We start from the raw sequence: 57073 nt of genomic DNA on the forward strand, positions 1-57073 counted from the left end.
CACAGGATGTCCAGGTCCAGGCAGGGATGGCCATGCGCCAGCCGGGCGCTGCACGCGACGGCCAGCCGCAGGGCCAGCGCCGGCACGCCGTGCGCCTGGCAGGCGAGCAGCCGGCCGAACGCCACGTCCAGGTCGCGCACATCTTCTTCGAGCCGATCGAACGCCAGCCAGTCGGGAAATTCAGTCATTGCCGCACTCCCCGCCCGCGCCGTCGAACAGGGCATCCAGGGCGTCGATCAGTCCGGGCTCGGGCCGCAGCGCCACCAGCCCCTGGCCGGGCGCTTCCTGGCCGCGCAGGAACAGGTACACGGCACCTCCCATGTGGCGATCGTAGTCGTAGTCCGCCAGCCGTGACCGCAGCAGCCGGTGCAGCGCCAGCACATACATCAGCATCTGCGCGTCGTAGCGGGATGCGCGCATGGCCTCCGCCAGTGCCTCGGGCGCATAGCCGGCCTCGGACGGGCCCAGGTCATTGGATTTGTAGTCGACCAGGTAGTAGCGGCCGTCGGCCTGCAGGACCAGGTCGATGAAGCCCTTGAACATGCCGTTCAGACGGCCGCCCGCTAGGGCCGGGCGGGGTGCGCCGCCAAAGGTCTGCCTGCACAGCAGCCCATCCAGGCGCTCGATGTCCACTTGCTGTGCCGGCAGCCAGAATTCCATTTCCGGCAGGCAGGCCTGCAGGCGGTCCAGGCGCAGCACGGGTGTGCCAGGCAGATCCGGTCGCCATTCCGTGCGCGCCAGGCGCAGCAGCCAGTCATGCAGCGCGTCGATGTGCGCCTCCCAGCCACGCACCGCGCAGCGGCGCGCGATCAGGTCGCGCGCCTCGTCCAGGTCGCGGAAACCGCGCCGCGCGGCCCATTCCAGCAGGCCATGCAGGAACGTCCCGGCTTCGCTGCCACGGGGGAAGTCCCTCAGCCCCGACTCGACCGGTACCGGCGCGGCGCCTGCCGGACGCGGCGCCGGGACGGGATCGGCCTGCCGGTCCTCGCGCAGCACATCCTCGGCGGCGGTTTCTGGCGCGGCGGCATCGGCCAAGCACAAGGCCGAATAGCTGGAGATCCACCAGGGCTGTCCGACGGCGGGTGCTGCCAGGCGGCGGGCCTCGCCCAGCGCCTCCGGGGTCTCGTCAAGGATCGGCTCGGGGCCGGACTCATCCACCGGTTCCACGCCTTCATCCCAGGCCATCAGGCCGGGATGGGACTGCGCCAGCCCGTCCCAGGCAGCCTTCAGATCGGCGCCCAGCAAATGCCCGATGCCGCTGCCGGTCTTGAGCGGCCCCAGTGCCATCCAGACGGCATGGCGCGCCCGCGTCAGCGCCACGTACAGCTTGCGCACGTCCTCGCCCAGGCGCTCGCCATCCAGTTGCTGCAACTGGGCCGCGTCCGCCTCCATGATCCAGGTCCGGCCCGACGGCCCGGGCAGCAGGTACGGTCCCCTGCCCGCCTCGACGGGCCGCGCCTTGCAGACGAAGGGCAGGAAGACCAGGGGATATTCCAGTCCCTTGGATTTGTGCACGGTGACGACCCGCACCAGGCCCTCGTCGCTTTCCAGCCGCAGCCGGCGGCCGTCCTCGCCCTGGGGCGACTGGCGCTGCCGGTGCAGGTACCGCAGCACGGCCTGTTCGCCATCCAGGTGGGCTGCGGCCTGCTGCAGCAGTTCGGCCAGATGCAGGAAGTCAGTCAGGCGCCGCTCGCCTTCGTAGCCATCGGCCAGCAGGCGGGCCGGCACGTCGAAATCGTGCAGCAGCCGGCGCAGCATGGGCAGCACCCCTCGCTGCCGCCAGATCTGCCGGTAACCCTGGAAACGCTCGACCTGGGCATCCCAGGCGCGCTCGTCCTCGACCAGCCGGTCCAGCGCCACCCAGTCCAGGCCCAGTGCAGGCGTGGCCAGGGCCGCACGCACGGCACGCTCGTCCTCGGGGTGCGCGCAGGCATCCAGCCACAAGGCGAGCTCCGCCGTCTGCGGCGACTCGTAGACGGAATCGCGCTCGGACAGGTACACGCTGCGCACGCCGATCCGGGCCAGTGCCTGACGCACGCTGCGCGCCTCGGCATGGGTATTGACCAGGATGGCCACGTCCGCAGGCCGCACCGGCGCCCATTGATCCGATCCGCGCATGCCCGCCGCACCGCGCCGGCCCAGGGCCAGGGTTTCGGCCACCCGCCGGGCGCAGAGCCACGCGGCTTCCTGCTCGTACTGGGTCGAGGACAGGGGCTTGCCCGGCGTCGTCGGCTCGATCCAGCAGGCGCTCATGGCCGGGGCCGGGCGGCCGAGCACTTCCCATCGTTCCGGCCGGCCCTGGGCCTGGACGGGATGGAAAGGAATGCCCTCGCCCGGCACCCCGGTGGGAAAGGCGTGCGCGCCCCTCAGGGCAAAGCACCGGTTGACCGCCTCGACCATGGCTTCGGACGAACGGTAATTGCGGCCCAGCGTCAGCACTCTTCCCGCGCAGGCCCGGTTCGCCCGCAGATAGGTGTGCACATCGGCGCCCCGGAAGCCGTAGATGGACTGCTTGGGGTCGCCGATGAAGACCAGCGCGGTCTCGGGGTCGTGCTCGGCCACCCGGTAGATGCGGTCGAATATGCTGTACTGCACCGGGTCGGTATCCTGGAATTCGTCGATCAGCACCACCGGGAACTGCCGCCGCAGGGTCTGCGCCAGGCGGGCGCCCGAAGGGCCGTCCAGCGCCGCATCCAGGTTGCCGAGCAGGCCATCGAAGCCCAGCAGCGCGGCGCCTGACAAGGTCTGGTGCAGGCGCCCCGCCATCCAGGCCAGGGCATGGCGCAGCAGGGGCACGCGCACGCCGGGCAATGCATCCAGGTCGGCGCGCAAGCGGGCAAGCGCGGCGCTGGCGGGATGTTCCGGCGCCGGAACCGCGCCCTGCCATTTTTCCCGGATGCCCTCGGGCGTCAGGCGGTCCCAGCCGGTCTTCAGGTCCGGCGCATCCTGGCCGGGATCCCCGGCCCAGGCTCGCAGCGCCTGCATCCAGCGGCGCAGATCCGCCGGCCGTATCTTCGTATCCTTGCCCAGCGAGACGAGCCAGTCTTCCAGCACATCCGTCTCATGGACCCAGGGGGCCTTCAGGGCTGCCAGGCGCTCACGCCGTTGTGCAAGGTGGCGCTCCAGCACGGCCGCCAGGCTTTCGTCGGCGTCCCGGGGCAGGGATTCCCGGGTCAGCATGCCGGACAGGCCCAGCAGGGCGTCCGGGCCCGGCCAGACGGAAAGCACCTCGTCCAGCGGCCCGGACGCCAGCGGCGCCACGTGCGCACGCCAGTAATCCCAGGCCACCTGGCGGATCTCGGCGCTCAGGTCCGGTTCCAGCCGCTGCTCGAACAGGCTGCCGCTATCGAAGGCATGCTCCTGCAGCACCCGCGCGCACCAGGCATGGATGGTGGAAATGGCCGCCTCGTCCATGGACTGAGCCGCGAGGTCCAGCGCACGGGCGCAACCCGCCCACCGATCCTGCGGCCAATCCCGCCGCAGGGAGTCCAGGAATGGATCGGCCCGGCATTCCTGTGCCGCATCCTGGGCGAACCAGAGTGCCGCCTCGGCCAGCCGGCTGCGGATCCGATCGCGCAGTTCCTGGGCGGCAGCCTCGGTGAACGTGAGGACGAGAATTTCGGTGGGCAGGCGCGGATCCTGTCCGCCATGCCCCAGCACCAGGCGGACATACAGCGCGGCGATCGTCCAGGTCTTGCCCGTTCCCGCGCTGGCCTCGATCAGGTGGCTGCCCCGCAGCGGGAAACGCAGCGGATCGACCTGGGGAATCGCCGTCTCCGGAGTCGCCGTTTCGGGAGATTCGGACGCGAAGCGGTTCGGCGCGATCATGCCTCGGCCTCCGCAGCGGCCGGATACGGCCGGATGGCGCCCGCCGCCGCGCCGTACAGCGTCGCGGCCCAATGGAAAAAGCCGCCGCCCGCACACAGGCGATCGAAATCAGGATAGCAGCGCCGCAGGTACAGATCGTCTTCCACCCGCCTGAGATAGATGTCCTCGGCCGCCCGCCAGGCCTTGCCGCCGGGTTCGGGATCGGCGCCTGCGCGCAGCCAGGCGCCCGCCGCGTCGATTTCCACCGGCAGCGCGGCGCGCATGCCTGCCTGCCAGGCTGCCCACAGGGCCTGCCACTGCTCCGCGGCCCAGGCCGGGTCCAGCGGATCGAAGGACACGCTGCCCTGGGGGCTGACGAGCACGGTCGTCAACGGCCGGCCGTGGGCATGCGCGGCCAGGTGATCCAGCCAGGCCGGCATCATCGGTGCGATGCGGTAGTGCCTGTCGCGCACCAGATGGCTGGCGAGCAGCGCAATCCGGCACCACTCGCCTCGTTCATTGCGGCGCCAGCCGCCCAGCGTGTCCTCGAACATCCATCCGCTTTCGGGCACGGTGCTTTCCATGCGCAGGGCCTCGTCGGACACCTGGGACCAGTCTTCGCAGGCACGCCGGTAGGGATCGATGGCCGCCTGCACACTGTCGAGCAGCGCCTGGGCCGATGCCTCGCCCAGGCTGCCCGCAACCAGCGCGCCGCGCCGCCGCATCCGATCCAGGCAGTCCAGGAACGCCGGCCCGGCATTGGCTGGATCGGGAGACTGCCGCAGGACGTCGAGCAGCTCGGCGCGCAACTGCCATTGCGCCAGGCCGTCCCGGACATAGGGCTCTCCCTCGTCCAGTTTGGGATCAGGCGCCTCGAAGAACACCTGCAGGCGCTGCTGAAAGAAGGCGCGCACGGGATGCCGCAGGAACTGGCGCAGGACGTCCAGCCGCAATGCCGCATCCCGGCGCGGCGGCGGCAGGACGCCGGGCGCCTGTCCCGCGCCCGCCGGCAGCCGGGCGCTGCGCCACTCGGCGGCATAGGTGAACAGCGCACCGGGCCCGGCCTGCACTTGCTTGGGAAAATAACGGCGGCTGAACGGCTGCAGCGGATGATGCAGGCTCAGGGCGCGGGCCAGGGGGGAGGCCCCGTCTGCGGATTGCCAGCCCCGGTCCAGATGGTCCATGAGCTGGGACACCAGAACGGAAGGCGGTTGCGGCGTATTGTCGTGGATGCTGTGCCCCACCCAGGAAATGTACAGCTGGTCGCGCGCCGACAGCAGCGCCTCGAGGAACAGGTAGCGGTCGTCCTCGCGCCGGGAGCGGTCGCCAGGACGCGGATGCAGCGCCATCAGGTCGAAGTCGGCCGGCACCCGCTGGCGGGGAAAGGCGCCATCCTGCATGCCCAGCAGACAGACGCGCCGGAACGGGATCGCCCGCATGGGCATGAGCGTCGCAAAGGTGACTGCGCCCGCGAAGAAGCGCTGCGACAGGCCGGCCTGGTCCAGCTGGCCCAGGCAATGTTCGGCCACGATGGACACCGGCAGGGCTTCGTCCATGCCTGCGGCCTCGCACAACTGCGCCCAGTCCTGCAGGATTTCCCGGAAACGCGCCAGCGTGTGCTCGTCGGCATCCGACCGGGGCAGGAAGAAATCGTCCAGCAGCGTACGCAGGCACGCCACCCATTGCGCGGGGGTGGCGTCCTGGCGCAACTGGCGCCAATGATGATCCAGCGCGTCCAGCAGGCGAGCCAGCGCTCCCAGGGCCTGGGCCTGCAGGCCGCCCGTTTCGCCGTAGGGTTCGATCCCGCTCCAGGCCGGTGCGTCGGGGCCTGCCGCATAGCCCAGCAGCATGCGATCCAGGCCGAAGCGCCAGGTATGCCCGTGCGCTGCCTCGGGCGCCTGCGCCAGGCCGAAGGTGCCGCGATGCCCGGCATGCAGTCCCCAGCGCACCTCGGCCTCTCTCGCCCAGGCCTGCAGCAGCGGCAGGTCCCCGTCTTCGATCCCGAATCGAGCCCGCAACGCCGGCACGTCAAGCCATTCCAGGACCTCCTGGATGCCCAGCCGCAGGCGCGGCAGGGACAGCAGCTGTTCCAGCACGATGACCAGCGGGTCGGCCTGGCGCTGCCCGCGGTCCGCCAGGGCGTAAGGCACGTGCCGCCGGTCCCGGGCATCGTACTGGCCGAAGACCGCCTGCACGTGGGGGGCGTAGGCCTCGATGTCGGGCACCATCACGATCACGTCGCGCGGCTGCAGGCCAGGATCGGCGGCAAAGGCCGCCAGCAGCTGATCGTGCAGGATCTCGACCTCGCGCTGGGCACTGTGGGCAACGTGGAAGCGCAGCGAATCGTCGCGCGCGGCATCCACCGCCGGCCAGCGCTCGCGCGTCTCGGCCAGTGGCCGCAAGTCGCGGATATCGTCCTGCAGCTGCTCCAGCAGCGTGACCCCCGGCAATTCCTCGAATGCGTCGATGCGCCGGTGCAGCGCCTCGAAGGCCAGGCCGCAGCGCGCCCGATGCGCCGGATCGTCGATGTCGTCCAGCAGGCCGATGAAATCCCGCCCCTGGCGCCCCCAGGACGCCAGCAGCGGATGCGTCTGCTGGTGCAGCGCGTCTTCGTCCAGGACCTCTGGCATTCCCGGACGGCGCGCCTGGCGCCGGAAACGCGCCCGCAGCAGTTCGCGGTCGCCCTGGATGTCGGCCCAGTAATGGGCGCAGGGATTGTTCACGCAGACCAGGATCTGGATCCAGCGCGACAGGCCGGACAGCGCTTCCAGCGTCTGGCGCGGCATGGCGGAAATGCCGAAGACCAGCAGGCGGCGGGGCAGTCCGGATGGGCGCGGGACATCGCCCGGCGCCCGGACCCGCGCCATGAAGGCCGCATGTACGGCGGCGCGGCCGATCGGCTCGCTGCCGGATGCGCCCAGGTCTTCCAGCAGGGCGCGCCACAGGCGAGCCTGCCAGGCCTGCGATTCCGGCAGGGGCCGGTCGCCGCCGTACGCATCGGGCAGGATGAATTCGCCCCGGCCCCAGGCGTCCAGCCAGTCGGCCCGGTAGACCTGGTACTGGTCGAACAGGTCCGCCAGCCGGCGGGCCAGCTGGTGGCGCTTGCGCACATCGGCGTCGTCGGCCAGGAAGCGCGCCACCGGCTCGAAGCCCTGCTGCCGGGCCAGCGCCGGCAGCAGGCGCATCAGGCGCCAGGCCAGCGGATCCTTGTCCAGTGGGGATTGCTCGGGCACGGCGCCAGCGCCCAGCACGGCGCGGTACGCCTGCCACATGAAGCGCGAGGGCAGCAGAAAATCCAGCGCGGCCGCAATGCCGCAGCCCTGATCGCGCTCGGCCAGGGCCAGGCGCAGCCACTGGGCAATGCCGTTGCTGTGCACCAGCAGACATTCGTTTTCCAGGGGATCGAGCGGCGAATGGCGCAGCCACGCGACCAGCACCTCGCGCAGTTGTTCCGCCCGATTGCCGTGGACCAGCATCAGCCCCGGAGTGAGTTTCGCCACGCTTTTCCCTTCTCGCCTGTCGTTCCAGGCTAGATGATAAAGGCTTTCGGCCCGGCTTCGGACCATCCCGGACCGGCGGACGAATCCGGCGCGTTGGGGTTATCCTAGGGACACTCCGAACGCCCTTTGCCCGAGACTGTTGCAATGAATGCTGTGCCATCCCCCGTCCGGCCCGCCTACCGGACGGCCGCCACCCAGGAGGAAATCCAGGCCAACCTGGCCGACATCCGCGCCCGCATCGACGCAGCCTGCGAGCGCGCCGGCCGCGATCCGGCCGAAGTCCGCCTGCTGCCCGTCAGCAAGACCGTGGACGAATCCCGCATCCGCATGGCCTACGCGGCGGGCTGCCGCCAGCTGGGCGAAAACAAGGTCCAGGAAGCCTACGGCAAATGGGAAGCCATGGCCGACCTTGCCGACCTGGACTGGGCGATCATCGGCCACCTGCAGACCAACAAGGCCAAATTCGTCGCCCGCTTCGCGCGGGAATTCCAGGCCCTGGACAACCTGCGCGTGGCCGAGGCGCTCGACAGGCGCCTGCAGGCCGAAGGCCGGAGCCTGGATGTGTTCGTCCAGGTGAACACATCGGGCGAGGCCAGCAAATTCGGCCTGGCGCCCGAAGACGCGCTGGACTTCGCCCGCGCCCTGCCCGCCTACACATCCCTGAAAGTGCGCGGGCTGATGACACTGGCCCTGTTTTCTCCGGACGAGACCCGCGTGCGGCCCTGCTTCCAGCTGCTGCGTGACCTGCGCGACCGCCTGCGCCAGGATGCCCCCCAGGGTGCCGACTTCGCCGAGCTGTCGATGGGCATGTCGGGGGATTTCGAATGGGCCATCGAGGAAGGCGCCACCACGGTGCGCGTCGGCCAGGCGATCTTCGGCGCCCGCGCCCTGCCCGACAGCCATTACTGGCCCGAAGGCAAGGCCGGCTAGACCCGCCCCATCCGCCCATGGCAGCCCGCCCGTCCTTCGCCGAGTCCCGGACCGGACCATGCCCGGGATGGCGGGCCGTTCGCACCCTGGCTGCAGGCCTGCTGTGCCTGTGGCTGGCGGCCTGCGCAGGCCCGGGCAGCCGAGGGCCGTCCATGCCCAATCCCGCCATCGATCCGGCGCAACGCACCGAAGTGATCATGACGGCCCTGAGCCTGCTGGACACCCGCTACCGCTATGGCGGATCGCAAGCGCGGCAGGGTTTCGACTGCAGCGGCCTGGTGAAATACGTATTCGGCGCGGCAACCGGCACCACCCTGCCCCACAACACCGAACTGATCGCCCGCATGAGCCGCCCCGTGCCACGCCGCGACCTGCAAGCCGGCGACCTGGTGTTCTTCGATACGCTGGGCCGACCGAACTCGCACATGGGCATCTACCTGGGCGACGGCCGCTTCATCAATGCGCCGTCCACCGGAGGCCAGGTCCGCATCGACACACTGGACAACCCCTATTACCGGCGCCATTTCCAGTCGGTGGGAACCTTGTTCGCCCGATGAAAAAACCGGCGCCGGCCAATGGCCGGAGCCGGTTTCCCCGCGCCCCGTCCCGGACGGCCCGGGAATCAGGACACGGGCCAGCCGCATGCAGCGGCAATCAGGACTTGCCGGAGCGTGCCGGTTGCTTCGGTGCACGCATCTGCGCCAGTTTCTCGCGCTGTTCGGGCGTGAGCACGGCGCGGATCTGCGCACCGGTCTGCGCACGCAGCAAGGCCATCTGTGCCTGCGCCTGGCCCAGCGCGTCGGCAGCCTGCCTGGCCTTGGCCTCGTCGAAGGCGTCGGCACGGCTCAGTTCGCGCAACGATTCGTGCGCGGCACGCAACGCCTTTCTCTGGTCATAGAAGGCCTGCGCCTGGTCGTGACGGATCTTGAAGATCTGGTCCTGCTGTTCCTGGCTGAGATCCAGGGCGCGCAGGCCATGGCCGCCGAAATGACCGTGATGGCCGGCGTGGCGGCCGGCGTCGTGCCAGCCCATGTGATGCTGGCGGGAACCGCCATCGGCCGGCATGCCGGACGCGGCCGTGGCGGCCAGGGGTGCGGCGACCAGGGCGGCAGCCATGGCCAGGGCCGAGAGCGAGCGGGCGCGGGTGACGTGGGTGTTGTTCATGTCGGTCTTCCTTTCCGTGTTTCCGGCGGCCCCCCGATGGAGCCGCGATGGAGACAGATTAAGGGCCGACTGCGGTGCAAAAATGGGCAAATCGTGAAGACTTCGTGGAGAAGCGTCAGCGGATTCTGCCGGCTCAGGCGCCCCCGAGATCCAGCCGGTAGCCCACGCCGTAGACGGAGCGGATCAGATCCTCGCCCGGGCGCACGGCAGCCAGCTTGCGGCGCAGGTTCTTCACGTGACTGTCCACGGTCCGATCGGTGACGACGCGGCGGTCGTCGTACAGGCCATCCAGTACCTGGTCGCGGGAAAAGATGCGCCCGGGCTGGCTGGCCAGCAACGCCAGCAACCGGAATTCCACCGGTGTCAGATCCAGCGCCGTGCCGTCCAGGCGGGCGCTCCAGGCGCCTTCGTCGATGTCCAGCCCACCGGTGCCGCGCGCCGGTGCCGGCACGGCCGCGCTGCGGCGCAAAACCGCCTTGACGCGGGCCACGACCTCGCGCGGGCTGTAGGGCTTGCAGATGTAATCGTCGGCACCCAGTTCCAGGCCCAGCAGGCGGTCGATCTCTTCGGTCCGGGCAGTGACCATGATGACCGGGATGGCAGTCCTGGCGCGGATGTCTCGGCACAGGTCCAGGCCGTCGCGCCCGGGCAGCATCAGGTCCAGCAGCACCAGGTCGGGCATCCAGTCCGAGACCAGGGGCATGACCTCCAGGCCATCCTCCGCGCAACGCGCCTCGTAGCCGGCTGCTTCGAGATAGGTGCGCAACACCTCGGCCAGCTTGGGTTCGTCTTCGACCACCAGAATCCGCATGCCTTACTCCTTGTTGCTCGCGTGACGCCCGCTCCCGCCTTCCATGCCAGCCGCGGCACCATCCCCCAGGGGCCATTCGATGCGGACGGCCAGCCCGCCCAGGTCGGACTGCATCGCGGCAATCTCGCCGCCATGCGCCTGGACGATGGACCGGCAGATCGCCAGGCCCAGCCCCGATCCGCCATGCTGGCGGCTGCGCGAGGACTCCACCCGGTACAGGCGGTCGAACAGGCGGGGCAACTGATCGGTCGCCACCGAAGGCGCGGTGTCGGCGATTTCGAGCACGATGCGGCCCGCCTGCCGGCCCGCCCGCAGGCGCACGCGCCCCGGGCTGTCGGTATAGCGCAGGCTGTTTTCCAGCAGGTTGGCCAGCAGCTGTTCCAGGCGGCGCTCGTCGCCGGACAAGCGCAGGCCGGGCTCGATGTCCTGGTCCAGCGCCAGCCCCGCCCGGGCATACCGGTCACGCACGGCATCCAGCGCCCGCGCGGCCAGCGCCGACAGGTCCAGCGGCCGCATCCGGTAATCCAGGGCGCCGGCGTCGGCCAGCGACAGCTCGCGCAGATCATCCACCAGCCGGTTCAGCCGGCCGATTTCATGGGCCAGCGAGGCCAGGGCGGCCTCGTCCGGCGCGCGCAACCCATCCTGCAGGGCCTCGATCTCTCCGCGCAGCACGGCCAGGGGCGTGCGCAGTTCATGGGACATGTCGGCCATCAGCTCGCGGCGCAGGCGGGCGTTGCGCCCCAGGCTGTGCGCCAGGCGGTTGAAATCGCGGGCCAGGCGTCCGAGTTCGTCGGGCGCTCCGACCCGTACCCGGGTGTCGAAATCGCCGTCGGCAAGCCGGCGGGTGGCCTGCGCAATGCGGCGCACGGGCACCAGCAGCAATCGCGCCAGCAGCAGGCTGACCAGGGCGGCCAGCAGCACGGACAGGCCCACGATCACCCAGGTCGCCCGCAACTGCCGGGACTGGAACTGGCGGTCGATCTCGTCGTCGAGCACCATGGGCATGGGCGGGGGGCTGAGCAGCCAGCCCACGGAACGGCCCTCGACGACCACGGGGTGGCGCCGCACGTCGGTTCCGGGGCGCACGCGCGGCCCGGCCAGCCAGCCGCCATCGGCGTCCACCAGCGTGACCCGGGGCGGCGGGCCCGGCGGCAGGCCGCGATCGCGGTCGCCCGGCCGGGCGTAACGCGACAGACGCAGGCTGCGCCACCATCGCTCGCCCCCCTCGGACAGGAAGCGCCAGCCGCCGGCCTCGGCATAATCCGCGGCCAGGGCCTGCGCCAGGCTGTCCAGCCGCTGGCTCTCGCGTTCCCGGATATAGTCGTCGAAGCCGCTCTCGAAGCTGTAGCGCACGGCCATCCCCATGGCAAGCGCCACGACGATGCAGGTCGCCAGGATGGCCAGGAACAGCTTGAAAGTGATGCTGGATCGCATGGTAAATCTCTTCCGCGGTCGGGATCGCGGTTTCACGTCCGCGATATCGTACCGTAGGCGCTCTCCGGATGGACGACGCCGACGCCGCTACGGGCTACACTCGGGGCCGCCCCCTTCGCAATGGAGACATGCATGACGCCTTCATCCGATTCGACGCCCTTCGCCTCCCTGCTGGTCTGCTGCGCCCCCGAATGGAACGCCTATTGCCAGCACGAATTCGTGCGTCGGCTGGCCGACGGCACGCTGCCGCCCGAGGCCTTCCGCCACTACCTGCGCCAGGACTATCTGTTTCTGGTGCACTTCGCCCGCGCCTGGGGACTGGCGGTCTACAAGAGCCGCACCATGGCCGAACTGCGCCAGGGCCTGGACAGCCTGAAAGCCATCGTGGACCTGGAGATGGATCTGCACGTCGGCTACTGCGCCCGCTGGGGCATCCCCGAGGCAGAACTGGAAACCCTGCCCGAAGCCAGCGAGACCATGGCCTACACCCGCTATGTGCTTGACGCAGGCCTGCGTGGCGACCTGCTGGACCTGCACGTGGCGCTCGCCCCGTGTCTGGTCGGCTACGCGGACATCGCACGCTGGATCGAGGCCCAGGCGTTCACCGTGCGGGGACCGGCCAACCCCTACGAAGATTGGATCGCCATGTACGCCAGCGACGAGTTCCAGGCGGCCGCGCAGGCCGAGCGCGACTGGCTGGATGCGCGCCTGGCCGGGCAGAACGCCGAACGGCTGGATGGGCTGACCGCCACGTTCCGCGATGCCATCCGCCTGGAAATCGATTTCTGGCAGATGGGGCTCGACGGCGCCTGAGCCGCCCCCCGGCGCTAGTCCCGGATCCGGTCCAGCGCCCGCGCCAGCGCCTCGACGGTGCGCTCGACGTCGTGCAGCTTGTCCAGGCCGAACAGGCCGATGCGGAAGGTCTTGAAGCCTTCGGGTTCATCGCAGGCCAGGGGCACGCCGGCAGCAGCCTGCACGCCGACCTGAGCGAACTTGCGCGTCGTGTGGATGCCGTCATCGGTGGTGTAGCTGACCACCACGCCGGGCGCCTCGAAACCGGGCGCCGCAACGCTCTTGAAACCGCGTTCGCGCAACAGGGCACGCACGGCCTGCCCCAGCTGGAGCTGCTCGGCCTTGACCCGATCGTAGCCGTAGGCCTCGGTTTCGGCCATCACGCGGCGCAGGACGGCCAGGGAATCCGTGGGCAAGGTAGTGTAGTAGGCGTGGCCGCCTTTTTCATAGGCTTCCATGATGCCCAGCCACTTGCGCAGGTCGCAGGCGAAACTGGTGCTCTGCGTGGTCTCGATGTGCTTGCGGGCGGCCTCGCCCAGCATCACCAGGCCGCAGCAGGCCGACGAGGTCCAGCCTTTCTGGGGAGCCGAGATCAGCACATCCGCGTGCACTTCGCGCATGTCCACCCAGACCGTGCCCGAAGCGATGCAGTCCAGCACGAACAGGCCACCCGCTTCGTGCGCGGCATCGGCCACCTGGCGAATGTAGTCGTCGGGCAGCATGATGCCGGAGGCCGTTTCCACATGCGCAGCAAAGACGACTTCGGGCCGGAACTCGCGGATCGCCGCGACGACTTCGGCCACCGGCGGCGGCTCGAAGAACGGTTGGGCGCCGGCCTCGATCGGGCGCGCCTTGAGGACGCGCTCTTCGGACGGAATGCGCCCGGTCTCGAAGATCTGGCTCCAGCGGTAGCTGAACCAGCCGTTGCGGATCACCAGGCAGCGCCGGCCGGTCGCGAACTGGCGCGCCACGGCCTCCATGCCGAAGGTGCCGCTACCCGGCACCACGATGGCAGAATGCGCCCCGTACACCGACTTCAGGGTGCGCGAGATGTCGCGCATCACCTGCTGGAACGACTCGGACATGTGGTTCAGGGCGCGGTCGGTGTAGACCACCGAATATTCCAGCAGACCCTCCGGGTCGACATTGGGCAGCAATCCAGGCATGGCTTTCTCCGACGGAACGATGCACCGATTGTAGACCAGCCCCGGGCCCGGGCCGCGGTGAAGCACCGTGCCGGAAAAGACACGGACCGGTGCTGACCGGGTGCGGCGGCCACAGTACAATGCGGGCAACGTCTGCGCCATCGGGGGCGCTGGCGGTTTGACGCAGTGCATAGGCTCCCGTTTTCAAAATAAAAGACAAAGGCTGTCCCTCCATGCGCTCCACTCTCGCGGGAAGCGCCACAGGCGCCAGCAAGGAGATTCGATGGAAACCAACCTGACGACCGATTCGTCCCCGGACACTGCAGCCGGCGCATCCGCACCGCCGCCGCCCCACCTGATCCGCCGCGAACCCGTCCTGGATCAGAACCGGGGGCTGGCCGGCTACCGGCTGCGCGTCCTGTGGACCGAGCCGCAAGAACCGGGCCTGGACGCCGGGGCCGCCCTGATCGAAACAGCGCGCGCGCATGGCGCCAACGCCTTTTTCGCCTATGCCCCGCACTGGATAGACGGCACGCCGGACCTGCTGCAGAACGCCTTTGCGCACATGCTGCCACGCCACCGCACCTACCTCGAATTTCCCGAAGCGATCGAGATCACCCCCGAACTGATCCAGACGCTGCAGAGCCTGGCCCACGGCGGCACGAAATTCTCCATCCGCGGCGATCTCGCGGCCCAGCCCGGGCGCGAAGCGCTGCTGCCGTTCTGCAAGGTCGTGCGTTTCGACCCCACACTGAGCTCCAAGGCCGACATCTTCCGCCAGAGCTTCCAGCACAAGCAGGCGGGCCGGCAGCTGATGGCCGTGAACACGCCCGACAAGCCCACGCACGACAATTTCATGCTGCTGGGCTTCACCCTGTTCCAGGGCCGCTGGCCCGCCGACCTGCTGCCCGCGACATCCCTGACGCCGCGCCAGAAGACCCTGCTGCGCCTGGTCACGCTGATCATGGGAGAAGGCGAGGCACCGGAAATCGAGGACTGCCTGCGGCAGGATCCCGAGCTGGTCAAGACGCTGCTGGACATGGTCAACACTCCGGCCTTCGGCCTGAGCCAGGAAGTCGAATCCCTGAACCAGGCCATCATGCTGCTGGGCCGCCGGCAGCTGCAGCGCTGGATCCAGGTCCTGATGTACACCGAGGCCGGCCGCCCGGCGGGCTATCTTTCGCCCATCCTGATCCAGGCCAGCGCGCGGGCGCACCTGATGGAAGCCCTGTCCGCCCTGATCCATCCCGAGCAGACCGTACGCGCGGAAACCGCGTTCACCACCGGGATCCTGTCCATCATGGACCAGCTGTTCCACGGCACCATGCAGGACCTGCTGTCCCAGGTCCGTGTCGACGTCCCGGTGCGCGATGCCCTGCTGGGGCGCGAAGGCACCCTGGGCCCCGACCTGCGCCTGGCCGCCCTGCTCTTCCCTTCGGATCGCGACGAAGAAGAAGATCCCGCGCCCCTGCTGCGCGAGTTGGGCGTCACCGCCGCCCAGCTCGATCCCCTCGTCCAGCAAGCGTTCGTCTGGGCGCACAGCATCACCCAGGCGGCACCATGAGCACGCCGGGCCACGGGGGCCCCATGACCGCGCCGGTCCGTTTCGTATCGTGACGGCGCGCGCGGCAGCCATGGGGCTCGCGGGCTGGCTGCGGGTCTCGCACATTTCGGCCGGCTTCATCGCCGTCCTGGTGGGCTACACCAGTTCCGTCGCCATCGTCTTCCAGGCGGCCAGCGCCGCCGGCGCGCAGGATGCCCAGCTGGCCTCCTGGATGTGGGCCCTGGGGATCGGCATGGGGATCACCTGCATCGGCCTGGCCCTGGCCTGGCGGGCGCCGGTGCTGACGGCCTGGTCCACGCCCGGGGCCGCCCTGCTGGCCACCAGCCTGGGCGATGTGGGCCTGGCGCAGTCGATCGGGGCCTTCCTGGCCTGCTCGGTCCTGATCACGCTGTGCGGCGTCACGGGCTGGTTCCAGAAGATCATGGACTGGGTTCCCCGGCACCTGGCCTCGGCGATGCTTGCGGGGATCCTGCTGCGCTTCGGCATGGACCTGTTCGTCTCGATGCAGGGCCGCCCGCTGCTGGCCGGCGTGATGCTGGCCGCTTTCCTGCTGGCCAGGCGCACCCTGCCACGCTATGCCGTTCCCCTGGCCCTGGCGGCCGGAATCGCCTGCGCCGCGCTGCAGGGCAGCCTGCCCCTGTCCGGACTCGACTGGACGCCCGCGCGGCCTGTCTGGATGCCGCCCGAATTCTCGATCTCGACCTTCATCGGCGTGGCCCTGCCGCTGTTCATCGTGACCATGACCTCGCAGAACGTGCCGGGCCTGGCCGTGCTGCGTGCCAACGGCTACGCGCACGTGCCGGCCTCGCCGCTGATTTCCTGGACGGGCGCGACGGGGATCGTGCTGGCTCCCTTCGGCGGCTTCGCCTTCAATCTGGCCGCCATCACGGCCGCCATCTGCATGAGTCCCGATGCCGATCCGGATGCCTCGCAGCGCTACAAGGCCTCGGTCTGGGCGGGCATCTTCTATCTGTTCACGGGGATCTTCGGCGCCACGGTCGTGGCCCTGTTCGCCGCGTTTCCCCACGAACTGGTCGCCGCCATTGCCGGGCTGGCCCTGCTGGGCACCCTGGGCAGCAGCATCCATGACGCACTGCAGGCGCCCGGGCACCGCGACGCCGCGCTGGTGACTTTCCTGGCCACGGCCTCGGGGATGAGCCTGCTGGGGATTGGCAGCGCCTTCTGGGGGCTGGTGCTGGGCGGCGCCTGCCACCTGGCCCTGGGCCGGCGGAGCTGAAGCCCCCCTCTGCCCGCTCAGCCCTGCGGTTCCCCGCCCACGCCGATGGGAGCCGGCGCCAGGCTGGTGATGCGCCGGAACAGATCGGCATAGCGATTGCCCGGCCCCGACCACGGATCGCCATTGCGGACGAAGTCGGCATTGATCGCCTGCCATTCTTCCGCGCTGAACAGGCGCCGGGCGGCCGGCAGGATATGGCGCTCTTCGGTGTTCAGGTGCACCCACTCGTCGGCGATGTAGGCGCGCACGGCATCCCGGAACCCGGGGAAACTTTCTGCGCCGCCCTGCATGTAGCTGACCAGGGCCCGGTCGAGCCGCCCCGTGGCATTGACCGCATCCCGATGCTCGGCCTCCAGGCGGTCCAGGTGCTCATCCTCGTCGCGCGTCTTGGTGCGCAGCAGGGCGAAGATCTGGTCTTCCTTGGGATGGTGCAGCTTGTCGGGCATCTCGGCAATGTACTCGATCATGCTCGCCAGCAAGGTGTAGTCCGGCTCCAGTTTGCCGGCCTCGATGTCCTGCACGATGTGCGACAGACCGCTGAGGATGGCCGCAAGCGCCCGGTGCTCGTCCTGGATGGCCTCGATGGCGGGGATGCGTTCGGCCGGCGCCTGGCGCGGCGCGGCCTCTCCCGCGCCGTCCGTCGAACCCGCGCCCAGCCAGCGCTCCAGGGCGGCGCCGTCGTCCAGCAGTTCGGCGCTGCTGCCCGAATAGACCACCCGGCCGCGTTCCAGCACCAGCGCCTGGCGCGTGATCGGCAGGATCTGGCGCGCGTGCTGCTCCACCAGGATGACGGCCATGCGGCCTTCGGCCACCATGCGGTCGATGATGTGCAGCAGTTCCTGGGCGATCAGGGGCGCCAGGCCTTCGAGCGGCTCGTCCAGAAGCAGGATCTTGGGATTGAGCATCAGCGCCCGTCCCATGGCCAGCATCTGCTGCTCGCCGCCCGACAGCTGGCTGCCCAGGTTGGACCGGCGCTCGCGCAGGCGGGGAAACATGTCGTAGACCCGCTTCACGTTCCATTCACCCGGCCGTGCGACGACGGTCAGGTTTTCCTCGACGGTCAGGGAGCGGAAGATATCGCGTTCCTGGGGCACCCAGCCCAGGCCGGCCTGGGCGCGGCGGTGGCTGGGCACCTGGGCGATGTCCTCGTCCTGAAAGACGATGCGGCCGCGCCGCAGCCGGGTCACCCCCATCAGGGTGGCCAGCAGCGTCGTCTTGCCCATGCCGTTGCGTCCCAGCAGCGCCAGGCTCTCGCCGGCCGCCAAAGACAGGGACACGTCCTCCAGGACGACGGCATCGCCGTAGCCGGCCCAGACGTTCTCCAGGCGCAAGAGCTCAGACATGGGTCTCTCCCAGATAGACTTCCTTGACGCGCGGATGATGCGCGATCACCTCGGGGGTGTCCTCGATCAGCAGCGCACCCGACACCAGGACGGAAATGCGCTCGGCAAAACGGAAAACCAGGTTCATGTCGTGTTCGATCAGCAGAATGGTGACGTCGCGCGGCAGCTGGGCGATGGTCTCGAACAGCTCCTGGCTCTCGCCGGTCGGCACGCCGGCAGCAGGCTCGTCGAGCAGCAGGACCTTGGGCTTGAGCGCCAGGGCCAGGGCGATCTCGATCAGGCGCTGGCGGCCGTAGGCCAGGTTGCGCGTGGTTTCGTGCGCATCCGACAGCAGCTTCAGGCGTTCCAGGATGGCGACGGCCTCGTCGATGATCTCGCCCCGGACGGACAGCGGCCTCCACCAGCGCGTGCCCAGTCCATTGCGTTCGCTGACGGCGAGCGCAACGGATTCGAGCACCGTCATGTCCATGAACAGCTGGTTGATCTGGAAGGTGCGCACCAGTCCCTGGCCGACGCGCTCATGCTGCGACATGCGCGTCACGTCGCGCCCCATCAGCTCGACGCGGCCGGCCGTGGGCTCCAGATAGCCGGTCAGCAGGTTGATCAGTGTCGTCTTGCCGGCCCCGTTGGGGCCGATCAGGGCATGGCGCGCGCCGGGCGCGATCGACAGATCGACGTTGTCGGTGGCCACGAAGCCGCCGAATCGGCGCACCAGGCCGTGGGTCTGCAGGACTGGGCTCATGAAGGGGTCTCCGTGCGGGCGCGCGACAGGGCGCGTTGGCGGGAAGATTCGATCCACTGGCGGGCCGTTCCCAGGATCCCGCCCCGGGCGAACAGCACAACCAGCACCAGGATCAGGCCCAGCCAGAACTGCCAGTATTGGGGATTCATGTCGGACAGCAGGTAATTGGCGATCACGAAGACGATGGCGCCCAGCAGCCCGCCGTACAGGTGCCCCGCCCCACCCAGGATCAGGATCAGCAGCAGGTCGGCCGAGCGCTGGAAACTGAGCACGTCCAGCGAAACGAAGGAATTGGTCTGTGCCAGCAGGGCGCCGGCCACCCCGGCATAGCCCGCGCCGATGGTGTAGACCGTGACCAGGCGGCGGTTCACGGGCACGCCCAGGGCCGGCATGCGCAGGGCATTCATGCGGATGCCGCGCAGGCTCTGGCCGAAGGGCGAATACACCAGGCGGCGGGCGAACCAGAACAGCACGAACAGCACGATGACCGAATAGATGTAGCCGATGCGGCCGAACATGTCGAAGTCGAACAGGCCCAGGATCGGCTTGACCTCGACACCCGGCATGCCGTCCACCCCGCCGGTGATGCTGGTGAACTTGTTGGCCAGTTCGTAGAGCATCAGGGCGACGCCCAGCGTGACCATCAGGCGCGACAGGTCGCTGCCACGCAGCAGCAGGAAGCTGCTGAGGAAACCCAGCGCGGCGGCGATCACGGCGGCCAGGAACAGGCCCAGCAGGGGATCCCCGTAGCCGTGCGAGCCCAGGAGCCCCACGGTGTAGGCGCCCACGCCGAAGAAGGCGGCATGGCCCAGGGAAATGATCCCCGCATAGCCGAAGATCAGGTCCAGCGACAGGGCGAACAGGCTGGTGATGGCGATCTGGCTGAGCAGCAGGTAGTTGCCCGGAAAGGCAAAATAGGCCAGGACCGGCAGGCACCAGAAAAGATATTCCAGCGGCTTCCAGCGCGCCGAGCGGCGATAGCGGTCGAGCGCCGCCGCGCCGGACTGCGGATGGGACGGCGTCCCGGTCGAAGTATGGGTCGTCATGTCGGGGCCTATTTGTGAGGACGGCCGAACAGGCCATGGGGACGGAAGATCAGCGTCGCGACCATGACGGCGTAGATGATGAAGGCGCCGATCTGCGGCACGTAGTATTTGCCCGCCACATCGGCCACGCCGAGCAGGATGGCGGCATACAGCGAGCCCAGGATGTTGCCGCTGCCCCCCACGGAAACGACGATGAGGAAGTACACCATGTATTTCACGGGGAATTCGGGATCCAGCCCCAGCATTTCAACACCCAGAGCACCGCCCAGGCCGGCCAGCGCAGAGCCCAGGGCAAAGGTCAGGCTGAAGACGCGGTTGACGTCGATCCCCATGCCGCGCGCCACGCGCTGGTTGTCGACGGCGGCTCGCAGCCGCGCGCCGAAGGAAGTGCGGATCACGGACCATTGCAGCAGGACGGCCACGGCCAGCCCGGCGATGATCAGGAAAAGACGATAGACGCCGATGTCCACGCCGGGCAGGTGGATCTGTCCGGACAGGAATTCCGGCAGATGCAGCGGCTGCTGCTGCGCGCCGAAGAAATAATGGGCAGCGGCCACGGACATGAACACCAGGCCGATGGAGAACAGCACCTGGTCCAGGTCGGATGCCGCATACAGGCGGCGGTACAGGGTGCGTTCGAGCACGATGCCGGCCAGGGCCGGGACGATGATTGCCGCAGGCAGCGTGGCCAGGAACGGCACACCATAGCCGTTGAGCAGCACGACGCAGGCATAGCCGCCCAGCATGGCAAACGCGCCATGGGCCAGGTTGACGAAGTTCATCAGGCCCAGCGTCACCGACAGGCCGACGCTGATCAGGAACAGCAGCATGCCTGCTGCGATGCCGTCAAAGAGAATGGTCATGATTGATTCCAGGACTGGGATGGGGCCGGTTCCGGGCCGCCCCGGCGCCCGGCGCCGCCGTCAGGGGCGGCAGCCGGACGCCGGAGTCGGCGATCACTTCTGCTTGCCGGGGTCCTTGACGGCCTCGATCTTGTCGAACTCGACATTCTGCAGCACGCCGTCGACCTTCTCCACCTTGCGGATGTAGACGTTCTGGACGATGTCGCGCGTTTCGGGATCGATTTCCACCGGACCCCGCGGGCTGGTCCACTTCATGCCCTTGACGGCCGCCATGAAGGCGTCGGCGCTGGCATCGCCCTTGGTCTTTTCCAGGGCCTGGTAGATCAGGCTCATGCCGTCATAGCCGGCCACCGCCACGAAGTTGGGGCGATCGTTGGGGAAAGCCTTGTGGTAGGCGGCCACGAAGGCCTTGTTTTCCGGGGAGTCATGCGCCGCCGAATAATGGAAGGACGTGATCATGCCGATCGCCGCGTCGCCCATGGCGTCGAGCACGTCTTCGTCGGTCACGTCGCCCGTGGCCAGTTCCTTGATGCCGGCCTGGTCCAGGCCGCGTTCCTTGTAGCCCTTGGCCAGGGCCACGCCCTGCTCGCCGTTGGGCACGAAGAAGAACACGGCATCGGGCTTGGCGTCCTTCACGCGCTGCAGGAACGGCGCGTAGTCCGGCGTATTGACGGGCGTGCGGACCTCGCCCACGATCTTGCCGCCCAGGCTGGTGAAGGTCTTCTGGAACTGCTGTTCGGCGTCATGCCCCGGACCGTAGTCGGACACCAGGGTGTAGACCGAACGGATGCCGTTCTGGTAGGCCCACTGCGCCAGCGGCGCCGTGTCCTGCGGCAGGGTCATGGACACCCGCACGATGTTGGGCGACTTCTCGGTGATCGAGGACGTGGCCGCATTCAGCACCACCATCGGCACCTTGCCTTCGGTGGCCAGGGGGGCGACCGAGAAGGCATTGGGCGTCAGGGTGAAGCCGGCAAGGATGTCGACCTTGTCCTTGATCAGCAGTTCCTGCGCCTGGCGTTTGGCCACCGCCGGAGCAATGCCGGTGTCGTCCTTGATGATGATCTGGACCTTGCGGCCGGCAACCGTGTCGCCGTGTTCCGCCAGGAACAGATCGATGCCGTGCTTGATCTGCTTGCCGTGGGCGGCGAAGGGTCCGGACATCGGCATCACGACGCCGATCTTCAGGTCCGCGGCTCGGGCTGCGCCGAATGCCGTGGTCAGGCCGAAGGCCAAGGCCACCGCCCCTAGGGTTTTGCTGAATTTCATGGTCTCGCTCCTGTTGTGTAGGGATGAAAGAGTGGATCAAGCCCGGGCCGCATGGCCGGACAGCTGCTGCTCGAGATCATGCAGCACCCGGTAGCACGGCAGGACCTGGGCCACGCTGGCATTCGGTTCCCGCCCCTCGCGGATGGCTGCGAAGAATTCACGGTCCTGCAATTCGATGCCGTTCATCGACACGGCCACGCGGCTGACGTCGATAAGCTCGTCGCGGCCCGTGACCAGGTCATCGTAGCGGGCGATGTAGGTCGCCGTATCGCCGATGTAGCGGAAGAAAGTACCAAGCGGACCGTCGTTGTTGAAGCTCAGCGACAGCGTGCAGATGGCGCCGTTGGCCGCCTGCAGCTGGATGGACATGTCCATGGCGATGCCCAGTTCCGGATGGATCGGACCCTGCAGCGCATTGGCACGCACGATGGGGCTGCCGCACTGATAGGCAAACAGGTCCACCGTGTGCGCCGCGTGGTGCCACAGCAGGTGATCGGTCCAACTGCGCGGCTCGCCCAGGGCATTCATGTTGGTGCGGCGGAAGAAATACGTCTGCACGTCCATCTGCTGGATGTGGAATTCGCCGCGCTGGATGCGCTGGTGCACATACTGGTGGCTGGGGTTGAAGCGGCGCGTGTGGCCGCACATGGCGGTCTTGCCGGTCTCGCGCGCCAGGGCCACCAGGGCCTCGGCATCGGCCAGGGAATCCGCCATCGGGATCTCGACCTGGACGTGCTTGCCCGCCCGCAGGCAGGCCATGGCCTGGGATGCATGCATCTGCGTGGGCGTGCACAGGATCACGGCATCGATCTCGGGACGCGCCAGGACCTCGTCCAGCTCGGTGGTGGCCTGTCCGATCCCGTATTTGCGCGCCACCTCGCGGGTCTTGTCCAGGTCGCGGCTCACCAGGGCGACGACTTCCACGCCGTCGATGCGGGCGATGCCGTCCAGGTGCTTGATGCCGAAGGCGCCGGCACCGGCCAGCGCGACTTTCAGGGTGCGTTCCGTCACGATTGTTCCTCCAGGATCAGGTGGCCCACGGCCGTGTTCGAGGCCGGCACGTGGTAGAAGCGGTGCGCGACGCGCGGTGCCGGGCCGCCCGCCACGTCCGCCATCGCGCCGCGGGCGATCAGCCACATCACCAGTTCGATGCCTTCCGAACCCGCCTCGCGCACGTAGTCGATGTGCGGCATGCGGGACAGGCCATCGGGGTCGGCGATCAGCCTGTCCAGGAAGTTCTGGTCGAATTCGCGGTTGATGAGGCCGGCGCGCGGCCCCTGCAGCTGGTGGCTCATGCCCCCCGTGCCCCAGATGTGCACGTTCAGGGGCTCGTCGTAGCTCTCGATGGCGCGGCGAATGGCGCGGCCCAGTTCGAAGCAGCGGCGGCCGGACGGCACGGGGTACTGCACCACATTCACGGCGAAGGGAATCACCGGGCACGGCCAGGCCTCGGGCTGGCCGCACAGCAGCGACAGGGGAACCGTCAGCCCATGGTCCACGTCCATCTTGTTGACGATGGTCAGGTCGAAGTCCTGCTGGATCACCGACTGGGCGATGTGCGCCGCCAGCTCCGGATGCCCGATCACGGGCGGCACCGGTCGCGCGCCCCAGCCCTCGTCGGCCGGATTGAACTGCGCGGCGCAGCCGATCGCGAAGGTCGGGATCATCTCGAGGCTGAAAGCCGTGGCGTGATCGTTGTAGACCAGGAAGATGACGTCCGGGCGATTGTCCTTCATCCACTGCTTGGACGGTTCATAGCCCTTGAACAGCGGCGCCCAGTAGTCGTTGCCGGTCTTGCCCAGGTCGATGGCGGCGCCGATCGCGGGCACGTGCGAGGTGTAGACACTCGCGCTGATGCGGGCATGCGTCTGGTTCATGATTGTTTTTCTCCGGTGCAGCGGTTGCCTTCGATGCTCCTGCCGCCGGCCAGCATCATCGCGGCGTATTCTTCCTGGGTCATGCCGGTCATGCTGGCGGCCATGTACTGGAAGGAACGCCCGTCGGTGGCGCCGAGCTTGGCCAGGAAATAGATGTTGCCGCCCAGTTCCAGGCAGCGGTTCAGGTCGCGCGCCAGCACGGCCTGCTTCTGTTCCTCGGTCATGGGCCACTCGTCCAGGTAGGCGCGCTCATCGGCGCGAAACCGCTCCCGATTCTCGGCCTTCATCAGGGACATGCAGAACTGGTTCAGGTGGTAGCCCTTGCGGGACTGGTCCGCGTCGAAGATGGTCGTGCCGGGCACGTCGGTATAAGGCTTGTTCAGGGACATGGTTCAACTCCAGTACAAGCGGTTCGGGTTGTCCACCAGCAGCTTGCGCTGCAGCTCGGCCGTCGGCGCGATCTGGGGGATGTAATCGACCAGCAGTCCGTCGTCGGGCATGTGGGACTTCAGGTTCGGGTGCGGCCAGTCGGTGCCCCACAGCACGCGGTCGGGAAAGGTTTCCACCAGGCGCCGCGCAAAGGGCACGACGTCGCGGTAGGCGTGCTGCTCTCCGTTGAGAGCCGGCGGGCCGGACAGGCTCAGGCGTTCCGGGCAGCTGACTTTGCTCCAGATGTTCGGGTGATCCTGCATCATCTTCACGAACAGGCCGAATTCCGGGCCATCCACGGGCTTGGAGACATCGGGCCGCCCCATGTGGTCCACCACCACCGTGGTCGGCAGCGTGGTGAAGAAATCATACAGTTCAGGCAGATCCTGTGCCTCGAAATACACCACCACGTGCCAGCCCAGGGGGGCGATGCGCGCAGCGATCTCGGCCAGCACCTCGCGCGGCGTGAAGTCGGCCAGCCGCTTGACGAAATTGAAGCGCGTGCCGCGCACGCCTGCCTCGTGCATGACCCGGAGGTCGGCGTCGCTGACATCACGCGAGACGGTCGCCACCCCGCGTGCCCGGCCGCCCGAGGCGCGCAGCGCATCGACCAGGGCACGGTTGTCGGTGCCGTGGCACGTCGCCTGCACGATCACGTTCTTCTCGAATCCCAGGTGGTCGCGCAGGGCGAACAGGGCTTCCTTGGGCGCATCGCAGGGCGTGTACTTGCGTTCCGGCGCATAGGGAAATTCAGCGCCCGGGCCGAACACGTGGCAATGGGCGTCCACCGCCCCGGCAGGCAGCCGGAATCGCGGGCGGCTGGGGCCATCGTAGTAATCCAGCCAGCCCGGGGTCTTGGTGAAGGTATCGGCGGTCGTCATTGTCGATCCTCAGTCGATGTACTTCAGGCCGGCCTTTTCCAGGCCTTCGCGCATCTTGTAGTAGTCCAGGCCGAGCACGCCCGAGGCGAAGATCTCGCGCTTGGCGCCTTCGTTGTCCTCGCGGGCCTGGGCCTTGGCGGCGACCTGGGCAGCCACTGCGGCGGGCACCACCACCACACCGTCGGTATCGGCCACCACCACGTCGCCCGGATTCACCAGTGCACCGGCGCACACCACGGGAATGTTGACCGAACCCAGGGTGCCCTTGACGGTACCCTTGGCGCTGATGGCGCGGCTGAACACCGGGAAGTCCATGGACTCCAGGGTATCGACATCGCGCACCCCGCCGTCGATCACCAGGCCGCGCGCGCCGCGCGCCTTGAACGAAGTGGCCAGCAGGTCGCCGAAGAAGCCGTCGGTGCTGTCCGTGGTGCAGCCGGCCACCACCACGTCGCCTGGCCGGATCTGCTCGGCGGCCACGTGCAACATCCAGTTGTCGCCCGGTTGCAGCAGCACCGTGACGGCGGTGCCGCACATGCGCGCGCCCCGCCAGATCGGGCGCATGTAGGGCTTCATCAGGCCCACGCGGCCCATGGCCTCGTGGATGGTCGCCACGCCGAAGCGCGAAAGCTGCTCGACGGCGGCCGGGTCGGCGCGCTGGATCGTGCGATGGACGATGCCGAGCTGGTTCAGGGGGGTGCTCATGTCCGTTTTCTCCTGAGGCGTTACAGGCCCTTGGCCTTCAGGGCAGCGTCCAGGCGCGGATACACGCGGCGCGCATTGCCCTCGTAGATCTGGAAGCGGTCGGCGTCGGTGAGCGTCGAGGCCGCTTCGATATAGCGTTTGGTGTCATCGAAATAGTGCCCCGTCTCGGGATCGATGCCACGCACCGCGCCGATCATCTCGGAAGCGAACAGCACGTTCTTCACCGGGATCACACGGGTCAGCAGATCGATGCCCGGCTGGTGGTAGACGCAGGTGTCGAAGAACACGTTGTTCAGCAGATGCTCGTCCAGCAGGGGCTTCTTCAGCGCCTGGGCCAGGCCGCGGAAACGGCCCCAGTGATAGGGGGCGGCGCCACCACCGTGGGGAATCACGAAGCGCAGGGTCGGGAAATCCTTGAACAGGTCCGAGGTCAGGCACTGCATGAAGGCCGTGGTGTCGGCATTCAGGTAGTGGGAACCCGTGGTATGGAAGCACGGGTTGCAGCTGGTGGACACGTGGATCATCGCCGGGATGTCGTATTCCACCATTTTCTCGTAGATGGGATACCAGGAACGGTCCGACAACGGCGGCGAATTCCAGTGCCCGCCGGACGGGTCCGGATTCAGGTTGATCCCGACCGCACCGTATTCCCTGACGCACTTTTCCAGTTCGGGAACGCAGGTGGCCGGATCCACGCCCGGCGACTGCGGCAGCATGGCGGCCATGACGAAATTGTCGGGAAACAGCGTCGCGACGCGGTGGCACAGCTCGTTGCAGATCGCCGACCAGGTGCTGGACACCTGGAAATCCCCGATGTGGTGGGCCATGAAGCTGGCGCGCGGCGAAAAGATCGTCAGGTCGGAGCCTCGCTCGCGCATCAGGCGCAGCTGGTTGGTCTCGATGCTCTCGCGCAACTCGTCGTCGCTGATGCGCAGGTCGGAGGGGCTGGGGCGCTTGGAGGGATCCTGGATGCCCGCAATCTGCCGGTCGCGCCAGTCGGCCAGCGCCTGCGGCGCGGTCGTGTAGTGGCCATGACAGTCGATGATCAGGGGTTTTCTGCTCATTTCGTACGTTTCCTTTTCCGTTTTCCGTGAGGATGAGGCCGTATCCGGGATATCAGAGCGCCTGGGGCCAGGCCGAGGCCGGCACCATCGCTTCTCCGCGCATGATGAGCCGCGCCGTGCGCAGCAGCGCCGCACGCACGACCTTCTGGGGGTCCTGGGGATCGAGTTCCAGCTCGACCGTGAATTCGCCGCTGGGATGCTCGATCGACACGGCCTTGCGCGCCCCTTCGGGCAGGCGCGCCAGGTCGTGCGGCACGGCGCCTTCGAGGACGCAGGCCGTGCCCACCGTCACGGCCGCCAGCACGCCGATGGCTTCGTGGCAGACGTGAGGGATGAAGCAGCGGGTATTGATCGCCCCGCCCTCCCGGGGCTCGGACACCAGGGTCATCTTGGGATAGTTGCGTGCGGACACGTCCCCCAGCCCCATCAGTTCGCCCGTGCGCAGGCGCAGGGCCTCGATGCGGGCCTTCAGCGCCTGGTCTGCATTGAGCTCGGCCGGAGTCTCGTGCCCTGTGCAGCCCATGTCGGCGGCCCGGAACAGCACCAGCGGCATGCCATTGTCGATGCAGGTGACGTCGATCTCGAAAGCGTCGAAGTCTGCGCCGGCGGGCGGCTCGACCCGCACGCGGTCGCGCACGCGGCCGGTGGGCAGCAGGCCCGAGCACACCGAACCGGCCGTGTCCAGGAAATTGATCGTGATCGGGGCCGAGCGGCCAGGTACGCCGTCGATGCGTGCATCGCCCTCGTAGGCAACCCGGCGGCCTTCCGGCGTCATCGGAGTCAGCACCGTGATGTCGCACTGCATGCCGGTATTGCGGGTCAGCACACGCACGGTGGTCTCGTCGCCCTGGGCCTGGATCAGGCCGCGCTCCAGCGCGAAAGGCACGACTGCCGCCAGCATGTTGCCGCAATTGGCCGTCGTATCGACCGTGTCGCGGTCGGGTTGCAGCTGAGCGAACAGGAACTCCAGGTCCACGCCCGGCGTCGTGCCCAGGCGCACGATGCCGACCTTGCTGGTCAGGGGGTGGGCCCCGCCCAGGCCGTCGATCTGGCGCCGGTCCGGCGAGCCCATCACGGCCAGCAGCACCCGGTCGCGCGCCGCCGGGTCCGACGGCAGATCGGATTCCAGGAAGAACGGCCCGCGCGACGTGCCGCCACGCATGAACAAGGCTGGAATGGCTTTCTGCATCTTGTCACCACACTGTGCTCGATGGAGCTCATTATGGACGGGGGGCGTGCTATGTATAAGGGCATACGGCCACTATCAGCTATGCCGGAATGATATGATTCATGGATCGCAATACCGAAATTAAGGGTAAACCCTTATTCATATCCGGGAACCATGGACCTCAAGCAACTGGAATATTTCATGCGGGTTGCCGAACTGGGCAGTTTCACCCAGGCCTCGTACGCGCTGAACATCGCCCAGCCGGCCCTCAGCCGCCAGGTCCGCATGCTGGAAGTCGAACTGCGTCAGAACCTGCTGAATCGCAACGGGCGCGGCGTCACCACCACCGAGGCCGGCAAGCTGCTGCTGGAACACTGCCGGGGCATCCTGCACCAGGTCGAGCGCGCCAAAGAGGACATGGGTCGGGTTCAGGGTGCGCTGGCTGGCCGCGTGGCGCTGGGCATCGCCCCCAGCGCCTCGAAGATGATGACGGTGGAACTGACGCGGCAGTTCCGCAAGCGGCTGCCGAACGCCAGCCTGTCGATCAGCGAAGGGCTGTCTCTGGTGATGCAGGAATGGCTGCTTGCAGGCCGTTTGGACATCGCCCTGATGTACAACCCGTCGCCATCGGCGGACCTGGACCTGTCGCCGCTGACCAGCGAGCGGCTGTACCTCGTCGGCACCCGGGGGCCGCATCCCTCGCACCAGCCCCTGCCGCTGCACGCACTGGTCAACATTCCCCTGATCATCCCCAACCGGCCGCACACGGTGCGCATGCTGCTGGAATCCGAGATGGCGCTGATCGGCTCACGCCCGAACATCCGCCTGGAAATCGACAGCGTCCAGGCAATCCTGGACCTGGTGGCCGACGGCACCGGCTATGCCATCCTGACGGAACACGCCGTCCTGACCTCGGCGCAGCCGGACCGCTACCACATCCGCCCCATCACTCAGCCCGAACTGTACAGCCGGCTGTACCTGGCGACGGCGGCGGGCCGGATCACCACCCTGACGCAGAAAGCGATGCTGGAACTGATCCGCACCACCGTGCGCCGGGTCTATCCCCCGGCCATGACGCTTCCCGCCTGACCCGCATCCGGCCGCCCCCGTGCCGCACCGTACGGTGGCATGGTCGGGCGCGGCCTGCCGCCCCGGAGCGCCATCGGGACGCGGCCCCGGATGATGTCAATCGCGCGCCTGGGCGATCAGCCGGTCCGCGTAGGCCTGCCAGCCGTCCGCAGCCTCGACGTCGGCAAACAGGCCCCGGGCCGCCAGACCAGCGACCCAGTCCTGCTTCTCGGCGGTGGCGGCGGCCATCCAGGGCTCGAACCCGGCTTCGCGCACAGTATTGGCCACCTCGCGCATTTCCTCGGCGCGGCGGCGACCGTGCTCCACGACGCGGCTGTAGAAATAGCGGCCCTGCTCCGTCCAGTCGATGGACGGAAAGGTTTCCTGGAGCGTGGGCAGCACGTAGTCCTCGACGCCATAGGCGCGCGCAGCGGTATAGCTTTCGATCACCAGGGCCTCCAGGCCCTTGATCATGACGCTGCGGCACATCTTGATCGCCGATGCCACGCCCAGTTCCGGCGACACCGCGGTGGCGTCCATCCCGAAGGCACGCAAGCGTTGGGCCAGGGTCTCGGCGTGCGGTCCGCCCAGCAGCATCGGCACGCGGATGCCGTACGGCGGCACCGAAGTCATCACGCCCGCTTCGACGTAGTGGCCGCCCGCCGCCTCGATCAATCCGGCGGCTTCGCGCTTGGCGCCCGGCGAAGCGGAATTCAGGTCCAGGAAGACCGTGCCCGGCCGCAGGTGCGCGGCCGCTTCGCGCGCCACCGCAACCGTGTTCGATGCCGTGACGGCGGAAATCACCAGATCGGCCGCCGCGCACAGGGCCGCGGCCGAATCGCACAGGATGACGCCATCGCGCGCCGCACGATCGCGCAGCGGCGCCGATGCGGCCGCATCAGCCAGCTTGGTGTCCCAGGCGTGGACACTGTCCACCTGTGCTTTCAGGCCGGCACAGAAAATGCCGCCGACCTCGCCATAACCGATCAGGCCCAGTCGCGTTGCTTGCATCGCTTTCAAAGCTCCATTCAATGATTCCGATTCAACCGCGAATCGCGCGCGCGGCCCGGCGCCAACGGCGTGCCGCAAGGCGTCCTCAGGACGCCGGAAACTGTTCCGTATCGATTTCGGCCTGCGTAGCGGCACCGTAGCGTTCGCCCGATACCAGGCCGCGGTCGAACAGCCGCGCCAGTTGGTCGCAGGTCGCCGCATCCAGCCGCACGCCAACCGCCCCGAGATTCTCATCCAGGTGCGGCAACCGCGTGGTGCCGGGAATGGGAATGATGTCATCCCCCTGATGCAGCAGCCAGGCCAGCGCCAGCTGGCCCGGCGTGCAGCCCAGATCCCGGGCCATGCGCCGCAGCGGCGCCAGCAGCGCCTGGTTGCGCGCGAAGGCATCGGCCTGGAAGCGCGGCATGCGCCGCCGCAGGTCCGCCTCGTCGAGGTCAACCGGGTCGGACAGGCCGTCGGCCAGGAACGCCCGCCCCAGGGGGCTGAAGGCGACCAGCGCCGCGCCCAGCTCGCGGCAGGCCTGCAGGACGGCGATCTCGACCTCGCGGGACCACAGGGAATATTCGCTCTGGACGGCGGCGATCGGGTGCACCGCGTGCGCCCGCCGCAACGTGGCGGCCGAGACCTCGGACAGGCCGATGCTGCGGATGTTGCCCGCGCGGACCAGATCCGCCAGGGCGCCCACGCTGTCCTCGATGGGCACGGTCTTGTCCCAGCGGTGCAGGTAGTACAGGTCGATCACATCGGTGCGCAGGCGGCGCAGGGAGTCCTCGCAGGTCCGGCGCAGGGTCTCGGGCCGGCCGTCGATGCGGCGCTGGCCATTTTCGCGGAAGATGCCGCATTTGCTCGCCAGCATGAAGCGGCTGCGGTGCGGCGCCAGCACCCGCCCCAGGAGTTCTTCGTTGTGGCCGAAGCCATAGAGCGCCGCCGTATCGAACAGCGTCACGCCCCGGTCCAGCGCTCCCAGCAGCAAGGCTTCGGCATCGGCGGGGGAAGCCGCCGGACCATAGCCGTGACTGAGGCCCATGCATCCCAGGCCGATGGGAAAAACCTGAAAACCTGCCAGTGTGCGCGTCGTCGTCTTTGTGGTCATAGTGCCTTGATTATCCCCATAAAGGAACGGCCCGGTAAGACCGGGCGCGTCACTAGCAGCTATGCCGGATTGCTATGGATGTGCCGGCATCCGACCCGGATGCTACTGCTTGCCGGGGTCCTTGACGGCCTCGACCGTGGCGAACTCCACGTTCTGCAGCACGCCATCGACCTTCTCCACCTTGCGGATATAGACGTTCTGGACGATGTCGCGCGTTTCGGGATCGATCTCCACCGGGCCGCGCGGGCTGGTCCATTTCAGGCCCTTGACCGCCGCGATGAACGCATCCCCGCTTGCATCGCCCTGGGTCTTTTCCAGGGCTTCGCGGATCAGGCGCATGCCGTCGTAGGCCGCCACGGCCACCATGTTGGGCCGCGTGCCGGGATAGGCCCGGGCATAGGCTTCGACGAAGGCCTTGTTCTCGGGTGAATCGTGCGCCTGGGAATAATGGAACGAAGTGATCATGCCCAGTGCATTGTCGCCCATGGCCGCAAGCACGTCTTCGGTGACCACGTCGCCGGTGGCCAGCAGCCGGATGCCGGCATCGGCCAGGGCGCGTTCCCGGTAGCTCTTGGCGAAGGCCACGCCCTGCTCGCCGTTGGGGACGAACAGGAAGATCGCGTCCGGCCGTGCGTCCTTGATCTTCTGCAGGAACGGCGCGAAATCCGGGCTGGTGAGCGGTGTGTGGACTTCGCCCACCACCTCGCCGCCCGCTGCGGTGAAGGTCTTCTTGAACTGAGCCGCGGCATCGTGACCCGGACCGTAATCGGCCACGGCGACGTATACCTTGTGAATGCCGTTGGCCGCCGCCCAGCTTGCCATCGGCGCCGCGACCTGCGGCAGGGTCATGGACGTGCGCACGATATAGGGCGATTTCTCCGTGATCGAGGACGTGGCCGCATTCATCACGACCATGGGCACCTTGGCCTCGGTCGCCAGAGGCGCGACCGAAAAGGCGCCCGGTGTCAGGCCGAAGCCGGCCAGCACGTCGACCTTGTCCTGGATCAGCAGGGTCTGCGCCTGGCGCTTGCTGATCGAAGGCGACACGCCCGTGTCGTCCTTATCGATCAGCACGATCCGGCGGCCCGCCACGATGTCCCCATGCTCCTTCAGGTAGAGCCGGGCGCCGTTGACCATCTGCTGCCCGGTCGAGGCGAACGGCCCCGACAGCGGCAGGATCATGCCGACCTTCAGGTCCTGGGCCTGGGCGGCGCCCAGGCCTCCGGCCGCGAAGATGCAGGCCGCCAGCAATTTACCGATCTTGTGTTTCACGTCTGTCTCCTTGTCTTGTGATCGTGAAATGCGTGCAATGAAGACGCCGACCCGTGGCTACAGGTCCAGCACCAGCATCGGGGTCCGCGCGCGCGAGCAGCACGGCGTGAACTGGTCGTTGGCCGCATGCTCGGCATCCGTGAGATAGCTGTCGCGATGATCCGGGATGCCTTCCCGCACCCCCGTCAGGCAGGTGCCGCAGATGCCCTCTTCGCAAGACACGGGGATGAACACGCCCTGCCGGTCCAGGGCCGAGGTGATGGTCTCGTCGGCCGGGATCTCGAACACTTCCCCGGTGCTGGCCAGCTTGACCTGGAAGGCCACATCGCCCTCGGCCGGCGCGGCGGGGCGCTGGTCCTCGTCCAGGGCGAAACGCTCGAAATGAATGCGCGAATCGTCCACCCCGGCCGAACGGGCCTGCTCGCGGATGAAATCGATATAGCCGGACGGGCCGCAGACATAGATGTGGGTCCGTCCGTCGTCCGCCGCCAGAATGGCCGGCGCGTCGAGCGCCGTTTCAGGTTCATCGTCGAAATGAACCTGGGTGTGCCCCGCCAGGGCCGGCCCCAGGATCTCGTCCAGGAAGGCGGCGCGGCTGCGCGAGCGGCAGCTGTAATGCAGCTGGAAAGCGGCGCCCGTCGCCTGCAGGCGGCGGGCCATGCACAGCAGTGGCGTGATCCCGATCCCGCCTGCAAACAGCAGGCTGCGCTCGGACGGCACCAGCGGGAAGCGGTTGCGCGGCTGGCTGATGCGCAGCAGATCCCCCACCTGCACCAGATCATGCACGGCCACCGAGCCCCCCCGCGATTGCGGTTCCCGCAGCACACCGATCAGGAAGTGGGACCGCTGCGTGCAATCGTTGAACAGGGAGTACTGGCGGATGTAGCCGCCCGGCAGATGCACATCGATGTGTGCGCCGGGCGAGAATTCCGGCAGCAGGCCGCCGTCGGGGTCCACCAGTTCGAGGCTCACGACGTCCGGGGCCGCCTGGTGTTTCCCGGCAACTCGCACGGACAGGGATTCGGTGATCATGTCTTTCTCTTTCCAATCGGCCCGACGGACATGCCGAGCCTTCTTCAAACCTTCAGCCCGCGGCCTCTGCTTCGGCTTCGGCCCGGACCAGTTGGTCCAGGACGCGCCGCGCCCGCATGCCGCCGGCATCGATGTCCAGCGACAGCAGCCGGCGGCCCGGGAAATTGCGCTGGTTGCGCTGCTGCGCTTCCAGCACGGCCAGATCCTGGCTGAAAATCCTGCCCTGCCCCGTGCGGATCGAATCGGTCAGGGCGTCGTCATCGGGCTTGAAATGACGGGCCATGCCCCAGAAGTACCAGTGGGAGGATTCGGTCTCGGGTGTCATGAAATCGACGACGACCGCCGAGACCTTGTCGCGGGGATCAGCCTCGAAGCCTCCCTTGCCTGCCAGCGCCACGCCCACGTCGATCAGCACGTTGCCCGGCGCGGTGAACCGCGACATCTGCCAGCGGTCCACCAGCGCCTGGTCGTCCAGTCCGTTGGCCCGCATGGCGGCCTGCCAGAAAGGCGGCGCGACGATGCCGTGCATGACGCGGCTGGTCACGATCTGATCGCCTTCCACGCGGGTCTGGACCGGCGCCTCGTCGATCTCGGTCTGGCCGATGCTGTCGGTATGCACGTAGGCTTCGTGGGTCAGGTCCATCAGGTTGTCGATCATCAGCCGGTAATCGCAGTCGATATGATAAAGCCCCCCGCCATACGCCCATTCGGGATGGTCGGCCCAGAACAGGTCGGGGATGGCGGATTCGTCGGCGCGCTCGGGATCCCCCGGCCAGATCCAGACGAAGCCGTGCCGCTCCACGACTGGGTAGCTTCGGATACAGGGAAAGCCGCCCACGCGTTGCTTGGGCATGGAAACCGCCTTGCCGTCGCAGCCCATGACCAGGCCATGGTAGCCGCACATCAGGTTGCCGTCCACGACCGCACCCAGCGACAGCGCGGCGCCCCGGTGGGGGCAGAAGTCCTCCAGTGCCGCGACGCGGCCCTGGGCGCCCCGGTAAAGTGCAACGGGTTGGCCGCAGATCATGCGGCCCAGGGGCTTGTCCGCGATTTCATCGGGCGTGCAGGCCACGTACCAGGCATTCTTGGGGAACATCATCGGTCTCCTCGCGGGCGCGCAGGCGAACGCACGGCCCGGTCTATTGTTCGAGATAATATTCAGTACACTGAATGTTCAGGTATATCCTATTTTCTCGGACCGCAATGACATATCGGTGCTTACCCTTAGACCTTGTCGGAAACAGGGTTTCCAGCAGCGCCATCGGCCGGCCCCGGCCTGGCCGCCGTCAGAGGAGCCCGGCTCTGGTGGTTGTTCACGTCCACCAGCTTCTGCAGCAGTTCCATGAACCTGGCCTCTTCCTGGGGCGAGAATTTCTCGAAGATGCGCCGGTGCAGGCGTTCGATGGCATCGTTGAGTTCGTGCAGCAGATTCCGACCCTGCTCGGTCAGCGTCAGGATCCGCTGACGGCGATTCGCCGGGTCCACCCGGCGGGACAGCAGCCCCTTTTCCTCGAGCCGCGTGGCCACGCTGGCCGCCGTGGACGTATCGATGGCCGCCAGACCCGCCACGGACACCTGATCCACCCCGGGATTGTCCAGCAATACGCACAAAACGGCATACTGCATGGGCGTGACCCGGCTGCCGATCTCATCATGGAAGATCGAAGCGGAAATCTGCTGCGCACGGCGCAGCAGGTGACCGGGTTGGGTGTAGAGCGGTTCTCGCAGGATCGGATCGGACATGCAGGCATCTCGCCGGGGGCCGCCGGGCGAGCGGCCGGAAAGGAACACGGGCGGGCGCCGCCCCGGCGCCCTTTTTGCATCAAACCGGATTATCGTCCAGACAGCGCCCGGCGCGCGAACCGATCCGCGCGGCTCGCGTGCGCGCCAACCCCCGGCATCCACCCCAAGGAGACTCCATGAATGCGCGCCCCACTTTCGTCCTGTTGCACGGCCTGCTGTGCGATGCCGACACCTGGGCAGATTTCATCGGCCCGCTTTCGCGCCGGGGCCACGTGCTGGCCGCCGACCTGAGCGACATCGATTCCCTGCCCGACGCGGCGCGCAACGTGCTGGCGGCAACGGCGGGGCCGCTGATCGTCGCGGGGCACTCAATGGGCGGCCGCATCGCCCTGGAAATGGCACGCCAGGCGCCGGAGCGCTGCAGCGCCCTGGTCCTGATGAACACGGGCTACCAGGGTCTGGGCGAAGGCGAAACCGAAAAGCGCATGGCTCTGGTGCGCGCCGCACGCGCCGGTGGCGTCCAGGCGATCGCCGATGATTGGCTGGATGGCATGATCGCCCCCCGGACCCGGGTCGACTCGGCCCTGATGGCCAGGATGCGGGCCATGGTCCTGCGCTCGACACCGGATTCGTTCGCCGGCCAGATCCAGGCCCTGATCGGACGGCCCGACGCGACGGAGCTGCTGGGCAGGATCGCCTGCCCGGTGCTGCTGATGAGCGGCACCGAAGACCGCTGGAGCCCGCTCGAACGCCACGCCGACATGGCATCCCGGATGCCGGACGCGGCACTGGAAGCCATCGCGCAGGCAGGCCACATGGCGCCGTTCGAGGCGCCCGGTGCCTGCCTGTCCGCGATCACGGGCTGGTTGGCGCGGCGAGGCCTGGCGGCCTGACGCGATCAGGCCGGGGGCTTAGGGTCAGGCGGGTTCGAGCACCAGCAGGCCGGTCGCGGTATTGGAGATCGGCACGTGGTAATGCGCGTGATGCTGCCGGACCGGCGTATCGTCCAGGACGCCGCGTGCCGCCACCCACATCAGCAGTTCGATCCCCTGGGTGCCGGTGAGCTCGACCAGTTCGTCGTTGGAATACCGGGTGACCCAGGTCGGGTCGGACACCATGCTCTCCATGAACTGCAGATCGAAGGGCTTGTTGATGAAACCGGCGCGCTCGCCGTCGAGCTGGTGCGACAGGCCACCGCTGGCCACGACCAGCACGCGCCGGTCATCGTCCCAGGACTCGATCGCACGGCGCAGCGACTGTCCCAGCCGGTAGCAGCGCGCAGCCGAGGGATACGGCGCCAGCACCGTATTGATGCACACCGGCACGATTTCCACCGGCCATTCGCCTGCATCCTTGCCTTCCGGCCAGAGCAGCGCCAGGGGCAGCGAGACCGAATGGTCGATCAGGGCCTCCTGGCAGGTGGTGATGTCGAACTCGTCCTCGACCAGAGTCTCGACGATGTGCCAGGACAGGTCCACGCAGCCGCGCGCGGCCGCCAGCGGCGGGATGCCCCAGCCCTCGTCGGCGTTCTTGTAGGCGTCCGCGGCGCCCACCGCGAAGGTCGGCATCTTGTCGAGGAAGAAATTCAGGCCGTGATCGTTGTGCAGGATGACCACCACATCCGGACGCTCGCGCCCCAGCCATTCGCGCGCCTTGCCGTAGGCGTCGAAGAAGGGCTTCCAGTAAGGATCCTGCTGCTTCTGGCGGGCCAGTGCCCCGCCGATGGCCGGCACGTGAGACGTGCTGATGCTGCCGATGATGTGCGCCATGATCAAGCTCCCGCCGCGATGAGTTTGGCCTGGAAGGCCTCTTTGGTGACGCCCGTCTGCTGGGCGCCGATGTCCTGCATGTCCAGCCCGAAGATCCCGGCCAGCTTGGCCAGGTAATAGGGATGCCCCCCGGCGGCGATCATGCGCAGGACCTGGCGGCTGCGGACGGCCTCTTTCTGGGTTTCCGTGAGGTTGTAGCGTGACATGTAGGCTTCCTCGTCCCGCAGGAAGGCCTCGCGGCACTCGGCCGAATTGAAACTGAAGCACATGCGGTTCAGGGCATAGCCGATACGGGCCAGATCGCCGTCGAAGATCACGGTGCCGGGGATCTGGCGCCGGCGTTTGCGTGTGGCTGCTGTCATGGGATGTCTCCTTGGAATCGAAGCCGCCGCGCCGATGACGCGGCGGGAACGGACAGCCTCATGGTGGCGCAGGACGACGGCCCGGAGAATGGACTTTTGTTTTTTAAAAATGTACATTTCGCAGATATCGGCACCCACGATCCGGAGGACGCCATGGAACCGCTGACCCCGGCGCCCCCGGCCCATGACCACACGGCCATTCCCATCTACAAACTTTACGGCTACGGGAATGTCTGGACGGCCTCGGACCCGCTTTACTGCGAAACCATCGCTGCCCAGGAAGAATTGCACAATTGGCATGTGGCGGCCCACAAGCACACGGACCTGTTCCAGGTGCTGTTCCTGGAATCGGGGGAAGTCACCGTGGTGCTGGACGGTCAGGCGCGCACGCTGGGCCCCGGACGGCTGGTCCTGGTGCCTCAGCGAGTCGTTCACGAATTCATTTTCAAGCCCGGCTCGGGGGGCTACATCCTGACATTGACCTATGCATTGCTGCACGGACTGTGTGCGCGTTTCGGCCTGGGCCTGAGCGCCGCCACCGATCCCGCCGTGCTGGCAATGGATGCCGACGAGGCCGCACGGCACACGGCCCTGAGCTTCCACCGGCTGGACCGCGAATACCGCGGCCTGCACAGCCCGCAGCGCGGCCCCCTGCTCGAAGCGCTGCTGGCGGGCATTCTGGTGTGGATCCACCGCCAGGGTTATCCGGCCGGCACGGCCGCCACGGGTGCAGACCCCGGCAGCCAGCACCTGACGCGCTATGCGCGGCTGATCGAGGAACACCACACTCGCCAGCACCGTGTGGCCTGGTACGCGCAGCGCATCGGCGTGACCCCTGCGCACCTGAACGCCATCGTCCAGGCCCTGGCGGGCAAGTCGGCGCTGGAACTGATCCACGAGCGCCTGCTGCTGGAGGCCCGCCGCGAGCTGATCTACACGCCGCGCACAATCGGCGCGATCTCCGATTCGCTCGGATTCGCGGACCCGGGCTATTTCACCCGTTTCTTCAAGCGGCTGGCGGGGATGTCGCCCAAGGACTTCCGCCGCCGGGCCCTGGCGCCCGGCGACGGCCCTTCCGGCGAACCCTGACGATCCGCCCGGCCCGCGGCCGGCCGGCAGATCGGGCCGGCTGCGTCAGACCACCGGCTCGTAGGGCAGGCCGACGTAGTTTTCGGCGATCGTGGTCAGGCCGGCGCGGGTGCTGGTGTAGTAGTCCTGCTCGGCCTTCTGGATGCGCTGGCTGAAGGCGTCGTCGTCGAAAGTATGCAGCAGCATGCTCATCCACCAGGAGAAACGCTCGGCCTTCCAGACGCGGCGCAGGGCGATTTCCGAATAACGGTCCAGCAATTCGGGGCGCCCGTCCAGGCAGGCCCCGCGCAGGGCGTGATACAGGGTGTAGACATCGCTGGAAGCCAGGTTCAGGCCTTTGGCGCCCGTCGGGGGCACGATGTGCGCGGCATCGCCCACCAGGAACAGGTTGCCGAACTTCATCGGCTCGGCCACGAAGCTGCGCAGCGGCGCGATGCTCTTCTCGATGGAAGGACCGGTCACCAGCTTGGCGGCGACGTCCTCCGGCAGCCGGGCCGAGAGTTCCGTCCAGAAGCGGTCGTCCGACCATTCATCGACGTGCTCCGCCAGGCTGCACTGGATGTAGTAGCGGCTGCGCGTATGCGAACGCATGCTGCACAGCGCGAACCCGCGCGGATTGTGGACGTAGATGAGCTCGTCCTCGACCGGCGGCGTATCGGACATCAGGCCCAGCCAGCCGAACGGGTACACACGTTCGAATTCCTTGATCCGGTCCTTCGGCACCGATTTGCGCGACACGCCGTGGAAGCCGTCGCAGCCGGCGATGTAGGCACATTCCAGCGTCTTCTGCTGGCCCTGGTGGGTAAAGGTGACACGCGGCTTGCCGTCCAGGAAATCGTACAGCTGCACATCCTCGGCCTCGTAGTAGATGGGGGCGCCGCTCGCCTTGCGGGCGTCCATCAGGTCGCGGGTGACTTCCGTCTGGCCATAGACCAGCACCGACTTGCCGGTCAGCCCTTTCATGTCGACATGCTCGCGCCGCCCCTGGAAGGCCAGGGTGAAGCCGTCATGCACCAGGCCCTCGCGGTCCATGCGCTCGGCCACGCCGGCCTCGCGCATCAGGTCGACAAAGCCGTATTCCAGCACGCCGGCGCGGATGCGACCCAGCACGTAGTCGGGCGTATGGCGCTCCAGGATCACATTGTCGATGCCGCAGCGATGCAGCAGCTGGCCCAGCAGCAGCCCCGAAGGGCCGGCGCCGATGATGGCGACTTGCGTCTTGATGGTCATGGTCTCTCCTCTGTTTTCGATGGATGCGCCTTCCCGGTCGCCCGGGAAGGCATGGAATCGGCGCGCCAGGCGGATTCCGCGGAGGCGCGGTCTACCGGCGCGGGCCGGGGAATCCCCGGGCGGCTCCGCCGGAAGTTTCCAGAATGTTGCGCCATCCCGACCTCTTTTTGAATGGATTTTTGAGGATTAAACTTGCCAATATGAAATATTTCGATCAGGCCCCGATCTTCAAGCTCTATGGCGGCCGCGAGGAATGGTCCAGGGCGGAGCGGGTGCACTGCGAGACCATCGCTTCGCGCAGCCGATTGCACAATTGGCATATCCGCCCCCACCGTCATTCGGGCCTCTACCAGATTCTCTACCTGCACCGGGGCCGGGCCGTCGTCTGCCTGGACGAAGCGCGGCATGCCGTGACAGGCCCCGCGATCGTCGAAGTGCCCCAGGCCTTCGTGCACGGATTCGAGTTCGACGAAAACTGCATGGGCCACGTCGTGACGATCGCCTATCCTCTGCTGGCGCACCTGGCCCAGATCCTGGGCCCGCGCGCCGCCCCGCCGGCGCAGCCCGTCATCCACGCGCTGGGGCGCGGCAGCGGTACGGGCCTGCGCGATGCCTTTGCGCACCTGAATGCCCATTACCTGTCCCAGGACGATTTCCGTGACGCACGGATCGAAGCCTGGCTGACGCTGATCTACGCGCGGCTGCGCAGCCAGCGCTCCGGAGCGGATCCCGGCGGGCCGCCCCGCGCCCGGAGCCTGGAACACCACACCCGCTTCAGCGAGCTGCTCGAATCCTCGTACACCAGGCACCACGACGTGGCGTGGTACGCAGCGCAGATGGGCATGACCGCCGCCCACCTGAACGTCATCACCCGCACCCATGCCGGCAAATCCCCGCTGCAGCTGATCCATGAGCGGCTGGCGCTGGAAGCGGGACGCAGCCTGGTCTATACCTCGATGACCATCGGTGAAATCTCGGATGCGCTGGGTTTTTCAGAACCCGCTCATTTCACGCGATTCTTCCGCAAGGCGGCCGGAGAATCGCCGCGCGCCTTCCGACAGCGCGCCTGGGACCAGGGCAGCGCAGCCGTGCAGCCCGGCGGCCGGGATCAGTTCCCGGCGGAATCACCCACGGCGGCCTCGGTCCGCGCATCGTCGCGCACAAAGGCCCGCCGGTCGATGCCGTAGCGCCGCAGCTTGTCGTAGAGCGTCTTGCGCGGCAGCCCCAGCGCCTCGATCGTGCCGCGGATCTCGCCGCCGTGCGCGGCCAGGGCTTCGCGGATCAGCTCGGCCTCGTAGCGCTCGACGCGCTCGGGCAGGCTGCCGGCAGCCGGCGCGGGCGTGGCCGGATCGCTGGCTGGCGTCTGCTGCACGCCCAGCGCGCAGCGGTCCGCGAAATGCGCCAGTTCGCGGACATTGCCCGGCCAGTCATGGCTCATCAGATGGCGCAACAATGCGGAATCCATCGGCGGCACCGGGCAGCCGAAACGGCGGGCGGCCAGGCCGGCGAAATGGGCGAACAGCACCGGGATGTCTTCGCGTCGTTCCCGCAGCGGCGGGATGTTCACCGTCACGACATTGAGCCGGTAGTACAGATCCTCGCGAAAGCGCGCGCGCATGGCCGGATCGCCCAGGTCGGCCTTGGTGGCGGCGACCACCCGCAGGTCCACGGCCCGCTGTTCGTTGGTGCCCAGGGGGGCAACCTGCCGGGTTTCCAGCACCCGCAGCAGGCGCACCTGCATCGCCGGAGACATGCTCTCGATCTCGTCGAGGAACAGCGTGCCCCCGTCGGCATGCTCGATGCGGCCCACCCGGCGCTTCTGCGCGCCCGTGAAGGCCCCCGCCTCGTGGCCGAACAGCTCGCTCTCGATCACCGACTCGGGCAGCGCGCCGCAGTTGATGGCGACAAAGGGCGCATCCCGCCGGCGGCTGAGCCGGTGCAGAACCTGGGCCACGACTTCCTTGCCGCTGCCGGTCTCGCCATGCACCAGCACGTCCACGTCGGCGTCGGCCACATGCCGCAGCAGTTCGCGGATCCGCACGATGGCCGGCGCATTGCCGATCAGCATCGACTCGGCGGCATCGGCTCCGCCCGGGGCCTGTGCCCGCAACCGGCGGTTCTCCAGCACCAGCCGCCGCTGGGCCGTACCGTGCCGGATGGCGGCGAGCAGCCTTTCGGGCGCATAGGGCTTGGACAGGAAGTCGTAGGCTCCCTCGCGCATGGCGCCCACCGCCATCTCGATATCGCCATGGCCGGTGATGAGGATCACCGGAATCTCGGGATCCAGCCGCCGCACGTGCCTGAACAGCGTCAGGCCATCCATGTCGGCCATGCGCACGTCGGTGACCAGGACACCGGAAAAAGTGTCGGCAAGGATATCCAGCGCTTCCTGCGCGCTGGCGCAGGCCCGCACGGATACGCCCTGTAGATCGAGCGCCTGGGCATTGGCGTCGCGCACGTCCTCGTCATCGTCGACGAACACCACCTCCATCGGATTCATTCCATGTCCTCCATCGCGTCCAGGGCCACCTCGAACGCCGCGCCCTCGGGAACGTCCAGGACTTCCAGCGTGCCGCCGAATTCGGCAAGGATGTCGCGCGAGATCACCAACCCCAAGCCCACGCCCTGTGCCCGGGTGGTGAAGAACGGCGTGAACAGCCGCTCGCGCACGTCGGGATCGACCCCGGGGCCATTGTCCTGGATCCGTACCCGGACCTGCGCGCCGTTGCGTTCCACGCTCAGGCGGATGCCCGGATGCGCCGTATCCGCGAGCGCCTCGAGCGCGTTGTGCAGCAGATTGACGAAGACCTGCTCCAGCCGCATGGCGTCGGCCCGCACCCGGGGGGACGGCCGCCCGGCACGCGCGTCTTCCAGGCGCACGCCCTGCCGCCCCAGGCGCGGCCCCGCAAGCATCAGCGCGCCATCCAGCGCCGCATCGAGCTCGACCGTCCCGATGCATGCGGTCCGCTTGCGGGAGAACGCCCGCAGTTCCTGGGTGATGCCGCCGATCCGCTCGGTCAGCCGGGCGATCGTCGACAGGTTCGCGCTCACCTTGTCTGCCTGCCCGCGCCGCAGGAACTCGCCTGCATTGTCGGCATAGGTCCGGATTGCACCGACCGGCTGATTGATTTCGTGCGCCACACCCGCCGCCACCTGCCCCAGCAGCGACAGCTTGTTCGCCTGGACCAGCTCGTCCTGCATTTCGTGCAAGCGCGCCTCGGCACGGCGGCGTTCGTCGATCTCGGCCCGCAGCCGCTCGTTGGCATGCCGCAATTCGCCGGTACGCGCACGCACCTCGGCCTCGAGCGCATCGCGCGCGGCCAGCAACGCCCGGGCCCGGCGGCGCCGCTGCACGGCCCACCACCCTGCCATGGCCGTGAGCGCCAGGGCCAGCAGGGCCAAAGCCTGGGCGGTCAGTTCGGCCTGGGCCAGCGCGGCCGAAACGGGCTTGAGCAGGTGCAGGCGCCAGCCATCCATGCGCGCCAGCGGCTGTTCGACATGCAGGACCTGCGTGCCCTTTTCCAGGCCGGCGGCAGCGCGCGTCAGACGCAGCAGGGGTACCGGGGACTCGCCCTGGTCCACCAGCATCGGATCGAGGGGCAAGAGGTCCAGGGGCGCCGCGCCGAACTGCAGGCTGGCACGGACCCGGACGGCCTCGGCCGGCGACATCGGCCGGGCCACCCGGTAATGCCAGTCTTCCGGATACCCCAGCAGCACCACATGCCGCCGGTCGGTCACGAACTGCGGCATGCCGCTGCGGGCCCAGGCGGATTCCAGGTCGCGGAAACCGATCTTGAGCACGACCACCCCCAGCGGCCCCTGCGCGCCGTCGATCCGGCGCGACAGATACAGGCCAGCCTCATGGCTCACCACCCCGAGGGCGAAGTGCACGCCGTCGCGGGCATCCATGGCATCCGTGAAATACGGCCGGAAACGATAATCATGGCCGACGAAAGAATCCGGCTCACGCCAGTTGCTGGCCGCCACCGTCCAGCCCGTCGCATCGAGCACATACAGGATGGCGGGCCCCAGCTCGCTGCCCAATGCCTCCAGTCGGCGGCTGAGGCCGTCCAGCGCCTTCGGCGTGGGCGATGCCAGTACCGCAGCCAGCGCCGTATCCTGCGCCAGCACGCGCGGAATGGCGTGAAACTTGTCGAGCTTGTGGCTCAGCGCGGCAAGGCTCAGCTGCGCCGCGGCGCGGGCCTGGGACTCCAGATCCCGCAAGGCGCGCTCGCGGGCCCAGGCCCCGACCCCCAGAAGCAACGCCACCAGCAAGCCGATACCCGCGACTGCCAGCAGCCAGCGCGCTGCCCAGGCGGGGAAACGGCGCCATGGGGCGCGCGAGGTGGAGGGCAGGTTCTGGGAAGGCATGTCGTGCGTGGCGGAATTTCGGACATTCTACTGCACGCATGTGCGAAATTCCGCCACACCCCGCCCATCTGGCCCGGGCGCAGACTCCCGCATTCTGGAAAAAATTCTTTTTTGTCAATGCATTGGAAAGAATACCCATGTACATGAAAAAATTGGCACGGGGATTGCTTTGGCTGTGTCCAGCAGGCCTGGCGGCAGGTGCCGCCTTTCCTTGAGAAAAACGCCGGAAAAGACGAGCCGGACTCGTCCCGTCCGGCACCTGTCTGGAGACACGGACCATGCTCGACACCCCGACCCGCGCCGTCCCCGCGCGCAAGCCCCGGTTCTACCGGATCCTCTACGTCCAGGTACTGTTCGCCATCGCCATCGGCATCCTGCTCGGGCACTACGCGCCCAGCCTGGGCGAATCCATGAAGCCCCTGGGAGACGGCTTCATCAAGCTCGTCAAGATGATCATCGCACCCGTGATCTTCCTGACCGTGACGACCGGCATCGCCGCCATGAGCGACCTGAAGAAAGTGGGCCGCGTCACGGGCAAGGCCATGCTGTATTTCTTCACGTTCTCGACCCTGGCCCTGGTCATCGGCATGATCGTCAGCCACGTCGTGCAGCCCGGCGCCGGCATGCACATCGACCCCGCGTCCCTGGACCAGGGCGCGGTGGCCACCTACGTCAGCAAGGCGCATGCGTCCACCATCAGCGGCTTCCTGATGAACATCATCCCGGCCACGATGTTCAGCCCGTTCGTCAGCGGCGACATCCTCCAGGTGCTGTTCATCGCCGTGCTGTTCGGCATCGCCCTGGCCATCATCGGCGAGCGCGCCAAGCCGGTGCTGGACCTGCTCACGGCCCTGGCCAGCCCCGTCTTCAAGATCGTCGAGATCCTGATGAAGGCCGCCCCCATCGGCGCCTTCGGCGCCATGGCCTTCACCATCGGCAAATACGGCATCGGATCGGTGCTGAACCTGGCGATGCTGGTGGGCACGTTCTACGTCACGGCCGTGCTGTTCGTGGTGGTCGTCCTGGGCGCGGTGGCCCGCTACAACGGATTCTCGATCCTCAGGCTGGTGCGCTACATCCGCGAGGAACTGCTGCTGGTCCTGGGCACCAGTTCCTCGGAAGCCGCCCTGCCCACCCTGATGCAGAAGATGGAAGGCGCCGGCTGTTCGAAGTCGGTCGTGGGGCTGGTGATCCCCACGGGCTATTCCTTCAACCTGGACGGCACCAACATCTACATGACCATGGCGGCCCTGTTCATCGCCCAGGCCTGCGACATCCCCCTGAGCCTGGGCGACCAGATCCTGCTGTTGCTGGTGGCCATGCTCAGTTCCAAGGGCGCGGCCGGCGTCACCGGCGCCGGCTTCATCACGCTGGCGGCCACGCTTTCGGTGATCCCCTCGGTGCCGGTCGCCGGCATGGCCCTGATCCTGGGCGTGGACCGATTCATGTCGGAATGCCGCGCCCTGACCAACCTGGTGGGCAATGCCACCGCCACCGTGGTCGTGGCCCGATGGGAAGGCGAACTGGACAAGCGCCGCCTGGACGAGGCCCTGTCCCAGGGATCGGTTCCGCTGGACACGGACGTCCATCCCCAGCCGATCGGCCAGGCCGGGACAGGAAGCCAGGTCCAGGCGGCCTGAGGCAGCCTCGCCCCGCATGCCGGCGCTCCAGCGGAGCGCCGGATGAAAAACGCCGGCCTGATGGCCGGCGTTGTCTTGCACGGCAAACTACATCAGAAGAACCCGAGCGCGTCCGGGCTGTAGCTGACCAGCAGGCACTTGGTCTGCTGATAGGCGTTCAGCGCCATCTTGTGGGTCTCGCGCCCGATGCCGGACTGCTTGTAGCCGCCGAAGGCCGCATGCGCCGGGTACAGGTGATAGCAGTTGGTCCAGATCCTGCCGGCCTGGACCTGGCGCCCGACGCGATAGGCCTGAGAGCCGTCGCGCGTCCACACCCCTGCCCCCAGGCCGTAATCGGTGTCGTTGGCGATGGCGATGGCCTCGTCTTCGTCCTTGAAGGTCATGACCGAGGCCACCGGCCCGAAGATCTCTTCCTGGAAGACGCGCATGTCGTTCTGGCCGAACAACAGCGTAGGCTTGACATAGAAGCCCTGGTCCAGCCCCGCCCCGGGCACGTTGCGCGCACCGCCCGTCAGGCAGCGGGCGCCTTCCTCGCGGCCGATATCGATATAGCCGAGGATCTTGTCCATCTGGGCCTTGGATACCTGGGCGCCCAGCATGGTGGAGGCATCCAGGGGGTGGCCTGTCTTCATGGATTCGACCCGCTTGATGGCGCGCTCGATGAAGCGCTCGTAGATCGATTCCTGGATCAGGATGCGCGAGGGGCAGGTGCAGACTTCACCCTGGTTCAGGGCGAACATGCTCAGGCCTTCCAGGGCCTTGTCGAAGAAGGCGTCGTCCTGGTCCATCACATTGGCGAAGAAGATGTTCGGGCTCTTGCCGCCCAGTTCCACCGTGCTGGGAATCAGGTTGTCGGCGGCCGCATGCAGGATGTGCCTGCCGGTGGGCGTCGAGCCGGTGAAGGCGATCTTGGCGATGCGCTTGCTGGAAGCAAGGGCCGCGCCGGCTTCCTTGCCGAAGCCGTTGACGATGTTGAGCACGCCCGCCGGCAGCAGATCGCCGATCAGTTCCATCAGCACCAGGATCGAGGCGGGGGTCTGCTCCGCGGGCTTGAGCACCACGCAGTTGCCCGCCGCCAGGGCCGGACCGAGCTTCCAGGCAGCCATCAGCAGGGGAAAATTCCACGGAATGATTTGCCCCACGACTCCCATGGGCTCGTGAAAATGATAGGCCACCGTGGTCTTGTCGATTTCCGAGATCCCGCCTTCCTGGGCACGGATGCAGCCGGCGAAATAACGCAGGTGATCGATGGCCAGCGGCAGGTCGGCCGCCATGGTCTCGCGCAGCGGCTTGCCGTTGTCGATGGTCTCGGCCACGGCCAGCAGGCGCAGGTTCTGTTCCATGCGGTCGGCGATGCGCAGCAGCACGCCGGCGCGTTCCATCACCGAGGTCTCACCCCAGGCCTTGCGCGCCGCATGGGCGGCATCCAGGGCGGCTTCGACATCGGCCGCATCCGAGCGCGGAACCTCGCAGAACGCCTGCCCGGTGATCGGCGACAGATTGTCGAAATACTGCCCCCCGGCCGGCGCCACCCAGCGCCCGCCGATATAGTTCTCGTAGTGTTTCTTGTAGGGAAAGCCGATATCGATGCCAAAGTGCTTCAGGTCGGTCATGTCCATGTCTCTGTCTCCTTGGTCGCGGGCCGGCCCCGTGCGGGGCCTGACCCAGGCGCGCCGCCGCGGCATGCGGCGGGGCTCTCTTCCGATAAAGCAAAGACCATGCCAATCCATGCCGGATACGGCAGCCGCGATACCCGGAATGCCCGGCCACCGCCTGCGGCTCCGGTCTTTCAAAGACCCTCCGGCGATGGCATACTGAAAAGAATCGGCTTTCAAAACATGGACTTGTCGCATTTTGCGACAATCCGCGCCGCATGCGGCGACAATCTTTGCTGCGGACCGCGACAGTGTCCGCACCATCCGGCCGGAGGACGACTCCCATGCAGACACCGCCCACGATCCAGCTGGCAGCAGGCCCTCGCCCGCAGGCCGCAACGCGCATTCACCAGTCCTGGGCGCGTTGCGCCGAACTGGACCCTGCCCTGCTGGCCGATCCCAATCCCCTGCCCCGCGCCGACCTGGACCTGCGCCGCGAGGCCCATCGCGATCTGCTGCGCCTGGCCGAGCCGAACCTCGGCGCTCTGGGCGCGCTGGCGGACTCGGCCCACAGCGTCGTGCTGCTGGCTGACCCCAGCGGCCTGATCCTGCACGAACGCGGCAGCCGCAGCTTCCGGGACAAGGCGCGCCGCGTGGCGCTGCAACCCGGCGTCAGCTGGGCCGAACCCCAGCGCGGCACCAATGCCATCGGCACGGCCCTGCACGACGGCCGGGCCGTGCGCATCCATGGTGCCGAGCATTTCCTGGCCTGCAACAGCATCCTCAGCTGTCACGCGGCGCCCATATTTTCCGCTGCGGGCGAAATCCTCGGCATCCTCGATCTGTCATGCCCGGCCGACGACAAGCGCGATTACCTGCTGGCCCTGGTGCAGCGCATGGCGCGCGGCATCGCCGATCAGATCCTCGGCGAAAGCCCGCTGCGCCGGCTGGATTTCCGCCTGGGCCGGGGGCAGGAAGACGACACCCGCGCCATTCTGCTGCTGGACGACGACGCCCGCATCGCCGGTGCCAACGAGGCCGCACTGCAGGCCCTGAACGCGGACTGGAGCCGCCTGATCGGCACGCCGTGCGCGCAATGGATCGACGGACCGCTGCACACCCGCGATGCGCCGCTGCATCGCCACGACGGCCAGCCCCTCACCGGGCGCCTGGTCGTTCCGCCGCGCACGCCGGCGCGCCCTGCCCCGGTTGCCCGGCCCGCGGTTCCGGCCGCCACCCGCCCGAAGGCCCGCCCGCTGCCCGCGCCCGACGCCATCAGCAGCCCCCTGCTGGACCAGGCCGTGCGCGCGCTGGATGCCGGCCTGGCCGTCCTTCTGTGCGGCGAGACCGGCACCGGCAAGGAAGTCCTGTCGCGCCATATCCACGCCCGCAGCGCCTGGCAGGCCGGCCCTTTCGTCGCCATCAACTGCGCGGCCCTGCCCGAACACCTGATCGAATCCGAACTCTTCGGCTATGAGCCGGGCGCGTTCACCGGCGCGCGGCGCGAAGGTTCGCGCGGTCTGCTGCGGCAGGCGCAGGGTGGCGTGCTGTTCCTGGACGAGATCGGCGACATGCCGCTGGGACTGCAGACCCGACTGCTGCGGGTCCTGCAGGAACGCGAGGTCCAGCCCCTGGGGTCGGACAAGCGCGTTCCCCTGGAATTCGGCCTGATCAGCGCCAGCCACCAGGATCTGAAGGCGCTGGTGGCCCAGGGCCGGTTCCGCGCCGACCTGTACTATCGGCTGCAGGACATGCCGCTGCATCTGCCGCCGCTGCGTGCGCGGCCCGACCTGGCGGCCTTCATCGACGAGTCTTACCGGGCGCTGGAAGGCCGCCTGTGCGCCGACGCGATCGATGCGCTGGCCCGCCACGGCTGGCCGGGCAACTACCGGGAACTCTTCAGCGTGCTGCGCCGGCTGCGCTGCCAGCACCCGGGGGCCGCCCCCATCGGCGTCGAGGACCTGCCCGGCGACATAGCACCGCCGGCCCCGGCCACGGCCGGGCGTCCCGGACACGATCCGATCGCGGCAGCATCCGCAACGCCACCGGCGTATCGGCTCGACATGCCCCGTGACGGCGAAGACCTGCCTTCCGGCGACGGCGCCTGCGGCGATCCCGAAGCTGATCCTGGCCTGCGCGCACTGGAACGGCGGGCCATCGAGCAGGCCCTGCGCGCCAGCCAGGGCAACGTCAGCCGCGCTGCACGCCGCCTGGGCATCCACCGCAGCACGCTGTACCGCAAGCTGAAATAAAAAGGGACCGCTGAAAGCGGCCCCCTTGCTGCGCAGCCTGCGGCTGCTTGCTGCCCCCCGAGGGGGTGTTTTTGCCTTGGGGCGGCCCTGCGGCAAAAAGGCGGCCCCCTTGCTGCGCAGCCTGCGGCTGCTTGCTGCCCCCCGAGGGGGTGTTTTTGCCTTGGGGCGGCCCTGCGACAAAAAGGCGGCCCCCTTGCTGCGCAGCCTGCGGCTGCGCTTTACCTGCCTTACTGGCCTTCGAGGAAGGACTTCAGCTTGTCGGCGCGGCTGGGGTGGCGCAGCTTGCGCAGGGCCTTGGCCTCGATCTGGCGGATGCGCTCGCGGGTGACGTCGAACTGCTTACCGACTTCTTCCAGGGTCTGGTCGGTGCTCATCTCGATGCCGAAGCGCATGCGCAGGACCTTGGCTTCGCGCGGGGTGAGCGAATCCAGGACTTCCTTGACGACGTCGCGCATGGAACCATGCAGCGCCGAATCCGACGGCGAGACGGTGCCGGTGTCCTCGATGAAGTCGCCCAGGTGGGAATCGTCGTCGTCGCCGATGGGGGTTTCCATCGAGATCGGTTCCTTGGCGATCTTCAGGATCTTGCGGACCTTGTCTTCGGGCATGTCCATCTTCTGCGCCAGGGTGGCGGGATCCGGCTCGGCGCCGGTTTCCTGCAGGATCTGGCGGTTGATCCGGTTCATCTTGTTGATCGTCTCGATCATGTGCACCGGAATGCGGATGGTGCGCGCCTGATCGGCGATCGAGCGGGTGATGGCCTGCCGGATCCACCACGTGGCATAGGTGGAGAACTTGTAGCCGCGGCGGTACTCGAACTTGTCCACGGCCTTCATCAGGCCGATATTGCCTTCCTGGATCAGGTCGAGGAACTGCAGCCCGCGGTTGGTGTATTTCTTGGCGATGGAAATCACCAGACGCAGGTTGGCTTCGGTCATTTCGCGCTTGGCCTTGCGGGCCTTGGCCTCGCCGGTGGCCATGCGCTTGTTGACGTCCTTCAGGTCTTTCAGGGGCAGCACCACGTTGCGCTGCAGCTCGATCAGCTTCTGCTGGATTTCCTGGATCGCCGGCGCGTGGCGCGCCAGGGTCTCGGAATAATCGTGGCCGGCCGCGACTTCCTCGTCCACCCAGTTGAGATTGGTCTCGTTGCCGGGGAAGGCCTTGATGAAGTGGTTGCGCGGCATGCCGGCGCGGTTCACGCAGATCGCCATGGCGGCGCGTTCCTGGGCACGGACTTCGGCGACCTGCGCGCGCAGGGCATCGGCCAGGCGCTCGACCATCTTCGCGGTGAAGCGCACGCCCATCAGCTGGGAGTGGATGGCCTCGCGCGCCTGGACATAGGCGGCGGAACGGTAGCCTTCGGTCTCGAAGGCCACGCGCATCTTGTCGAACCAGACCTCGACCTCGTCGAAGATCTTGAGAGCCTTGGTGCGCAGGTATTCCAGCTGCTTGCTGCTCATGCCGCCGGCAGGGCCGTCGTCGTCGTCGGAAGCCACGCCCGAGCCGGCGTAGTCTTCGCCTTCCTCGTCGACCAGGCCGTCCACGACCTCGTCGATCTGGGCGGAGCCTTCGCGCACGCGGCGCACGTGTTCCAGGATTTCGTTGACCGTGGTCGGGCAGGCCGCGATGGCCATGACCATGTGCTTGAGGCCGTCCTCGATACGCTTGGCGATCTCGATCTCGCCTTCACGGGTGAGGAGTTCGACCGTGCCCATCTCGCGCATGTACATGCGCACCGGATCGGTCGTGCGCCCGAAATCCGAATCCACGGTGGTCAGGGCGGCCTCGGCCTCGTCCTCGACGTCGTCATCGCTGGCGGCCGTGGGCACGTTGTCGCTCATCAGCAGGGTTTCGGCGTCCGGAGCCTGGTCGTAGACCGAGATCCCCATGTCGCTGAACGTGCTGATGATGCCGTCGATGGCCTCGGCGTCGACCAGGTCGTCGGGCAGGTGATCGTTGATTTCCCCGTAGGTGAGGTAGCCGCGGTCCTTGCCGAGCTTGATCAGGATCTTCAGGCGGTTGCGCCGGGCTTCCTGCTCTTCGGGCGTCATCTGGCTGCGCGACGGGCTGTCCTTTTCGCCCTTGGCGCGCTTGCCGCCGCGCTTGGGCAGGGGCTTGAGATCGGGGATGACCTCGCCGTCCTCGACGTCGTCGTCCACGTAGTCGCTGCCGTCATTGCCGGCATTCTTGGCCGGGCGGCCGGGTTTGCGCCCCGACGGAGCAGCCTTGGCGGCACGCGGCTTGGACGCGGCGGCCTTCTTGGCGGCCGCAGGTTTTTCAGCCGTTTTTTCAACTGCCGTCTTGCGCACGGCCTTTTTCGCCGTGGCGGCTTCGGGCACCGCAGTCGCCCCGGCCGACTTCACCTCGGCTTCGGGCGCGATACCCGCCGCCTTGGTTTTCTTGGCAGCCGTTTTTTTGGCGGCCGCAGAGGCCTTGCCAGTTCCTTGGGTCATGTGTGGGTTCCGTAGACGCGACAACTTATTGAAAACCATGTAGTTTACTGCACTTGCGAGGAAGAATCATCCCACCCCGGCCTTGAGCCGGGCCAGCCGGCGGCTGAGCTCCTGATAGCGGCGGCGGTCTTCCGCCGTCGCCAGCCCGGACGCGATCAGCCGGTCGCATTGATCCTGCACCGCCTGGCGTTCGATGGCCCGCAGGGCATCGTCCCATTCGGCCTGCGGGTCGGGTAGGTCCTGCGCCATGAGTTCGGTGGACAGGTCCTGGATCGCCCGCGCGAGATCCGATTCGGGCTCGGCGGCCTGCAGCAAGGCCCCCGCATGCGCAGCGCCGCAGGCGCTGGCCAGCCCGATCAGCTCCCTCACCAAACCCAGATGGGGATGATGGGCCAGTAATTCAAGCTGCTGGTCCCCCAGCCCCGCCACCAGGCCGGGGTGCGCCAGCAGCAGGCGCAGCAGTCGCCGCGCCATGGGCGTGACCTGCCGCGACCCGCCTGCCCGGCGCGGCCTGCGGCCGGATTCGCGCGCGGCACGCGGCGGGGCCTGGTCCAGCCAGGGCGGGATGGCGTCCAGGCTGGCCCCCGCGCCCGGATCCTCGCTGTCGAGCCACGCAGCGCCTTCCGGCGCCGCCGCATGCGGGCCTTCCGGGGAGGAAAACCGTGCCGGACTGCTGGCGCCCGGGCCGGGCGCCCCCCCCTGCCCCGCGGGCCGCCCCTCGCCGGCCGCCTGCCCCGCCGCCAGGAGCTGCGACAGTTCCTCGGGCGTCAGACGGACCAGGCGGGCGAATTCCCGTTCCAGCTGCAGGCGGAATCCGCCTTCGGGCATCTGCGCGAACAGCGGCCGGGCTTCGTGCACGCAGGCAGCCCGGCCCTCGGCCTCGCCCAGATCGTGGCGCGAACCCAGCTCGTCGAGCATGAAGCGCGACAGGGGGATCGCCTCGTCGAGATAGGCGCGCAGGGCCTGGATGCCATGGGCCCGCACATAGGAATCCGGGTCGTGGCCCTCGGGCAGGAACAGGAAGCGCATCGAGATGTCTTCGGCCACCCAGGGCAGGCAGGCCTGCAGGGCACGCCAGGCGGCCTTGCGCCCGGCGCCGTCGCCATCGAAGCTGAAGACGATGCGGTCGCTGGCGCGGCGCAGCTTGCGCAGGTGTTCCGGCGTGGTGGATGTGCCCAGCGTCGCCACGGCATTGTTCAGCCCGTACTGGGCCAGGGCCACGACATCCATGTAACCCTCGACCACCATCACGCAGCCCTCGGCGCGGATGCCGGTGCGCGCCTCGTGCAGGCCGTAGAGCTCACTGCCCTTGGAAAACAGGCTGGTCTCGGGCGAATTCAGGTACTTGGGCTCACCCGGCTCGATCAGCCGGCCGCCGAAACCGATCAACTGCCCGCGCTGATTGTGGATCGGGAACATGATCCGGCCGCGGAAGCGGTCGTGGCGCCGGCCGTCCTCGGATTCGATCACCAGCCCCGATTCCAGCAAGGCGGGATCCTCGTAGTGCGTGAAGACCGCTGCCAGCCCGCGCCGGTCCCGGCCAGCCCAGCCCAGGCCGAAACGGGCGGCGACCTCGCCGCTCAGGCCCCTGCGCTTGAGGTATTCGATGGCCTCGGGCGCCTGCTTCAGGGCGGCGCGATAGTGCGCCTGCGCCTGGTCCAGGATGCGCTGCTGGCGCGAGCCTTCTTCGCGGCGCTCGCGCTCGGCCGCACGCTGGCGGGGGCTGCGGGGCTCTTCCGGCACGGTCATGCCGACGCTGGCCGCAAGGCTGCGCACGGCCTCGGGGAACGGCGCCCCGGTGTGCTCGGTCAGGAACCGCAGCGCGGTTCCGTGCGCGCCGCAGCCGAAGCAATGGTAGAACTGCTTGGTCGGGCTGACGGTGAACGACGGCGTCTTTTCATTGTGAAAAGGGCACAAACCCAGCAGGTTTGCGCCCCCTTTGCGCAGCTTGACGTACCGGCCGACGACGTCGACGATATCGACGCGCGCAAGCAGTTCCTGAATGAAGGAATCAGGAATCAATCAATAGAGTCGCGGCGGCAGTTGTTGGCTGCGGATGCGCTTGTAGTGGCGCTTGACGGCGGCGGCGCGCTTGCGCTTGCGTTCGGCGGTGGGCTTTTCATAAAACTCGCGCGAACGCAGCTCGGTCAGCAGACCGGTCTTTTCGATGGTGCGCTTGAAGCGCCGCAGGGCAGCCTCGAAGGGCTCGTTTTCTTTGAGGCGGACAATCGGCATGTAAATCCTTGAAAGCCTGTAAGGTTCATGAACGTCGGAAGCAAGGCATCCGGTGCGCTCACGGTAAAGTTAAAGGGAAATTCCTGATTAGACGGAAGATTCTAACATGAAACCAGGGGCATGACCATGCTGCCGGCGCGCAAGAATCCCCGCCGCGCGAAGCGGCGGCCCGCCCACCGGATCACTTCGACTCGGGATACGCCGTGCGCACGCCCTTGCGGATCCAGGATTCCAGCTGGTGCGGCCGCAGGCTGTCGTAGTCCTCGAACGGCTGGTGGATCCAGGGATTGGTGGGCAGGTGCTCGACGAAGTAATCGGGCTGGACCTGGGCGTGGCCCTTTTGCCAGAGCACGGCCGTGCGCAGTTCGGTGATGCCGGGGAACTGCTTGACCAGGTGGTCGCGCACCCGGGTGAAGGTCAGGCCCGTATCGACCATGTCGTCCACCAGCAGCACCCGGCCGTCCAGCGTGCCGCGCGTGATCGTGATGAACTGGGCGATATCGAGCTGCCCCTGGATCGTGCCCGCGGCTTCGCGGTAGCTGCTGGTCGCCAGGATGCCCAGCGGCAGATCGAAGATGCGCGACAGCACGTCTCCCACCCGCACGCCGCCGCGCGCCAGGCAGAGGATCTTGTCGAAGGTCCAGCCTGATTCATGGACTTGCAGGGCCAGGCGCTCGATCAGGCCGTGGTACTGTTCCCAGCTGACCCAGAGGTCTCGCTCCGTGCTCGGTGGCATGTTCATCGGTATTTCCCGTTCAGATGAAGAAGAAAGAAAAAACCGCAAGCGGACTTGCGGTTTCGGTTTTTTCCCGGCGCATCAACCCTGCAGGGGGTTGCGCAGGACGATGGTTTCCAGCCGGTCGGGGCCGGTCGAAACCATGTCGATGGGCACGTCGCAGACCTCGGCGATGCGTTCGAGGTAACGGCGCGCATTGACCGGCAGCTTGTCGTATTCGGTGATGCCCACCGTGGATTCCGACCAGCCGGCCATTTCCTCGAGCACGGGTTCGGCTTCGGCGGCGGCATGGGCGCCATACGGCAGGACGTCCAGGAACTTGCCCTTGTAGCGATAGCCCACCCCGATCTTGAGCTGCTCGACGCCGTCGAGCACGTCCAGCTTGGTGATGCACAGGCCGGTCAGGCCGTTGATCATGACCGAGCGCTTCATGGCCGCGCCGTCGAACCAGCCGCAGCGGCGCGGACGGCCGGTGACCGAGCCGAATTCCTTGCCCACCGTGGCCAGGCGCAGGCCGGTGTCGTCCAGCAGTTCGGTCGGGAACGGGCCCGAACCGACGCGCGTGGTGTAGGCCTTGGCAATGCCAAGAACATAGTCCAGGGCCTGCGGACCGACGCCCGAGCCGGCCGCAGCCGCACCCGCCACGCAGTTGCTGCTGGTGACGAAGGGATAGGTGCCGTGGTCGATGTCCAGCAGCGTGCCCTGGGCGCCTTCGAAGAGCAGGTTGTGCCCGGCGCGGCGCGCGATGTGCAGGTTGCTGGAGACGTCGGCCACCATGGGTTCGAGCTGCGGCGCCAGGGCCATGACCTGGTCGCGCACCTGGGCGGCATCCACAGGCTTGGCGCCCAGGTACTGCGTCAGCACGAAATTGTGGTAATCGAGGACTTCGGCGAGCTTTTCGTCGAACACGGCCGGATCGTAGAGATCCTGGACGCGCAGGGCGCGGCGCGCGACCTTGTCTTCGTAGGCGGGACCGATGCCGCGGCCCGTGGTGCCGATCTTGCCTTCGCCCTTGCGGGCCTCGCGGGCCTGGTCCAGGGCCACGTGGTAGGGCAGGATCAGCGGGCAGGCGGCGGAGATCTGCAGACGCGAGCGCACGTCGAGCCCGGCGGCCTCGAGCTCGCCGATCTCGGCCAGCAGGGCCTCGGGCGAGAGGACCACGCCGTTGCCGATGTAGCAGGTGACGTGCGGGTGCATGATGCCCGACGGAATCAGGCGCAGGATGGTCTTGCGGCCGTTGATCCACAGGGTGTGGCCGGCATTGTGCCCACCCTGGAAGCGCACGACGCCCTGGGCCGACTCGGCCAGCCAGTCGACGATCTTGCCCTTGCCTTCGTCACCCCACTGGGTGCCGATCACGACGATGTTCTTGCTCATAAGCTTTTCGAAAGGCGACGGAATGCCGCCATGGGAAACGGGTTAGTTTATACCATTGGTGACAGTGCCCGAAGACAACGCCTTCAGGCGGCGCCTTCCAGGGGTCGCAAGGCCCAGCCGTCGCCGGTGGCGACCAGTTCCTGGTCCACGAAGAATTCGTCCGGGCACTGGGGCTCGCCCGGCAGCGCCTGGATCACGACGCGGCCCTGGCTGCGCAGCGCGCGGATGGCTTCGGCCAGGGCCGGATCGTCGGACCAGGGCGCGCGGATGGCCTGGATCGGCTGCGCGTCGGGCAGGCCCGCGGACAGCTTGCGCAGATCCAGGCTGAAGCCGGTGGCCGGGCGGGCGCGGCCGAACTTGCGTCCGATGCCATCGTAGCGGCCGCCACGCACCAGGGCGTCGTGCCAGCCCGCGGCATAGATGGCGAACATGACCCCGGAGTGATAGCCGTAGCCACCGCCCATGTCCGCGAGGTCCAGTGCGATCGGCGCATCCGGCAGGGCCGCGCACAAGGTGCGCAGGTCGTCCAGGGCGGCCAGCACGGCCGGCAGCCCGGGCAGGCACTCGCGGGCGCGGTCCAGCACCGGCAGGCCGCCGTACAGCGTAGTCAGGATCCGCAGCGCGTCCAGGCTGTCGGCACGCGCGCCGCATTCGGCGCACAAGGCCTCGAGGCCGGGGACGTCCTTGGCGCTGAGCAGCGCGAAGACCGCATCCGCGGCCTCGGCCAGGGCCGGATCGGCATCCACCAGCGCCCGGCCGATGCCGGGGTGGTTCAGGTCCAGGCGCGGCTGGCGCACACCGGCGCGACGCACGGATTCCAGCGCCAGGCGGATGGATTCGATGTCGGCCTGGACGCCCGCGTGGCCGAAGATTTCGGCGCCGATCTGCAGCAGCTCGCGATCGGACAACAGGCCGGCCGCGCGCGCATGCACCACCGGCCCGCAATAGCACAGCCGTGTGACGCCTTCGCGGTT

48 protein-coding genes and 1 pseudogene (2 of these 49 cut by a window edge) are annotated in these 57073 nt (G+C 67.8%); 11 read left to right on the plus strand and 38 right to left on the minus strand.

The annotated features are described in order from the left end of the window. The 3 genes in view from recD to recC are tightly spaced (each overlapping or abutting the next) and all read right to left on the minus strand, a layout consistent with a single transcriptional unit that may run on beyond the window. Positions 1–188, minus strand: partial view of an exodeoxyribonuclease V subunit alpha gene (gene recD / locus ABD022_RS02815; RefSeq protein ID WP_343819951.1) — the 5' portion only. Its footprint begins 1780 nt before the window's first position; 188 of the gene's 1968 nt are visible here — the first part of the coding sequence; it begins with the start codon at positions 186–188; its stop codon lies off the left edge, out of view. After that, a complete protein-coding gene (recB, locus tag ABD022_RS02820; protein WP_343819952.1) occupies positions 181–3828 on the minus strand; it encodes an exodeoxyribonuclease V subunit beta in 3648 nt (1215 codons plus the stop codon). The genes recD and recB overlap by 8 nt, the downstream gene beginning before the upstream one ends. Further along, entirely contained in the window at positions 3825–7307 is a 3483-nt protein-coding gene (recC, locus tag ABD022_RS02825; RefSeq protein ID WP_343819954.1) for an exodeoxyribonuclease V subunit gamma, read from the minus strand. The genes recB and recC overlap by 4 nt, the downstream gene beginning before the upstream one ends. 144 nt (positions 7308–7451) lie before the next feature. Between recC and ABD022_RS02830 the strand changes: the two genes are divergently transcribed. Together ABD022_RS02830 and ABD022_RS02835 are read left to right on the plus strand one after the other, a co-directional pair. Next, positions 7452–8237, plus strand: a complete 786-nt coding sequence (locus tag ABD022_RS02830; protein ID WP_325124192.1) for a YggS family pyridoxal phosphate-dependent enzyme — start codon at positions 7452–7454, stop codon at positions 8235–8237. A 152-nt stretch (positions 8238–8389) separates the two neighbouring features. After that, positions 8390–8794 (plus strand): C40 family peptidase, encoded by a 405-nt coding sequence (locus ABD022_RS02835; protein ID WP_343819956.1) that lies wholly within the window; start codon positions 8390–8392, stop codon positions 8792–8794. A 97-nt stretch (positions 8795–8891) separates the two neighbouring features. Here the strand turns inward: ABD022_RS02835 and ABD022_RS02840 are convergent, their stop codons facing one another. The 3 genes from ABD022_RS02840 to ABD022_RS02850 all read right to left on the minus strand — a co-directional run bounded on the left by ABD022_RS02840 (position 8892) and on the right by ABD022_RS02850 (position 11646). Next, positions 8892–9401: a Spy/CpxP family protein refolding chaperone gene (locus tag ABD022_RS02840; protein WP_325124190.1), complete on the minus strand. Its 510-nt coding sequence runs from the start codon at positions 9399–9401 to the stop codon at positions 8892–8894. Positions 9402–9534: 133 nt separating this feature from the next. Further along, positions 9535–10212, minus strand: a complete 678-nt coding sequence (locus tag ABD022_RS02845; protein WP_325124189.1) for a response regulator — start codon at positions 10210–10212, stop codon at positions 9535–9537. A gap of 3 nt (positions 10213–10215) precedes the next feature. Beyond that, positions 10216–11646: an ATP-binding protein gene (locus ABD022_RS02850; RefSeq protein ID WP_325124188.1), complete on the minus strand. Its 1431-nt coding sequence runs from the start codon at positions 11644–11646 to the stop codon at positions 10216–10218. A 132-nt stretch (positions 11647–11778) separates the two neighbouring features. Here ABD022_RS02850 and tenA point away from each other — a divergent pair, with 132 nt between their 5' ends. Next, positions 11779–12459, plus strand: a complete 681-nt coding sequence (gene tenA / locus ABD022_RS02855; RefSeq protein WP_343819958.1) for a thiaminase II — start codon at positions 11779–11781, stop codon at positions 12457–12459. Between the two features lie 14 nt (positions 12460–12473). On the opposite strand, the gene ABD022_RS02860 is transcribed toward tenA, so the two are convergent. Then, positions 12474–13604 carry an aminotransferase class V-fold PLP-dependent enzyme gene (locus tag ABD022_RS02860; protein ID WP_343819960.1) on the minus strand — a complete coding sequence of 377 codons (1131 nt, stop codon included), beginning with the start codon at positions 13602–13604 and terminating at the stop codon, positions 12474–12476. A 262-nt stretch (positions 13605–13866) separates the two neighbouring features. Here ABD022_RS02860 and ABD022_RS02865 point away from each other — a divergent pair, with 262 nt between their 5' ends. Continuing rightward, positions 13867–15147, plus strand: a complete 1281-nt coding sequence (locus tag ABD022_RS02865) for an EAL and HDOD domain-containing protein (protein ID WP_343819962.1) — start codon at positions 13867–13869, stop codon at positions 15145–15147. A gap of 49 nt (positions 15148–15196) precedes the next feature. After that, complete coding sequence (locus ABD022_RS02870) at positions 15197–16384, plus strand: benzoate/H(+) symporter BenE family transporter (protein WP_325124184.1); 1188 nt, start codon at positions 15197–15199, stop codon at positions 16382–16384. Positions 16385–16401: 17 nt separating this feature from the next. Here the strand turns inward: ABD022_RS02870 and ABD022_RS02875 are convergent, their stop codons facing one another. From ABD022_RS02875 to ABD022_RS02935, 13 genes and pseudogenes are all read right to left on the minus strand, one after another. Next, entirely contained in the window at positions 16402–17070 is a 669-nt protein-coding gene (locus ABD022_RS02875) for a hemerythrin domain-containing protein (RefSeq protein ID WP_343820184.1), read from the minus strand. Further along, positions 17044–17727 (minus strand): annotated as a pseudogene (locus ABD022_RS02880) (ABC transporter ATP-binding protein); the annotation flags it as partial. The gene ABD022_RS02875 and the pseudogene ABD022_RS02880, both read right to left, overlap by 27 nt. After that, positions 17720–18469, minus strand: coding sequence for an ABC transporter ATP-binding protein (locus ABD022_RS02885; protein WP_343819964.1), 750 nt, complete (start codon positions 18467–18469; stop codon positions 17720–17722). The pseudogene ABD022_RS02880 and the gene ABD022_RS02885, both read right to left, overlap by 8 nt. Next, positions 18466–19515 (minus strand): branched-chain amino acid ABC transporter permease, encoded by a 1050-nt coding sequence (locus tag ABD022_RS02890; RefSeq protein ID WP_325124182.1) that lies wholly within the window; start codon positions 19513–19515, stop codon positions 18466–18468. The genes ABD022_RS02885 and ABD022_RS02890 overlap by 4 nt, the downstream gene beginning before the upstream one ends. 8 nt (positions 19516–19523) lie before the next feature. Continuing rightward, entirely contained in the window at positions 19524–20378 is an 855-nt protein-coding gene (locus ABD022_RS02895; protein WP_414647401.1) for a branched-chain amino acid ABC transporter permease, read from the minus strand. A gap of 93 nt (positions 20379–20471) precedes the next feature. Then, complete coding sequence (locus ABD022_RS02900; RefSeq protein WP_325124181.1) at positions 20472–21647, minus strand: ABC transporter substrate-binding protein; 1176 nt, start codon at positions 21645–21647, stop codon at positions 20472–20474. A gap of 36 nt (positions 21648–21683) precedes the next feature. Continuing rightward, a complete protein-coding gene (locus ABD022_RS02905) occupies positions 21684–22658 on the minus strand; it encodes a Gfo/Idh/MocA family oxidoreductase (protein ID WP_325124180.1) in 975 nt (324 codons plus the stop codon). Beyond that, on the minus strand, positions 22655–23524 hold the full coding sequence (locus ABD022_RS02910; protein WP_325124179.1) for a class III extradiol dioxygenase subunit beta: 870 nt from the start codon (positions 23522–23524) through the stop codon (positions 22655–22657). The genes ABD022_RS02905 and ABD022_RS02910 overlap by 4 nt, the downstream gene beginning before the upstream one ends. Next, positions 23521–23913, minus strand: coding sequence for a protocatechuate 4,5-dioxygenase subunit alpha (ligA, locus tag ABD022_RS02915; RefSeq protein WP_343819966.1), 393 nt, complete (start codon positions 23911–23913; stop codon positions 23521–23523). The genes ABD022_RS02910 and ligA overlap by 4 nt, the downstream gene beginning before the upstream one ends. A 3-nt stretch (positions 23914–23916) precedes the next feature. Further along, positions 23917–24834, minus strand: a complete 918-nt coding sequence (locus ABD022_RS02920; RefSeq protein WP_325124177.1) for an amidohydrolase family protein — start codon at positions 24832–24834, stop codon at positions 23917–23919. Positions 24835–24843: 9 nt separating this feature from the next. Further along, positions 24844–25539 (minus strand): 4-carboxy-4-hydroxy-2-oxoadipate aldolase/oxaloacetate decarboxylase, encoded by a 696-nt coding sequence (gene ligK / locus ABD022_RS02925; protein WP_325124176.1) that lies wholly within the window; start codon positions 25537–25539, stop codon positions 24844–24846. Between the two features lie 20 nt (positions 25540–25559). After that, the gene (locus ABD022_RS02930; protein ID WP_325124226.1) at positions 25560–26588 is read right to left on the minus strand and encodes an amidohydrolase family protein; all 1029 of its coding nucleotides are present in this window, start codon (positions 26586–26588) and stop codon (positions 25560–25562) included. A gap of 67 nt (positions 26589–26655) precedes the next feature. Then, entirely contained in the window at positions 26656–27792 is a 1137-nt protein-coding gene (locus tag ABD022_RS02935; RefSeq protein WP_325124175.1) for a 4-oxalomesaconate tautomerase, read from the minus strand. Between the two features lie 153 nt (positions 27793–27945). Here ABD022_RS02935 and ABD022_RS02940 point away from each other — a divergent pair, with 153 nt between their 5' ends. Then, positions 27946–28860: a LysR substrate-binding domain-containing protein gene (locus tag ABD022_RS02940; RefSeq protein ID WP_325124174.1), complete on the plus strand. Its 915-nt coding sequence runs from the start codon at positions 27946–27948 to the stop codon at positions 28858–28860. Positions 28861–28956: 96 nt separating this feature from the next. On the opposite strand, the gene ABD022_RS02945 is transcribed toward ABD022_RS02940, so the two are convergent. The 6 genes from ABD022_RS02945 to ABD022_RS02970 form a co-directional block, all read right to left on the minus strand. Continuing rightward, positions 28957–29850 (minus strand): NAD(P)-dependent oxidoreductase, encoded by an 894-nt coding sequence (locus ABD022_RS02945; protein WP_343819967.1) that lies wholly within the window; start codon positions 29848–29850, stop codon positions 28957–28959. A gap of 85 nt (positions 29851–29935) precedes the next feature. Continuing rightward, entirely contained in the window at positions 29936–30943 is a 1008-nt protein-coding gene (locus ABD022_RS02950) for an aldo/keto reductase (RefSeq protein WP_343819968.1), read from the minus strand. 102 nt (positions 30944–31045) lie between these two features. Further along, positions 31046–32215, minus strand: a complete 1170-nt coding sequence (locus ABD022_RS02955; RefSeq protein WP_425545194.1) for an ABC transporter substrate-binding protein — start codon at positions 32213–32215, stop codon at positions 31046–31048. Positions 32216–32272: 57 nt separating this feature from the next. Beyond that, complete coding sequence (locus tag ABD022_RS02960) at positions 32273–33247, minus strand: PDR/VanB family oxidoreductase (protein WP_325124171.1); 975 nt, start codon at positions 33245–33247, stop codon at positions 32273–32275. Between the two features lie 52 nt (positions 33248–33299). Further along, the gene (locus ABD022_RS02965; RefSeq protein ID WP_325124224.1) at positions 33300–34343 is read right to left on the minus strand and encodes an aromatic ring-hydroxylating dioxygenase subunit alpha; all 1044 of its coding nucleotides are present in this window, start codon (positions 34341–34343) and stop codon (positions 33300–33302) included. A gap of 128 nt (positions 34344–34471) precedes the next feature. After that, complete coding sequence (locus tag ABD022_RS02970; RefSeq protein ID WP_325124170.1) at positions 34472–34990, minus strand: MarR family winged helix-turn-helix transcriptional regulator; 519 nt, start codon at positions 34988–34990, stop codon at positions 34472–34474. Positions 34991–35166: 176 nt separating this feature from the next. On the opposite strand from ABD022_RS02970, the gene ABD022_RS02975 reads away from it, so the two are divergent. Continuing rightward, a complete protein-coding gene (locus ABD022_RS02975) occupies positions 35167–35883 on the plus strand; it encodes an alpha/beta fold hydrolase (RefSeq protein ID WP_325124169.1) in 717 nt (238 codons plus the stop codon). Between the two features lie 24 nt (positions 35884–35907). On the opposite strand, the gene ABD022_RS02980 is transcribed toward ABD022_RS02975, so the two are convergent. Together ABD022_RS02980 and ABD022_RS02985 are read right to left on the minus strand one after the other, a co-directional pair. Beyond that, entirely contained in the window at positions 35908–36759 is an 852-nt protein-coding gene (locus tag ABD022_RS02980; RefSeq protein ID WP_325124168.1) for a class III extradiol dioxygenase family protein, read from the minus strand. A gap of 2 nt (positions 36760–36761) precedes the next feature. After that, positions 36762–37121 carry a protocatechuate 4,5-dioxygenase subunit alpha gene (locus ABD022_RS02985; RefSeq protein WP_325124167.1) on the minus strand — a complete coding sequence of 120 codons (360 nt, stop codon included), beginning with the start codon at positions 37119–37121 and terminating at the stop codon, positions 36762–36764. Between the two features lie 153 nt (positions 37122–37274). Here ABD022_RS02985 and ABD022_RS02990 point away from each other — a divergent pair, with 153 nt between their 5' ends. Further along, complete coding sequence (locus tag ABD022_RS02990) at positions 37275–38210, plus strand: helix-turn-helix domain-containing protein (protein WP_343819971.1); 936 nt, start codon at positions 37275–37277, stop codon at positions 38208–38210. A gap of 45 nt (positions 38211–38255) precedes the next feature. Here ABD022_RS02990 and pobA read toward each other — a convergent pair whose 3' ends face one another. Next, positions 38256–39434, minus strand: a complete 1179-nt coding sequence (pobA, locus tag ABD022_RS02995; RefSeq protein WP_325124223.1) for a 4-hydroxybenzoate 3-monooxygenase — start codon at positions 39432–39434, stop codon at positions 38256–38258. Between the two features lie 206 nt (positions 39435–39640). On the opposite strand from pobA, the gene ABD022_RS03000 reads away from it, so the two are divergent. Further along, positions 39641–40627 (plus strand): helix-turn-helix domain-containing protein, encoded by a 987-nt coding sequence (locus ABD022_RS03000; RefSeq protein ID WP_325124165.1) that lies wholly within the window; start codon positions 39641–39643, stop codon positions 40625–40627. Here ABD022_RS03000 and ABD022_RS03005 read toward each other — a convergent pair. Both ABD022_RS03005 and ABD022_RS03010 read right to left on the minus strand, forming a co-directional pair. Then, positions 40549–41940, minus strand: a complete 1392-nt coding sequence (locus ABD022_RS03005; RefSeq protein ID WP_414647399.1) for a sigma-54-dependent transcriptional regulator — start codon at positions 41938–41940, stop codon at positions 40549–40551. The two genes, ABD022_RS03000 and ABD022_RS03005, sit on opposite strands and share 79 nt — an antisense overlap. Then, positions 41937–43811: an ATP-binding protein gene (locus ABD022_RS03010; RefSeq protein WP_343819973.1), complete on the minus strand. Its 1875-nt coding sequence runs from the start codon at positions 43809–43811 to the stop codon at positions 41937–41939. Before ABD022_RS03010 ends, ABD022_RS03005 begins: the two co-directional genes overlap by 4 nt. A 278-nt stretch (positions 43812–44089) precedes the next feature. Between ABD022_RS03010 and ABD022_RS03015 the strand changes: the two genes are divergently transcribed. Further along, positions 44090–45451: a dicarboxylate/amino acid:cation symporter gene (locus tag ABD022_RS03015; protein WP_325124163.1), complete on the plus strand. Its 1362-nt coding sequence runs from the start codon at positions 44090–44092 to the stop codon at positions 45449–45451. 92 nt (positions 45452–45543) lie between these two features. Here the strand turns inward: ABD022_RS03015 and exaC are convergent, their stop codons facing one another. Further along, positions 45544–47070: an acetaldehyde dehydrogenase ExaC gene (exaC, locus tag ABD022_RS03020; protein ID WP_343819975.1), complete on the minus strand. Its 1527-nt coding sequence runs from the start codon at positions 47068–47070 to the stop codon at positions 45544–45546. A 320-nt stretch (positions 47071–47390) separates the two neighbouring features. Between exaC and ABD022_RS03025 the strand changes: the two genes are divergently transcribed. Continuing rightward, the gene (locus tag ABD022_RS03025) at positions 47391–49298 is read left to right on the plus strand and encodes a sigma-54-dependent Fis family transcriptional regulator (protein ID WP_343819976.1); all 1908 of its coding nucleotides are present in this window, start codon (positions 47391–47393) and stop codon (positions 49296–49298) included. 227 nt (positions 49299–49525) lie between these two features. On the opposite strand, the gene rpoD is transcribed toward ABD022_RS03025, so the two are convergent. The 6 genes from rpoD to ABD022_RS03055 form a co-directional block, all read right to left on the minus strand. After that, positions 49526–51751 (minus strand): RNA polymerase sigma factor RpoD, encoded by a 2226-nt coding sequence (gene rpoD / locus ABD022_RS03030; RefSeq protein ID WP_325124160.1) that lies wholly within the window; start codon positions 51749–51751, stop codon positions 49526–49528. A gap of 66 nt (positions 51752–51817) precedes the next feature. Then, positions 51818–53773, minus strand: a complete 1956-nt coding sequence (gene dnaG / locus ABD022_RS03035) for a DNA primase (RefSeq protein WP_343819978.1) — start codon at positions 53771–53773, stop codon at positions 51818–51820. Continuing rightward, positions 53774–53986, minus strand: a complete 213-nt coding sequence (gene rpsU, locus ABD022_RS03040) for a 30S ribosomal protein S21 (RefSeq protein ID WP_043681943.1) — start codon at positions 53984–53986, stop codon at positions 53774–53776. A gap of 181 nt (positions 53987–54167) precedes the next feature. Then, positions 54168–54728, minus strand: a complete 561-nt coding sequence (locus tag ABD022_RS03045) for a phosphoribosyltransferase (protein ID WP_325124158.1) — start codon at positions 54726–54728, stop codon at positions 54168–54170. Positions 54729–54803: 75 nt separating this feature from the next. Beyond that, on the minus strand, positions 54804–56099 hold the full coding sequence (locus tag ABD022_RS03050; RefSeq protein WP_325124157.1) for an adenylosuccinate synthase: 1296 nt from the start codon (positions 56097–56099) through the stop codon (positions 54804–54806). An 83-nt stretch (positions 56100–56182) separates the two neighbouring features. Further along, a protein-coding gene (locus ABD022_RS03055) for an ATP phosphoribosyltransferase regulatory subunit (RefSeq protein WP_343820186.1) crosses the window boundary here: on the minus strand, positions 56183–57073 show its 3' portion. 279 nt of this gene lie beyond the right edge of the window; 891 of the gene's 1170 nt are visible here — the last part of the coding sequence; its start codon lies beyond the right edge, outside the window — the gene reads right to left on this strand; it ends in the stop codon at positions 56183–56185.

It is taken from the genome of Castellaniella daejeonensis (assembly GCF_039523555.1).
GTDB lineage: Bacteria > Pseudomonadota > Gammaproteobacteria > Burkholderiales > Burkholderiaceae_B > Castellaniella > Castellaniella daejeonensis.

Bases quoted from the DNA above. Each gene is read 5' to 3' on its own strand.
- ABD022_RS02910 (WP_325124179.1), bottom strand. From the start codon at position 23,524: ATGAACCAGACGCATGCCCGCATCAGCGCGAGTGTCTACACCTCGCAC.
- ABD022_RS02965 (WP_325124224.1), bottom strand. From the start codon at position 34,343: ATGTTCCCCAAGAATGCCTGGTACGTGGCCTGCACGCCCGATGAAATC.
- ABD022_RS02835 (WP_343819956.1), top strand. From the start codon at position 8,390: ATGCCCAATCCCGCCATCGATCCGGCGCAACGCACCGAAGTGATCATG.
- ABD022_RS03015 (WP_325124163.1), top strand. From the start codon at position 44,090: ATGCTCGACACCCCGACCCGCGCCGTCCCCGCGCGCAAGCCCCGGTTC.
- ABD022_RS02900 (WP_325124181.1), bottom strand. From the start codon at position 21,647: ATGAAATTCAGCAAAACCCTAGGGGCGGTGGCCTTGGCCTTCGGCCTG.
- exaC (WP_343819975.1), bottom strand. From the start codon at position 47,070: ATGGACATGACCGACCTGAAGCACTTTGGCATCGATATCGGCTTTCCC.
- ABD022_RS02920 (WP_325124177.1), bottom strand. From the start codon at position 24,834: ATGACGACCGCCGATACCTTCACCAAGACCCCGGGCTGGCTGGATTAC.
- ABD022_RS02830 (WP_325124192.1), top strand. From the start codon at position 7,452: ATGAATGCTGTGCCATCCCCCGTCCGGCCCGCCTACCGGACGGCCGCC.
- ABD022_RS02945 (WP_343819967.1), bottom strand. From the start codon at position 29,850: ATGCAAGCAACGCGACTGGGCCTGATCGGTTATGGCGAGGTCGGCGGC.
- ABD022_RS02845 (WP_325124189.1), bottom strand. From the start codon at position 10,212: ATGCGGATTCTGGTGGTCGAAGACGAACCCAAGCTGGCCGAGGTGTTG.
- ABD022_RS02895 (WP_414647401.1), bottom strand. From the start codon at position 20,378: ATGACCATTCTCTTTGACGGCATCGCAGCAGGCATGCTGCTGTTCCTG.
- tenA (WP_343819958.1), top strand. From the start codon at position 11,779: ATGACGCCTTCATCCGATTCGACGCCCTTCGCCTCCCTGCTGGTCTGC.
- ABD022_RS03045 (WP_325124158.1), bottom strand. From the start codon at position 54,728: ATGAACATGCCACCGAGCACGGAGCGAGACCTCTGGGTCAGCTGGGAA.
- ABD022_RS03010 (WP_343819973.1), bottom strand. From the start codon at position 43,811: ATGCCTTCCCAGAACCTGCCCTCCACCTCGCGCGCCCCATGGCGCCGT.
- ABD022_RS02960 (WP_325124171.1), bottom strand. From the start codon at position 33,247: ATGATCACCGAATCCCTGTCCGTGCGAGTTGCCGGGAAACACCAGGCG.
- ABD022_RS02975 (WP_325124169.1), top strand. From the start codon at position 35,167: ATGAATGCGCGCCCCACTTTCGTCCTGTTGCACGGCCTGCTGTGCGAT.
- rpsU (WP_043681943.1), bottom strand. From the start codon at position 53,986: ATGCCGATTGTCCGCCTCAAAGAAAACGAGCCCTTCGAGGCTGCCCTG.
- ABD022_RS03005 (WP_414647399.1), bottom strand. From the start codon at position 41,940: ATGAATCCGATGGAGGTGGTGTTCGTCGACGATGACGAGGACGTGCGC.
- ABD022_RS02940 (WP_325124174.1), top strand. From the start codon at position 27,946: ATGGACCTCAAGCAACTGGAATATTTCATGCGGGTTGCCGAACTGGGC.
- ABD022_RS02935 (WP_325124175.1), bottom strand. From the start codon at position 27,792: ATGCAGAAAGCCATTCCAGCCTTGTTCATGCGTGGCGGCACGTCGCGC.
- recB (WP_343819952.1), bottom strand. From the start codon at position 3,828: ATGATCGCGCCGAACCGCTTCGCGTCCGAATCTCCCGAAACGGCGACT.
- ABD022_RS03025 (WP_343819976.1), top strand. From the start codon at position 47,391: ATGCAGACACCGCCCACGATCCAGCTGGCAGCAGGCCCTCGCCCGCAG.
- ligA (WP_343819966.1), bottom strand. From the start codon at position 23,913: ATGTCCCTGAACAAGCCTTATACCGACGTGCCCGGCACGACCATCTTC.
- ABD022_RS02885 (WP_343819964.1), bottom strand. From the start codon at position 18,469: ATGAGCCCAGTCCTGCAGACCCACGGCCTGGTGCGCCGATTCGGCGGC.
- ABD022_RS02990 (WP_343819971.1), top strand. From the start codon at position 37,275: ATGGAACCGCTGACCCCGGCGCCCCCGGCCCATGACCACACGGCCATT.
- ABD022_RS02950 (WP_343819968.1), bottom strand. From the start codon at position 30,943: ATGACCACAAAGACGACGACGCGCACACTGGCAGGTTTTCAGGTTTTT.
- ABD022_RS03050 (WP_325124157.1), bottom strand. From the start codon at position 56,099: ATGAGCAAGAACATCGTCGTGATCGGCACCCAGTGGGGTGACGAAGGC.
- ABD022_RS02980 (WP_325124168.1), bottom strand. From the start codon at position 36,759: ATGGCGCACATCATCGGCAGCATCAGCACGTCTCACGTGCCGGCCATC.
- ABD022_RS02865 (WP_343819962.1), top strand. From the start codon at position 13,867: ATGGAAACCAACCTGACGACCGATTCGTCCCCGGACACTGCAGCCGGC.
- ABD022_RS02840 (WP_325124190.1), bottom strand. From the start codon at position 9,401: ATGAACAACACCCACGTCACCCGCGCCCGCTCGCTCTCGGCCCTGGCC.
- rpoD (WP_325124160.1), bottom strand. From the start codon at position 51,751: ATGACCCAAGGAACTGGCAAGGCCTCTGCGGCCGCCAAAAAAACGGCT.
- ABD022_RS02890 (WP_325124182.1), bottom strand. From the start codon at position 19,515: ATGACGACCCATACTTCGACCGGGACGCCGTCCCATCCGCAGTCCGGC.
- ABD022_RS02985 (WP_325124167.1), bottom strand. From the start codon at position 37,121: ATGACAGCAGCCACACGCAAACGCCGGCGCCAGATCCCCGGCACCGTG.
- ABD022_RS02860 (WP_343819960.1), bottom strand. From the start codon at position 13,604: ATGCCTGGATTGCTGCCCAATGTCGACCCGGAGGGTCTGCTGGAATAT.
- ABD022_RS02970 (WP_325124170.1), bottom strand. From the start codon at position 34,990: ATGTCCGATCCGATCCTGCGAGAACCGCTCTACACCCAACCCGGTCAC.
- ligK (WP_325124176.1), bottom strand. From the start codon at position 25,539: ATGAGCACCCCCCTGAACCAGCTCGGCATCGTCCATCGCACGATCCAG.
- ABD022_RS03000 (WP_325124165.1), top strand. From the start codon at position 39,641: ATGAAATATTTCGATCAGGCCCCGATCTTCAAGCTCTATGGCGGCCGC.
- ABD022_RS02850 (WP_325124188.1), bottom strand. From the start codon at position 11,646: ATGCGATCCAGCATCACTTTCAAGCTGTTCCTGGCCATCCTGGCGACC.